Genomic DNA, 56,616 nt, shown 5'->3' on the forward strand with positions numbered 1-56,616 from the left:
ATGGCGGGGGAGTAGACGGCGCCGCCGGCGCAGGGGCCGACGACGAGGGAGATCTGGGGGATGACGCCGGAGGCGTGGGTGTTGCGGCGGAAGATCTCGCCGTAGGCGCCGAGCGAGGCGACGCCTTCCTGGATGCGGGCGCCGCCGGAGTCGTTGATGCCGATGACGGGGCAGCCGGTCTTCAGGGCGAAGTCCATGACCTTGCAGATCTTCTGGCCGTAGATTTCGCCGAGGGCGCCGCCGAAGACGGTGAAGTCCTGGGAGAAGACGGCGACGGGGCGGCCGTCGACGGTGCCGTAGCCGGTGACGACGCCGTCGCCGTAGGGGCGGTTGTTCTCCAGGCCGAAGTGGGTGGAGCGGTGGCGGGCGAACTCGTCCAGTTCGACGAAGGAGCCCTCGTCGAGAAGGAGTGCGATGCGCTCACGGGCCGTCAGCTTGCCCTTGGCGTGCTGCTTTTCGACGGCGCGTTCCGAGCCGGCGTGCGTCGCTTCCTCGATACGGCGCTGCAGATCCGCGAGCTTGCCCGCGGTCGTACGGATGTCGATGTCGTTCACTTCTCGCTCCACCAGGACTTTCTCTCGCTCCACCGGGACTTGGGCTGATCAGAACGTGTCGTGCGGGACGTGCACACCCCACACGTCGCGCAGGGCGTGGGACACCTCGCCGACGGTGGCACGCAGGCGCAGCGCCTCCCGCATCGGGGGCAGCACGTTGTCCGTGCCGCGCGCGGCGGCCCGCAGGTCGTCCAGGGCCCGCTCGACGGCGTCGTTGTCGCGCTCCGCGCGCAGCACCGCGAGGCGTTCACACTGGTCGATCTCGATCTGCGGATCGACGCGGAGCGGTTCGTAGGGCTCCTCCTCGTCGAGGACGTACTTGTTGACCCCGACGACGGTGCGCTCCTGGTGATCGATCTCCAGCGCGATGCGGTACGCCGACTTCTCGATCTCGGACTTCTGGAAGCCCTGCTCGATCGCGGCGACCGCGCCGCCGCGGTCCTCCACGGCCTGGATCAGTTCCAGGGCGGCCGCCTCGATGTCGTCCGTCATCGACTCCACGACGTAGGACCCGGCGAAGGGGTCGACCGTCTTGGTCACGTCGGTCTCGTAGGCGATGACCTGCTGTGTGCGCAGGGCGAGGCGTGCGGCCTTCTGCGTGGGCAGGGCGATGGCCTCGTCGTAGGAGTTGGTGTGCAGGGACTGGGTGCCGCCGAGGACCGCGCCGAGGCCCTGGAGGGCCACCCGGACCAGGTTGACCTCGGGCTGCTGGGCGGTGAGCTGCACACCGGCGGTCTGGGTGTGGAAGCGCAGCATCTGCGACTTGGGGTTCTTCGCGCCGAACTCGTCGCGCATGATCCGCGCCCAGATGCGGCGGGCGGCACGGAACTTCGCGATCTCCTCCAGCAGCGTGGTGCGGGCGACGAAGAAGAAGGACAGGCGCGGCGCGAAGTCGTCCACGTCCAGGCCGGCCGCGAGCGCGGCGCGCACGTACTCCTTGGCGTTGGCCAGGGTGAAGGCGATCTCCTGAACGGGCGTCGCCCCGGCCTCGGCCATGTGGTAGCCGGAGATGGAGATGGTGTTCCAGCGCGGCAGTTCCTTGTGGCAGTAGCCGAAGATGTCGCTGATCAGCCGCAGGGACTGCTTCGGCGGGAAGATGTAGGTGCCGCGGGCGATGTACTCCTTGAGCACGTCGTTCTGGATCGTCCCGGTCAACTGGTCACCGGATACGCCCTGTTCGGCCGCGACGAGCTGGTACAGCAGGAGCAGCGTGGAGGCGGGGGCGTTGATCGTCATGGACGTCGACACCTTGCCCAGCGGCAGGCCCTGGAAGAGCGTGCGCATGTCGTCGATGGAGTCGATCGCCACGCCGACCTTGCCGACCTCGCCGCGGGCGATCGCCTCGTCGGAGTCGTAGCCCATCTGGGTCGGCAGGTCGAAGGCCACGCTCAGGCCGCCCGTGCCCGCGGCCACCAGTTCGTGGTAGCGCTCGTTGGACTCCTTCGCCGTGCCGAACCCGGCGTACTGCCGCATGGTCCACGGGCGGCCCGTGTACATCGTCGGATACACGCCCCGGGTGAACGGGAACCGGCCCGGCGCGCCCAGCTTGGCGTCCGCTTCGGCCTGCGACAGGGCCGGCCCGTCGTAGACGGGCCGGATCGGCAGACCGGACTCGCTCTGTGCAACGGAATCCACGCCGGAACCTCCTCTGGTACTCGATATACACTAAACGGTACTCAGTGCCGTTGGCGGGGGCAAGAGCCGTCCGGCCATCGGGACGGGAGAGGATGTGGGGTCATGAGCAAGCCACCCGCGCGGATCCGACTCGCGGACGCCGCCTTCGCCCTCTTCGACGAGCGCGGATACGAGCAGACCACCGTCGACGACATCGCCGAGAGGGCCGGAGTGGGACGGACCACGTTCTTCCGGCACTACCGGTCGAAGGAAGCGGTGATCTTCCCCGATCACGACCGGCTGCTCGACCTGATCCGGGAGCGGCTGGCCACCTCCAGCCACCGCACGGCGCTCGTCGCGGTGTCGGACGCGGTGCGCCTGGTGCTGCTGCACTACCTGGAGGAAGGGGACCTCGCGCGTCGGCGGTACGCCCTGACCAGCAAGGTGTCCGCGCTGCGGGACCGGGAGATCGCCAGCGTGGCGCGCTATCAGCGGCTGTTCCGCGAGTTCATCGCGGAATGGATGGGCGACCCCACGACGGCGGCGTCCCTGCGGGCCGAACTGATGGCGGCGGCCGTCGTCGCGGCCCACAACCACGTGCTGCGCCGCTGGCTGCGCGGCGAGTCCGCCGACCCGGTCGCGGAGGTCGACGAGGCGATGGGTGAGGTGCTCGCCCTGTTCCCGGCGCCCGCGGCCGACGGGGGCGGCCCCGAGGGCGGTACGACGGTCGTCGCCTTCCGCAGCGGCCAGGACCTGGAGGCACTGCTGCCCGCACTGCGCCGGCTGGTGGAGGGCGGCTCGGCGAACTGACCAGCGGCGGGTCCGGGAACACGCCGGAACAGCGCCCGCCGCCTCCTTCGCGGCGAGCGCCGTCCGGCGCGATTCGGCGGGGCTACAGCCGCGCGCTCCGGTGAGTCGGGCGGCCGTCCAGCACCGTGAGGACCACCGGCAGCTCCGGCAGGTCCGTGGCGGCCGTGGTGAGCGGGTTGTCGGCGAAGACAGTCAGGTCGGCGCGGTGGCCCACGGCGAGCAGGCCGGCGCGGTCCTCCTCGCCGGCCGCGTGGGCCGCGTTGACCGTCATCGCCTGGAGCGCCTCCAGGGCGGCGAGCGCCTGCTCGGGGCCGTGCGGCGGCTGGGACAGGTCGCGGGTGGGGCGCCGGTGGCGGGCGCCGGACATCACGGTCAGCGGGGGGAAGGGGGCGATGGGCCAGTCGGAGCCCAGGACGACCCGCGCGCCGGCATCCCACAGGTCGCGGCAGCGCCAGGCGCGGGCGGCGCGTTCCTCGCCGAGCCGGCGCGACCAGTTGTCGGTGTGGTCGGCGCGGGTGTAGTCGCAGCAGTGGGTGGGCTGCATGGAGGCGATGACGCCCAGCTCGGCGAAGCGGCGCACGGTGTCGTCCGGGACCGGCCTGGAGGAGGTCCTGCCGGGCTGGTTCACGCCCGTCTTCCTGTGCGCCCTGGTCCTCGGCACCGTCGCCATCAACGCCCTGACCGGTTACAGCGCGGGGCTCGCCCTGCAGGCGGTCGGGCTGCGCATCCGCCGGACCATCAGCGTCCTGTTCGACGGCACCGCCGCGGTCGCCCTCACCCTGTACGCGCTGCTGGTCTCCGACTTCCTCGACACCGTCAGCCAGGTCCTGCAGCTGACCGTCATCCTGCTCGGCCCCAGCATGGCCGTCTACGCCACCGACATCGTCCTGCGCCGCAACCGCTACGACGGACTCGCGCTGATGGACGAGACGCCCGCGAGCCCGTTCTGGTACCGGGGCGGCGTCAACCGGGCCGGGGCCGGCGCCCTCGCCGCGGGCGTCACCGCCGGGGCCCTGTGCGTCGACACTCTCTACACCGGCCCTGTGGCCGGCGCCCTCGGCGGGATCGATCTGTCCCTGCCGGCCGGCATGATCGTCGCCGCGCTGGTGTACGGGCTCACCATGCGCCGTTCCGCCGGTGTGCGCGCGGCCCGGGAGGTGGCGTGAACCGCGTCGGCGTGCTCAACATCTCCGGGGGCTCCCCGAAGCAGCGCGGCTACGACCGCGGACGCCTGGCCCGCGCCGGGATCGCCCGCTCCTGGGCCGTCTACGACCGGCTCTTCACGACCCTGGCCGCACAGCACCGGCGCACGATCGACGTCCCCGCGCTCGCCGAACGCTCGGCCGAGGCCACGAGGGCCTGGGCACCGGAACTGGTCGAGGAGATGGAAGGCGTCGCCGAGGGTGCCGAGGTGCCCTTCTGGACCATCGCCGCGCTCAACGCGCGCACCGAGATCCTCGCCGAGGCCGGCGCCCCGCGCACCGGCGAGTGTTCCACCGTCGTCCGCACCGGCACCCCGGCGACCGGTGGTCAGTGCTGGGACTGGCACGAGGAACTGGCCGACGCCTGGCACCTCCAGACCGTCACCGGCGGCGCACACGGCTTCGCCGGCATCACCGAGCACGGCATCCTCGCCAAGATCGGAGTCAACGACGCCGGGGTCGGCGTGCTCTTCAACATCCTCGGACACCAGGACGACGGGGTGGGCGGGGTGCCCGTCCACCTGGTCGCCCGGCGGGTTCTGGGGGAGGCGGGCTCCTTCGAGCACGCCCTCGCCCTGCTCGCGCACGCACCCGTCTCCGCCTCCACCGTGCTCACCGTGGTCACCGCCGACCGGGCGGCGTCCGTCGAGCTGAGCCCGGCCGGCAGCGCGGTCGTCCACCCCGACGCGGAGGGATGGCTGGTGTGCACCAACCACTTCCTCGCGCCCGGCCTCGCCGCCGGCGAACTGCGCGGCCGGCGGGAGCCGGAGACGTACGACCGCCACCGCGTCCTCAGCCGGCGTGTGCTCGGCCGTGCGGCCCCCGCCGGCCCCGGCGAGCTGGCCGAACTGCTCACCGCGCACGGCGACGAGGACGGCGCCCAGGTCTGCTGCCACGCCCCGGACGGCGGGGAGCCGGGCAGCCGCTGGGCGACGCTCGCCACGGTCGCGCTCGACGTCGCCGGGCGGCGGCTGGCGGTGCACAAGGGCGGACCCTGCAGTGCGGGACCCGCCACTTGGACGTCGGTCACCGCGACGACGCGCTGACTGGCAAGCCGCCCCGGCCGGTGCGGGGCGGGGGCCGGGCCCGGCGGCGCGAGGAGCGTCATGGGCGGGCGGCGGCGCGAGAAGCACCGTCGGGCGAGCGAGGGGTGCGGGAAACACCGTCGGACGAGCGAGGGCGCGAGAAGCGTGGTCGGGCGAACGGGCGAACGGCGGCGCGTGACACGCCACCGGACGGACGAACGACCGGCCTCGCGCCCAAGTCGGTCATACCGTGCCACATATGATGAAACGCCACTTCTCCTACCTGGCCTGCACCGCTGTGCTCGCCGGCGCCGGAATCGGCGCGGCCCCGCCCGCGCCCCAGCCGCACACGCACGTGGTGCATCCCGGGCAGTCCATCCAGAAGGCCGTCGACGCGGCCCGCGCCGGGGACACCGTCCTCATCGCCCCCGGCACCTACCACGAGAGCGTCACGGTGCGCACGGCCGACCTGACCCTGCGCGGCATGGGCCGCGACACGGTGATCAAGCCGGCCGCCACCAGGGCGACGACCAGCTGTGCCGCCAACGGCAACGGCATCTGCGTCATCGGCAACAAGCACCACAACCTCAAGGGCGTCACCGTCGCCTCCCTCACCGTGACCGGGTTCCCCAAGTCCGGGGTGTTCGCCATGGCCACCGACGGACTGACGGTGCGCCGGGTGAGCGCGGTGAAGAACGGTGTCTGGGGCATCGCCCAGGAACGCTCCGTGCGCGGCGTGTTCGTGCACAACACCGCCCGGGGCAACGGCGACGCCGGCCTGTTCCTCGCCAACACCATCACGGCCGAGGCGGGTGCGACGAACACCCAGGGCACGGTCGTCGAGTACAACCGGCTGCAGGACAACCGCATCGGCGTCACCGTGCGCCGGCTGCGCAACCTGGCCGTCGCGCACAACGGCATCAGCGGCAACTGCGCGGGCGTCTTCGTCGTCGGCGACGAGAACAAGCCCAAGGCCGGCGACCTGAGGGTGGCCGACAACCGCATCGCGGAGAACAACAAGTCCTGCCCCAAGACCGAGCGGCTGCCCGCCCTGCAGGGCTCCGGCATCGTGCTGACCGGTGCCGAGAAGGTCCTGGTGACCGGCAACGAGGTCACGGGCAACTCGGGCGCCTCGCCGCTGTCCGGCGGCATCGTGCTCTTCAAGAGCATGGTGGGCGTCACCAGCGAGCGGAACACGATCAGGGGCAACAAGTTGTCGGGCAACGCCCCGGCCGACCTGGTCAACACCGACACCGCCAAGAACAACACCTTCACGGGCAACACATGCGCGGCCTCCCGGCCCGCGGGCCTGTGCTGATCCCAGGACGCGACGTCCGGTGAAATCCGGACAGGAAGGAAGGCGGCGCATGACGACCGCACAGACCGCCCCACCGCCGCCCATGCGGCTCAGGGAGCTCGTGTTCGGGGCGGCGTGCGCCGCCGCCCTCCGCGCGGCCGCCCGGCTGGGCGTCGCCGACGCGCTGGGGGAGACCCCGACGGCCGTGGAGGACCTCGCGGCCGCGGTGAAGACCGAGCCCAAGCCGCTGCGGCGCCTGCTGCGGGCCCTGACCTGCTACGGCGTCTTCGCCGAGCAGGCGGACGGCACCTTCGCGCACACCGAGATGTCCCGGCTGCTGCGCGAGGACGACCCGCACAGCCTGCGGGCCATCACCCTGTGGTGCACCGAACCGTGGACCTGGGACGCCTGGCCCCTGCTCGACGAGGCCGTGCGCACCGGTCGCAACGTCGTCGAGGAGCTGTACGGCAAGGAGTTCTTCACCTATCTCCACGAGGACGCCCCGGAGTCGGCGGCCGTCTTCAACCAGGCCATGACGACCTCCAGCCGCCAGTCGGCGCAGGACGTCACACGACTTCTCGACCTGTCGGGGAGCAAGTCGGTGGCCGACATCGGCGGCGGCCAGGGACACGTGGTCGCCGGCTTCCTGGAGAAGTACCCGGCGATGCGGGGCACCCTGCTCGACCTGCCGGGCGTGGTGGAGAACGCCGACCCGCGGCTGCGCAAGGGCGGCGCCCTCGCCGACCGGGTGGACATCGTCGCCGGCGACTGCCGGGTCGCCATCCCGGTGCAGGCGGACGTCTACATCATCAAGAACATCCTGGAGTGGGACGACGAGAGCACCGCGCGGTGCCTGCGCAACGTCGTCGAGGCCGGCGGTCCCGGCGCCCGGGTCGTGGCGATCGAGAACCTCGTCGACGACACCCCGTCGATGCGGTTCAGCACCGCCATGGACCTGCTCCTGCTGCTGAACGTCGGCGGCGCCAAGCACACCACCGACAGCATGGTGCGCCGGCTGACGGCCGCGGGGCTCGTCATCGACGACATCAGCCCCGTCAACCCGTATCTGCACGCCTTCGACTGCACGGTGGCCGGCTGACCGGCGGGCCACACGGCACACGACGGAGGCGGGACCGCTCGGGTCCCGCCTCCGTCGTGTGGGTCGGCCCGCGTCACTCCTGCGGCGAGCGGCGGTCCGTGATCGGCTCCATCCGGGCCAGCGCCACCACGTGACGCAGGTCCACGCCGTCGGCCACGGCGCCCTCGCCGTCCAGCAGCGTCGTCAGATCAGCGACCTGCCGCGCGTCGGTGAGGCCGAGGACCCGGGCGGGGTCGGCCTCCAGACCGCCGCGCACGTCGAGCAGCCGGACCACGATCTCGTCGCGCTGGAAGATCGTGGAGCGCAGGACCGGGCTCTTCGGGTCCTCTGCCGCCGCCTCGTCCCGCTGCGCGAGCAGCTGCGCCAGCCGCATGCCCTCGCCCGGCCGGGCCGGGTAGTACAGCGCGTGCCGCTCGCCCTCCGCCTCCCGCAGCCCCTGGTCCGTCGTGACGTGGTGGACGGCCGGCAGCCCGGCGCGGGTGAAGAACACCCGTGCGGAGTCCGGGTCGTCGAGGTCCCGGTCCTGCTCCAGATGCGGGTTGATGGCCTCCTCCACCGCCCGCACCTGCGGCTGGCGCGCCACGTGACGCAGCGCCGCGAGCAGGTCGCCGCGCACCTCGATGGCCCGCACGACCCGGTTGCCGTGCATGAACAGGGACGTGCGGCACAGCCGGGTGGTGTCGTCGACGCGCGGCTCCGGTGAGGCGTAGTCGGCGAGGATCTTGGCGACGACCTCCTCGGTGCCCGGCTTGACCGTGAAGGTCAGCGCGTGCCGGATGATGCCGTCACCGATCCGCGGCGAGGCCTGCAGCTGAGCCGTGGGAGCAGCGACGGCCGGCTCGGCCCCGGTCTCGCGGACGACGTGGAAGCGCAGCGAACGGGTGTCCCGGACGCAGCCGTGCAGCGGCCGCACCATCCGCACGTGCTCCTCGCTGTTGACCCAGGCGAGGAACGGCGGGGCGCTCTCCCACTCGCTCGTGATGAGCCACTGGGAGGGGTTCTCGATCGACTGGCACAGCTGCTCGCTGCGGTGCCCCGGCACGGACGCGACATGGCTGCACAGCTGTTCGTAGGCCTCCAGGAACTGCTGCTGGGCGCCGTCGTTGACGTCCACCAGCAGGACGACCCGCAGTCTGGAGCCGTCGAACACGGACTGGGAGACCCGCTGCGACACCTGCCGTGCCGGCGGTCGTTCTGAGGTCGTGGTCATCCTGCGCACGTCTCCTTCGCGGGACAGCGGAAAACGGGGAATCTGCGTCCGATCCTGTGCCGCTCCCGGCACCGCCGCGACTCGTGCGGACCACGCGGGTGAGTGCCCGGCGCGGCGCCGACCCGGGAGGTGAAGAGAAAGGCCCGGAGGGTACTCGTCGCGCGTCCCACCCGCTCGCGGAGGTGTACCGTGTCCCGACCCGCAGACCGTGTCCAGGACCCCTGGGGGACCCGGACCCCCTTTGCGCCCGGCAGCCCCTGGCCGCAGCGCACCGACCAGCACCTGGCCGATGGGATCACCGAGGACCAGGTGGAACGCTGGGTTCCCGCCGCCTCGGTGCTGCACTCCAACGGTGACGCCATGGACATCGCCGTGGCGCAGGGCCGGATCGTCGGGGTGCGGGGCCGGCCCGGCGACCGGGTCAACCGCGGTCGCCTGGGTCCCAAGGACCTGTACGGCTGGCAGGCCAACAACTCCCCGGACCGGCTCACCCGCCCCCTGGTGCGCCAGGGCGGGCGGCTCGTCGAGACGGACTGGGACACCGCGATGGAGCGCGTCGTGGCCCGCAGCAAGGAGCTGCTGGCCGACAAGGGGCCCGGCTCGATCGGCTTCTACACCACCGGCCAGCTCTTCCTCGAGGAGTACTACACCCTCGCGGTGCTGGCCCGGGCCGGCATCGGCACCAACCACCTCGACGGCAACACCCGGCTGTGCACCGCCACCGCCGGGGAGGCGCTGAAGGAGACCTTCGGCTGCGACGGGCAGCCCGGCTCCTACGAGGACATCGACCACTGCGACACGCTCGCGCTGTTCGGGCACAACATGGCCGAGACGCAGACCGTGCTCTGGGCGCGTGTCCTGGACCGCCTGGAGGGTTCGGCGCCGCCCCGCCTGGTGTGCGTCGACCCACGCCATACGGCGGTGGCGCGCAGGGCCGAGATCCACCTCGCCCCGCGCCCCGGCACCAACGTGGCGCTGCTCAACGCCCTGCTGCACGAGATCATCCGCACCGGCCGCATCGACCGCGACTACCTCGCGCGCCACACCGTCGGCTTCGAGGAACTGGCCGCCATGGTCGAGCCGTGCACCCCGCGCTGGGCCGCCGGCATCTGCGACGTACCGGCCGCCGCCATCCAGGGCGCGGCGGAGATCCTCGGCGGCGCCGAGCGCCTCACCTCCACCGTCCTGCAGGGCGTCTACCAGTCCCACCAGGCCACCGCGGCCGCCGTCCAGGTCAACAACCTCCACCTGATCCGCGGCATGCTCGGCCGCACCGGCTGCGGACTGCTCCAGATGAACGGCCAGCCCAGCGCCGAGAACACCCGCGAGTGCGGCGCCAACGGCGACCTGCCGGGCTTCCGCAACTGGCAGAACGACGAGCACGTCGCCGAGCTGGCCCGGCTGTGGAACGTCACCCCCGAGACGATCCCGCACTACGGGCCGCCCACCCACGCGATGCAGATGTACCGCTACGCCGAGCAGGGCTCGATCCGCATGCTGTGGATCTCCGGCACCAACCCCGCCGTCTCCCTGCCCGAACTTGCCCGCATCCGCTCGATCCTGGCCCAGGAGCGGCTGTTCGTGGTCGTGCAGGACCTGTTCCTCACCGAGACCGCCCAGCTCGCCGACGTGGTCCTGCCCGCGGCGACCTGGGGCGAGAAGACCGGCACCCTCACCAACGCCGACCGCACCGTGCACCTGTCGGAGAAGGCCGTCGAACCGCCCGGCGAGGCCCGCCCCGACCTGGACATCTTCCTGGAGTACGCGCGGCGGATGGACTTCCGTGACAAGGACGGCGGCCCGCTGATCACCTGGCACGACCCCGAGTCGGCCTTCGCGGCCTGGCAGCGGTGCAGCGCCGGACGGCTGTGCGACTACACCGGCCTGAGCTACGACCGGCTGCGCGCCGGAGGCGTCCAGTGGCCCTGCACCCCCGACCACCCCGAGGGCACCGCCCGCCTCTACACCGACGGCTTCCCCTTCGCGCACCCCGAGGCCTGCGAGAGCTTCGGCAAGGACCTGGTCACCGGCGCCACCATGGAGCCGGTCGAGTACCGCTCCCTCAATCCGGACGGCAAGGCGCTGATCAAGGCCGCCGAGTACGTCCCACCGCACGAGGGCACCTCGCCGGAGCACCCGCTGACGCTGATCACCGGGCGCACCGTGTACCACTTCCACACCCGCACCAAGACCGGCCGCGCCCCCGAACTGAACGCCGCCGCCCCCGACGTATGGGCCGAGATGAGCCCCGAGGAGGCCTCCCGGCAGGGCCTGGGCGACGGCGACCTCGTCCAGGTCACCACGCCGCGCGGCGCGATCCGCGCCCGGCTGCGCACCACCGCCATGCGCGACGGCACCGTCTTCGTGCCGTTCCACTACGGCTACTGGGACACCCCGCAGGGCCACCGCCCGCCGGACGACGGACCCGGCCGCGCCGCCAACGAGACGACGATCACCGACTGGGACCCCGTCTCCAAGCAACCGCTGTTCAAGACGGCCGCGGCCCGCGTCACCCTGGTCGCCCGCCGCGACACCGCGGAGCGCGCCCGCACCGAGGCAGGGAGCAGGACATGACCGGCATCAGCGTGACACTGCGCGCCCTGCACGACGGGGAGCGCGACCTGGAGGAAGCCCTGCTGGCCGCCGCCGAACGGCACCGTACGGAACACGAGTTCCGCCATGTGGCCATCGACTGCGCCCGCTGGTCGCGCGAGCACAGCACCCGTCTGGCCGCCCTCGGCCACCACTACGGCCTCGACCTGCCCGGGCCGCACGACCATCCCACGCCCGGCGCCCTGGCCACGCTCAGGGAGAAGGCCGCCGAGGCGCTCGGCCGGCGCCCCGAGACCGGGCTGCTGCTCCTGAACGACCTGCGCGATCTGCACCTGGCCGCCGGCCGCAACTCCGTCCACTGGGAGATGCTCGGGCAGGCCGCACAGGCAGCCCGGGACGAGCGCCTGCTCGAACTCGTCTCGTCCTGCCATCCCCAGACGCTGCGTCAGATGCGCTGGACCACCACGATGATCAAGGTGCTGTCACCGCAACTGCTGCTGAGCACCTGACCGCGGGCCGGTCAAGAGCGCCGGCGCCCGCACGGCGGGCGCCGGCGCTCAGGCCGACCGCACGGGCATCGGCTTCAGCCCGTGTGGGTGAAGGTCTCTCCGGTCTGTCGGGCGCGCAGGTCCTCGAGGGTGCGCTGCTGGCGCGCGGCCCGCTCCAGGAGTACGTCGAGGCGGGCGGCGTCCAGGCGCGGCTCGACGTCCGTGAGGCGGCGCAGCGACTGCCAGCCGGACGCCTTGCCCTCCACCGCCATCCGCAGCATCTCGAGCTCCAGCAGCGTGCTCAGCGGGGAGCGGCGCACCAGGCGGCCGTTGGTCTTGAGCCGGCCCGCCTTCTCGCCGAGCCAGCCCGCGTACGCCTTGTACCGGCGCACCGGAACGTCCACCGCCCGCATGATCTCCACCAGGCTCCGGCGGTCCTGGTCGATCTCGGCGGCGACCGGACGCAGGGCCGCGCCGAGCTCGGTGCCCTGCTGCGCACGCGTCAGGTACCGCACGCGTTCCACCCCGGCAGTGGCGCCCGCGAGGTGGTCGTTGAGATAGATGCCGAGCAGGCCCCTGTCCACGGCACCGGACGGTCGGTCGTTCATCGTTCCTCCTCATCAGGGCCGTCTCCGTGCCCCGGCTCGGCCATCCTGCGGTGCACCGCGGCCTTGGCCGCGTCGGGCAGGACCTTGTCGGCCACGCCCTGCGCCTTCGTCTTCAGGGACCCGGTGACGACCTTCTTGCTGCCCTTCATCACCGCCTCGAACGCCTGCTCGGCGACCTGTGCGGGATCGTCCTTCTCCGCGCTGCCCACCCGGGTGTCCGTCATGCCGGCGCGACGGAAGAAGTCGGTCTCCGTCGGTCCGGGCAGGAACGAGGTGACGGTGACGCCGGTGTCCTTCAGCTCCTCCTGCAGGGCCTGGGCGAAGGACTGCACGAACGACTTGGAGGCGTTGTACACCGGCTGGAAGGAGCCGGGCATCATCGCCGCGATCGACGACGTGAACAGCATCCGGCCCACCCCGCGCGCCACCATCTGCCGCAGCAGCGGCTTGGCCAGCCGGACCGTCGACGTCACGTTCAGGTCGATCACCGCCTGGTCGTCGGCCAGGTCCGTGTCCACGAACGCGCCGCCCTGCCCCACGCCCGCGTTCAGCGCGGCCACGTCCACCTCCAGACCCGTCGTCGCCGCGACCAGCCGGTCGACGCCCGCCGGGTCCCGCAGATCCGCGCGCACGGCCCGCACCGAGACACCCGTCTCCCGCAGCCGCTGCGCCGCGTGGTCGAGGCGGTCGTCCTCGGCGTTCACCAGCAGATCGAAGCCGGCCTGCGCGAACTGCCGGGCGAGTTCGAATCCGATGCCGCTGGAGGCCCCGGTGACCAGGGCGAGCGGCCGTGTGTCAGTCATGCCGACCAAGTAACCGTGCCCCGCCCCGCCAACCGTCCACCACCCCGTGTTCGTCCAGCGGCCCCACCGTCAGGCCCGCCTGCCGGCAGCGGGTGACGATGTCCGGGAGCGCGGCGAGCGCGGCCCGCCAGCAGCCGGGGGCCGAGGTGACGTCGGAGTCGTGCAGCAGGATCGTCCCCCCGCCGCGCAGCTGCGCCGTCACCGTCGCCCGCACGGAAGCGGGGGTCGCGTCGGCCGTCCAGTCCCGCCCCCAGGCGCTCCACAGCACCGGCCGCAGCCCGGCGGCGCGGGCGGCCGCCCAGCGTCCGGAGGTGAGGATGCCGTACGGCGGCCGGTACCAGCGCGGACGGCAGCCCGTCAGGTCCCGCACCGCCGCGACGGCGGCCCGCACGTCCCGGGCGTCACGCACCGGGGTCGGCAGCCAGGGTCGGGTGTGGGCCCAGCCGTGCACGGCGACCTCGTGGCCCCGGCGGACGGTCTCGCGCACCACACCGGGGTGCGCGGCCGCCCGCGCGCCCAGCACGAAGAACGTCGCCCGCACCTCCAGCTCGTCCAGCGCGTCCAGGAAGCGGGGAGTGGACACCGGGTCGGGGCCGTCGTCGAAGGTGAGGGCGATGTGCCCCGCACGGCCCACCCCGGCCAGCCCCGGCAGCCAGCGCCGCCGCGGCCCGGGCAGCCACGTTCCGGCGGGCCCGACGTGCGCGAGCGCCAGCCCGACGGCACCGAGGACGGCCGTACGGCTGAGGGCGGCCTTACGGCTGAGGGCGGCGGGGTTCATGGGCGCTGCGCCTCCTCGCTCGGTTGCCGGGGGCTGTCCCAGGCGCCGGAGACCGACGGCGCCCGTGCCAGGCCCACGCTGCCCAGACCGATCAGCGTCACGCCGATCAGTTCCGGCACGATCCGCACGCCGAGCGCGATGTGCTCCTGGAACAGGGCCCAGCCCAGTGCCACGCTGGTCAGCGCGTCGCCCAGGGTCAGCGCGGGCTGCGACGCCGCCAGCGTGCCCGCCCGCAGCGCCCCCTGCAACAGCAGGAACGCCGTGAGTCCGGCGACGACCGTCGCGAACGGCGGCCACTGCTGCAGGACGGCGCCCACCCCCTGCGACAGCCGGCCCATGACCTCCTTCAGCAGCGCGGCCGTACACGCGAAGGACACCGCCGACGCGAGGCCCAGCAGGGCGGCGCGCGGCGCCCCCGCCACCGTCCGGGCCAGCAGCGCCAGTGCGGCCACCACGCCGAGGGCCACCGCCCCGGCCAGCAGCCAGCGCCCCGGCGAGGCGGTGGTGCGCCCCCCGGACGGCGCGGCCGCGCCAAGGAACAGCGCCAGCCCGGCCGCGAGCGCCGAGAACGCCAGCCAGGTCCGCCGGTCGGGCCGGTGCCCGAAGACCACGCTGCCCACCGCCAGCGTGAACAGCAGCTCCGCGGTCAGCAGCGGCTGCACCAGCGACAGGCCGCCCCCGGCCAGCGCCGCCGCCTGCAGCACCGTGGACGCGAGCAGCAGAAGCGAGCCGGCCAGCCAGTACGGCCGGCGCAGCAGGTGGGCGAACAGGCGCAGCGCACCGCGGGCCCCGACGCCGTGGGCGCGCTCCTCGGCTGCGGCGCGCCGCTGGAACACGGACGCGGAGGCGTTGGACAGCGCCGCGAGCAGCGCGAGGACGACGGTGAGCGCGGTCACCCGGCGCTCTCCCGGAGGTTCGTGCGCAGGCTCGTGCGGTGACTCGTCCCGCGGTTCATCCCGCGGCACACTCCGCGGTTCATCGCGCGGCTCACTCCGCGGTTCATCCGAACCGGGCGGCGAGCCGCCGGTACAGGCCCGGAGCCATGCCGTGCACCCGCACGGGCAGCCGCAGCCAGCCGGGGACGTACACCTCGTCCAGGTCCCGGCGCACGGCCCGCCACACGGCGTCCGCCACCCGCTCCGGCGGGACCGGCTTGGGCCACGCACGCCGGTAGGGCTCTCCGCGGCGTTCGAAGAACGGGGTGTCCACGACCCCGGGGACCACGTGGCTGACCCGCACTCCGCTGCCGTTCAGTTCGTAGCGCAGCGCGTCGGCGAAGACGCCGAGCGCGGCCTTCGCGGCCGAGTAGACTGCCTCGCCGCGCACGCCGACGGCGCCCGCCAGGGAGCCGACGAGCACCACCCGTCCGGACCCCGCCCGGACCATGTGCGGCACCATCTGCCGCACCAGGCCGATGGTCGCGGTGAGGTCCACCTCGATCACGTCCTGGATGGCGCGCGGCGGCATGGTGCGGAAGTCACCGGCCCAGCCGATGCCCGCGCCCGCCACCAGCAGGTCCACCCGGCCGGTGCGGTCCAGCACGAAGTCCGCCAGCCGTCGGTCGGTGCCGGGCGCGGTCAGATCCGCCGGGAAGACCGCACCGGACGCCTGCCCGGCGACGCGCTCCAGACGCAGCATGTCGCGGCCGTTGAGCACCAGATACCAGCCGCCGGCGGCGGCCAGCCGGCGGGCGACGGCCGCACCGATGCCCGAGGACGCGCCGGTCACCACGGCCACGCCCCGGTGCGCGGGCCGGCCGTCGGCGCCGAGCAGCCCGGGATCGGCGACCCGGCCCGGCACGCCCGCGGGCGTCTGGTGGGCGGATCGGGCGCTGAGCGGGGCACGGGGCATGTCAGGTGACCTCGAAGTGCGACGGAGAACGCCGGAGAGGAGTATCCCTTCTCAAGCTTGCCAAAATGCCAACGAATCGGGGCGGAACGGATGACATCGGGCCGGGAAGGGCCCCGGATCCTGCCCGTCCGGGCGGCCCCCACGGCCCCGGCCGCGGGGGCTTGGCTGTGCGGGTGAGCAGGGCGCAAGGGCGGCCGCGCGCGTGGCACCGTTTGGGTGGTGGCGGCGCGGGGGACAGCCGGAAGACGTGAACGACACCTCCACCGCCGGTACCGGCGGACCCCGGCGCATCCTGGTCGTCAGCGCGAGCATGGGCGCAGGCCACGACACCGTGGCCGCCGAACTCGTGCGCCGGGCGCGGGAACGCGGCCACCGGGCCGACGTCGTGGACGTCCTCGGCCTGCTGCCGCACCCGCTGGGCGGGGTGGTGCGCCGGACCTACCGGTCCTCCGTCCTGCACGCCCCCTGGGCCTACGAGGGCGTCTACCGCGCGCTGCTGCGCCGCGGCGACGGGCCGCGCCCGAGCGGGGTGCCGCTGGCCCGGCTCGCGGCCGGACGGCTCCTGGAGCGGGTGGAGCGCGCCGACGCCGACGTGGTCGTGCCCGTGTTCCACCTCGCCGCGCAGCTCACCGGCCATCTGCGGGAGCGCGGCCTGCTGCAGGTGCCGAGCACCGTGTGCCTCGTCGACTTCGCGGTCCACCGCCAGTGGCTGCACGCCGGAAACGACCGCTACTTCTGCCTCACCGAGCAGGCCGCCCGCGAGGTCCGCGAGGACATCGGCACCCCGGCCGAGGCGACCGGCCCCGTCGTGTCCCCCGCCTTCTTCGCACCCGGGAACGACTCACCCCCGGCCGCCGCCGGCAACGACTCACCCCCGGCCGCCGCCCGGGACGGCACGCCGACCGGCGCGGCCCGTTGGCGCGAGCGCTTCGCCCGGCACGCCCATGGTGACCGGCCCGTCGTGCTGTCGGCGGGCGCCTGGGGTGCCGCCTCCCGGCTGCCGGGCACCGCCCGGCTGCTCGCCCGAGCGGGCTTTCTGCCGGTCGTCCTGTGCGGCCGCAACGACCGGCTGCGCGCCCGCTGCGCCCAGCTGCCGGGCGTTCTGACCCCGGGCTGGGTCCAGGACATGCCGGGGCTGCTGCACACGGCCCGTGCGCTCGTCGACAACGCGGCGGGCCAGACCGCCGTGCAGGCCCTCGCCGCGGGGCTGCCCGTCGTCGCCCACCGGCCCGTGCCAGGCCACGGCGCGGAAGGGGTGGCGCGCATGGCGGCGCTCGGCCTGTCCGAGGCGCCCGCCGGCGAAGCCGCCCTGCTCGCTTCACTCGAACGGCTCACCGCCGACGGCCCCGAGCGCGCGGAGCGGATCGCGCGCGGACGCGCGCTGTTCCGGCAGGACGTGCTGGCCCGCGTGGCCGAGAGCGCCCGCACCGTACCGGCGTGAGCCGCCGCGAGACACCGGTGTGATCACAGGGACACGTGTTCCGGCCCGGCCACCGGGGCACCCGGCGCGCATGAACGTCACCGACCGCATCCTGCCCGACCGCACCCTCGCGGCCCTCGCCCAGGGCTACACCTGGCTGCCCGGCCTGCTGCGCCACGCCCCCGGCGGCGCGGCGGCCACCCGCGTGCTGGGCCGCCCCGCGCTCGCCGTACGCGGACCGGAAGCGGTGCGGTTCTTCTACGACGAGGACCACGTGCGCCGCTCCGGCGCGCTTCCCGGCCCCGTTCTGAGCACCGTGTTCGGGCACGGCGCCGTCCACACCCTCGACGGTGACGCCCACCGCGCCCGCAAACGGCTCTTCCTGCCCCTGCTGCACGCCGACCGGATCACCGCCCTCGTCGAGCACGCGATCCCCGCCTGGGACGACGCCGTACGGGACTGGGGCGCCGCCGAACAGGTGGTGCTGTTCGACGCGGTGGCCGAGGTGCTCACCCGCGGCGTGTGCCGCTGGGCGGGCGTTCCGGTCGACGAGGCCGACGGTGAGACCGAGCGACTCGCGCACGACCTGGTGGCCATGGTCGACGGCTTCGCCACCGCGGGCCCCCGGCACTGGCGGGCCCGCCGCGCCCGCAGCCGGCAGGAGCAGCGGTTCACCCGGCTGGTCGAGGACGTGCGCGCCGGGCGCACCGACGCCCCCGCGGGCTCGGTGCTGGCGGCCGTCTGCCACCATCGCGAGGCCACCGGCGAGGAGTTGGACGCGCACACGGCCGCCGTCGAACTGCTGAACGTCGTCCGCCCCACGGTCGCCGTCGCCTGGTTCGTGGCCTACGCCGCGCACGCCCTGCACCGGTGGCCGCAGCACCGGGAGCGGCTGCGCGGCGGCGAACTCTCCTACGCGGCCGCCTTCGTGCACGAGGTGCGCCGCTTCTACCCCTTCGCGCCCTACCTCGGCGGCGTGGCCGTCCGTGACCTGTCATGGCAGGGGGTGGCGGTGCCGGCCGGCGGGCTGGTCCTGCTCGACGTCTTCGGCCAGAACCACGACGCCGGGCTGTGGGGCGATCCGTACACCTTCCGCCCCGAGCGGTTCCGCCGGCACGTCGTCGACCGCGACGAACTGATCCCGCAGGGCGGGGGCGACCCCGCCACCGGTCACCGCTGCCCCGGCGAGGGCCTGACCATCGGGCTGCTCGAAGCGCTCGCCCAGCGGCTGGCCGCCCTCGACTACACGGTGCCGCCGCAGGACCTAAGGATCTCCCTGCGCCGCCTCCCGGCGAGGGTCGCCGACGGCTTCGTGATGCGCGACGTCCACGTCCCGGCGGCGCCTCGCACGGTGCACGCCGCCTGACTCACGCCCGGCTGCCGTCGGCCGCGCCCACCACGAAGCCGCCGCGCCCGTCGAACCGCACGTCGTACACGGCGTCGAAGCCGTGGGCGGCCCCCGGCCGGCACAGCCGCCGCAGCGTGGTGTGGATGCCGACGTCGGGCACCCGCGCGCGGCCCGTGCGCACCTCGTTGCGGCGCAGCGAGCCCGCGAGGTCCGGCGGGAACCAGTACGCGACGGCACGTGCCCCCTGCGAGCGCGCCGCGGCCACCAGGGGGCGCCACTCCTGTGGCGAGGGGTTGGTGTTGTCCACCACCACCGACCGCCCGGCGGTCAGTGCCTCCTCGACCAGCCGCATCTGCCGGGCCTGCTTGTGCCGGGCCGAGCGCGGGAAGCGGTCCTTGCTCACCAGCACATGGTCGCTCAGGCAGCGCCGGCAGAACGACGTCTTACCGGACGCCTGAAGCCCCACCAGCACCGCCAGCTCGGCCACCGCCCTCAGCCCTCGGCGTTCTGCTGCGCCCACGTCCACGCGTACTGCAGCAAGTCCGCCGCCGTGACGGCGGTCAGCCCCGCGCACACCAGCCGGGTCCCGCGCGGCGCGACGGCATAGGAGCACACCAGCGCGCCCGCCACCCACGCCGAGGTGCAGAACGGGCACGACACCAGGTCGCCCACGGCCCGCTGCGCCCCACCGCCGCGCGGCTCGTCCATCACCTCACTGCCCTCACCCTGGCGGGTGCGCCGGGTGAACGGCGCCCGCAGAAAACTGGTGATCTTGTCCCGGGTGAGCAGCCGGGAGGCCTTGAACACCGCCATACCCATCAGGGCAACGTCCCACGGCGGCACCTGCTCGGGCGGCCGCACACCCCGGCGGTGCGCGACCGCCGCGAAGAGCGCGGCCCCTGCGGTGAAGGTCGTCGCGAGCGCGGCGTACCCGCCGAGAGGAACCTCGCCCTCGTCGTCGTAGCGGGGTACCGTCATGAAAATCCTCCCTGGTCGGCCGGTCGGGCCGGGCCCGAGTGCCCCGTCGCGCGGGCGGCCACACGCGCCCGCACACTGAACACATCGCCCACGCCTCGCGGGTACCCGTGTGCGGGGTGCGTTTTCCCCGGGCGGTGCAGGCAACCCGGTGCCGACGGCACGACCAGTGCGCCCGGCGGCCTGTCCCGCCGTCGCGTTCCGAGGAGGTCCGGATGACCATCACCGAGCCCTCGCCGCCCGGCCGGGGCGGCCCACGCATCGGCGTGCTCGGCTCCTACGGAGGCTTCAACACCGGCGACGAAGCCATCCTGACCTGTGTCCTGAGCTGTCTGCGCGCCCAGCGGCCGCAGGCGCGGCTCGTCGTGTTCAGCCGCGACGCCGAGCACACCCGCGCCCACCAGGGGGAGGCCGACGAGGTCGTCGACTGGGAGGGCGTCCCGCAAAAGCCGGTGCTCGACGTGCTGGGCCGCCTGGACCTGCTGGTGCTGGGCGGCGGCGGCATCCTGTACGACGGTGAGGCCCGCCGGTATCTGCGCCTGGTCGGCGCGGCGCAGGCCAGGGGCGTGCCCACGTTCGCCTACGCGGTCGGCGCCGGGCCGCTGAACGAGGCCGAGGACCGGGCGGCGGTGCGCGCGGTTCTGCCGGTCATGGCGGAGGTGGTCGTGCGCGACGAGGAGTCCCGGCTCGTCCTGGAGGAGGTCGGCATCGACCGCGACCTCACCGTCACCGCCGATCCGGCCCTGCTGCTGCCCCCCGAGCCGTTCACCGAGCAGATGATGCGGCAGGAGGGCGTCCCGGACGGGGTACGGCTGGTGGGCATGTCGGTGCGCGAGCCGGGCCGGGCGGCGGAGAAGCTGGACGAGGGCGACTACCACGCGCTGCTCGCCGACGTCGCCGACTTCCTGGTCCGCCGGCTCGACGCGCACGTGGTGTTCGTGCCGATGGAACGCCAGGACGTCCGGCACGCACACGGCGTGCTGTCCCGGATGACCGCGCCCGACCGCGGGCGCATCCTGCACAACACCTACAGCCCCGGCCAGGTCCTCGGCTTCATGAGCCACCTCGACCTGGTGGTCGGGATGCGCCTGCACTTCCTGATCTTCGCGGCGCTGGCCGGGGTACCCGTGCTGCCGCTGCCGTACTCCGGCAAGGTCTTCGACTTCGCCCGCCGACTGGGCGCGCCCGCGCTGGTCGGTGTGGCCCGTGAGCAGGCCGGGCTGCTGCTGGCCGAGGTGGACCGGCTGTGGGACGAGTTCCCGCAGCGGCGCCCGGACTTCGACGAGCGGGTCCGCCGACTGCGGGAACGCTCGCGCGACACATGTGTGCGCTGCGGCGTGCTCCTCGACACGCTGCAGCCCCTCCGGACCGACCCGGCCGGTCTCACCGGCGACGACCCCCTGGCCGCGGACGATCCCCCGCCGCGGGCCCACACGGCCTTCCCGGTCTGACCTGCCACCGGGCCGCCGCCCCTGCCGAGCACCCCGGAACCAGCCGACGGGAAGAGGACATGCCCCTCCTGGAACCGCCCCGAGAACCCCGTACCGTCACCCTGCCCGCGCGCCCGGCACGCCACGGGGGCCGCACGGACGTCCTGGTCGTCGGTGGCGGACCGGCCGGTACCGCCGCCGCCCATTCCGCCGCGCAGGCCGGTGCCGACGTCGTCCTGGTGGAGCGCTACGGCTTCCTCGGCGGCAACGCCACCGCCGCCCTGGTGATGCCGCTGATGTCCTTCCACAACGAGCAGAAGCAGGCCGTCTTCGACGAGGCCGGACAGGACGGCCGGCTGCTGCCCTCCGACCACGGCGAGGGCGAGGCGGTCGTGGCCGGGTTCCTGTGGCGGCTGCTGGACCGGCTCACCGCGCGCGGCGGCTGCATCCCGCCCTCCCTGGACACCGGCTACACGGTGCCGTTCGACCCGGAGACGTTCAAACTGGTCCTCCTCGACCTGCTCGACGAGGCCGGCGTACGGCTGCTGCTGCACTCCTTCGCCTCCGCCGCGCTGCCCCTGGACGACGGCTGGCGGGTGGTGTTCGAGACCAAGTCCGGACCGGTGGTGATCGACGCGGACGTGGTCGTCGACGGGACCGGGGACGGCGATGTGGCGGCCGCGGCGGGGGCGCCGTTCGAGGTGGGGCGGCCGGAGGACGGGCGGGTGCAGCCGATGACGCTGATGTTCCGCGTCGCCGACTTCGACCCCGAGGGCTTCGCCGGGTACGTGCAGGCGCACCCCGACCAGTGGCGCGGGGTACACGGGCTGTGGGACCTGGTGGAGGAGGCCACCCAGGCCGGTGAACTGCGGCTCGCCCGCGAGAACATGCTCTTCTTCGGCACCCCGCACCCCCATGAGCTGAGCGTCAACAGCACCCGGGTCACCAGGGCCCTCGGCATCGACGTGTGGGACCTCACCCGGGCCGAGTGCGTCGCCCGCCGTCAGCTGGAGCAGATCGACCGCTTCCTGCGCACCCGCGTGCCCGGCTTCGAAACCGCGTACGCCGTGCAGAGCGGCACCCAGATCGGGGTCCGCGAGACCCGCCGGATCCTCGGCGACTACCACCTCACCGGCCACGACATCCTCGGCGCCCGCTCCTTCCCGGACGTCGTCGCGCACGGTGCCTACCCGGTGGACATCCACAACCCCCGCGGCACCGGCACCATCCTCAAACGCGTGCCGCGCGGCCGCTTCTACGACATCCCACTGCGCTGCCTGCTGCCCCAGGGCACCGAACGCCTCCTGGTCGCCGGGCGCTGCATCTCCGGCTCCCACGTGGCGCACTCCTCCTACCGCGTCATGCCGATCGCCATGGCGACGGGCCAGGCCGCGGGCGCCTGCGCCGCTCTCGCCGTACGCCTCGGCCGCCCCCCACGCAGGGTCCCCGCCGAGCTGGTCCAGCAGGAACTCCTCCGCCAGGGCGCCCGCCTGCAACGCGCGGACGACGGACGGGCCCAGGCGGCCGGAGGCTAGCGGCCGTTTCGGGCACGGTTGCGGTCGGGCTGCCGGAAGGGCCGGGCGCGGCGGGCGAGCGAACGCGCCGGGCCCAGCGGCGCCGTCGGGGCGTCGCCCGGCGCCGCAACGTCCGCCGCGGTTCACACTTCGTTGTCCCTCCAGCGGCCGCCCTGGGGTGCCGCGTCGTAGCGGGTGGAGCGGTCCGCGTTGCCGGTGAAGTCGTTGTCGGTGACACGGCCGCCCTCCCAGTGGCCGTCGGCCGTGATCCACAGGGCGTGGTTCTGGGTGCGCGGCTCCTGGTCGTCCCAGAAGCGGTTGCCGTGCACATGGGGCCGGGTCAGCGCGGCCGCCACGGTGGGGCCGGCGCGCGGGGCGGGGGAGTCCGGCAGCCGGTAGGCGGTGCCCGCCGGGGGCGTGCCGTCGCTCCAGGCGGTGTCCGCGCCGGGACGGCACGGCGCGAGGGTGAGCGCCGTCGCCGTGTTGCGCAGCACCACCGCGCTCTGCCCGCCGACCGTCACCCGCTTGCCCTGGTGGCCGTCGGCCGGCCACTCGGCGTGCTCGTCGATCACCGAAAGCGCAAGACAGCGGACCCCGTCCCCGCCGCCCGCCGCCGCGGGGGCGGCCCGCCGCCCGTTGTCGCGGAACCGGTTGCCGAGGAACGCCGCCTCCCGCAACCCGGCGTCCACCCGCACCCCGTCCAGCGCGTTGCCGCGGATGTCGTTGGACTCCAGGACGACGTCCATGGCCGGCTCCTGGTCGCCGCCCGCCAGATTGTGCTCCCAGTACCCGTACCGCCCGTTGTCGCTGATCCGGTTGCCGCGGAAGGCGTACGGCCCCGGCGTGTTGCCGAACCCGATCCCGTCGCGCAGGTTGCCGTCGATGACGCAGCCCGTGACGACCCCGCCGCGCCCCCCGATCCCGGACGTGCCCTGCGAGGACACGTCGAACCCGGCCTCATGGTTGCCGATCATCGTGCAGTTGGCGACGAGCAGCCCGTCCGCGCCCCAGTCGGAGATGCCGAACCGGTTGTCCTCGGCGTGGCACGCGGTGATCCGGATGCCCCGCGGCGGCGTCCACCGCGTCTGCTGCAGCTCCAGGAAGATCCCGTTCGTGCCGTTGCCGATCGCCGTGCACGCGGTCACCGTCAGCCGCTCCACGTCCCCCCAGCCGCCGATCCCGATCCCGATGCCGGCGCCGCCCATCTTCTCCCCGGGGTCCTGAGCCCCGCAGCGCTCGGCCAGCACCCCCTCCACCACCGTGTCCTGCAGGAAGTCGCAGCCGAAGCCGGTGGCCGCCGCGTCGTGCACATACAGGTCGCAGAAGCGGCCGCGCAGCACGTACTGCAGCCCGAGCCCCTTGGCCAAGGGGTGGTAGTCCGTCGTCCGCGCGCCCGACGCGTCGACCTCGAAGTGCGCGAAGGTGACGTCGGCCAGGTGGTTCTCCGGGCCGGCACCGTGCTGCTGCGCGGTGAACCAGGCCAGCGGCACCGGATCGGTGGGGCGACCGGGATTGCGCAGCACGAAGCAGGTGGCGCCGCGCCCGGCGCCGATCAGGGACACTCCGCTGCGCCACACCACCGGCTCGTCCTGGATCAGATAGCGGCCCGGCGGGACGAGGATCCGGCGCGGCAGCCCGTCCGCCGCGCGGGCCGCGCCCAGCTCGTCCACCAGGACGGCCGACCGGTCGTCGGTGGTGCCGTCACCGGCCAGCCCGTAGGCGCGCGCGTCGACCGTCAGGGATGCGGACATCGCGTCCTCCTCTCCACCCGGGAGGTGCGGGAGCCGAGTACCGGCGTTCCGCGTCTCGCATGCGCGCCCGGGCCTCCGCACCCCTGGCCGGCGGTTCGCCCGGAAGCCGCCGGGTACCCGTGAGCTCGGACAGCACAGAGTGCGAGGAGCGAACGATGGCTTCGCAGGCACGCACGACCCCGTCCGGCCCCCGCCGTGACGGCCCGGCCCGGGCCCGCCCGTCACGGCGCCGCGACCCGATCGGCGGACTCGACGACGAGCCGGATCTGCTCGGCCAGTACCTGGCGCAGATCGCGGCCACCCCGCTGCTGGACGCCGAGCAGGAGGTGCGGCTCGCCCAGCGCATCGGGGCCGGCGTCGAAGCCCTGGAGGAGCTGGAACAGGCCGACGCGGGGGAGCGCCGGCCGACCCCACGGCAGCGCGCCGCACTGGAGGCCGCCGCGCGCGACGGGCTGGCGGCCAAGGACCACATGGTGCGCGCCAACCTGCGTCTGGTGGTCTCGATGGCCAAACGGCACGCCCACCGCGGCCTGCCCCTGCTGGACGTCATCCAGGAGGGCAACCTCGGGCTGATCCGTGCGGTGGAGAAGTTCGACCACACCAGGGGCTTCAAGTTCTCGACGTACGCCACCTGGTGGATCCGTCAGGCCATCGAGCGCGGCCTGGCGAATCACGCGCGGACGGTACGGCTGCCGATGCACGTCGTCGAGCAGCTGCACAAGCTCGCCAAGGTGGAACGGCGCCTGCAACTGGCCCTCGGCCGCGAGCCGACCCCCGAGGAGGTCGCCGAGGAGGGCAAGCTCGCCCAGGACAAGGTGGTGTGGCTGCGTCGGGTGGGCCGGCAGTCCCTCAGCCTGGACACCCCGGTCGACGAGAGCGGCGAGACGGTCGTCGGCGACCTCATCCCGGACACGGACGTGCTGCAGGCCCCGGAGGTCGCCGAGTACCAGGCGCTCGCCGAGGAACTGCGCGACGCCATCGGCACCCTCGCCCCTCGCGAGGCGATGATCCTCAGCCTCCGCTACGGCCTCCACGACGGCCGCTCCCGCACCCTGGACGAGGTGGCCCGGCACGTGGGCCTGACCCGCGAGCGGGTGCGCCAGCTGGAGAAGCAGTCACTGGCCCTGCTCCGCGAGCACGAAACGGGCGAACGCCTTGTGGAATGGGCGAGTTGACCCTCCGTCCGATCCGGATTCTCACGGGACGATCACACTTCCCCCATCTCCTTGCCTAAGTCAATCAATTGTCCTACCTTCGTGGGCCGTATCGATGCGCGCTGCCCTCACGGAGGCCCGACAGCCATGTCCCACGCTCATCCCCGGCCCGCCGAGGAGGTGACCGCTCCCGGGCGGACCAACCTCGTGGTGGCGGTGCTGGCCTTCGGCGGGATCGTCGTCTCGCTCATGCAGACCCTGGTGATCCCGATCGTCCCGGAGCTGCCCAAGCTGCTGGACGCGTCCGCCTCCGACGCTGCCTGGGCGGTCACCGCGACGCTGCTCGCGGCCGCCGTCGCGACCCCGGTGATGGGCCGGCTGGGGGACATGTACGGCAAGCGGCGGCTGCTGCTGGCCAGCGTGTCGCTGCTGGTGGCGGGCTCGGTCACCGCGGCGCTGAGCGACAGCCTGGCGCCGATGATCGTGGGCCGGGCGCTGCAGGGTCTGGCCTCCGGTGTGATCCCGCTGGGCATCAGCATCATGCGCGACGAACTGCCCGCCGAACGCCTCGGCTCGGCGACCGCGCTGATGAGCGCCTCCCTCGGCGTCGGCGGCGCCCTCGGTCTGCCCGCCGCCGCCCTGATCGCGGACCACTTCGACTGGCACATGCTCTTCTGGACCTCCGCGGTGCTGGGTGCGGTGGCCTTCGTCCTGGTCCTGGCCCTGGTGCCGGAATCGGCGGTTCGCACGGGCGGCCGCTTCGACGCCCTGGGTGCCCTCGGGATGGCCGCCGGCCTGATCTGCCTCCTGCTGGCCGTCTCCAAGGGCGCGGACTGGGGCTGGGGCAGCGGCACCACGCTCGGCCTCCTCGCCGCGGCCCTTGTGGTCCTGCTGCTGTGGGGCGTGTACGAACTGCGCACCGGGGAGCCGCTGGTCGACCTGCGCACGACCGCCCGCCGCCAGGTGCTGGTCACCAACCTCGCCTCGATCGCGTTCGGCTTCTCGATGTTCGCGATGTCCCTCGTCCTGCCGCAGCTGCTCCAGCTCCCCGAGGCGACCGGGTACGGCCTCGGCAGGTCGATGCTCGACGCCGGTCTCGTGCTGGCGCCGACGGGCCTGGTGATGATGGCGATGGCGCCGGTCTCCGCTGCCATCTCCCGCGCCAAGGGCCCGAAGGCGACCCTGATGCTAGGCGCGGTGATCGTCGCGGCAGGCTACGGGCTGAACATCTGGCTGATGAGCGCGGTCTGGCAGCTCGTGCTGGTGTCCTGTGTGATCGGCGCCGGCGTCGGCTTCGCCTACGGCGCGATGCCCGCGCTGATCATGGGCGCGGTCGAGCCGTCTGAAACGGCCGCCGCGAACAGCCTCAACACCCTGATGCGGTCCATCGGCACCTCGGTGGCGAGCGCGATCGCCGGGGTCATCCTGGCCCATCTGACGACGAACCTCGGGCCGGTGGCGCTCCCCAGCGAGAACGGGTTCAAGGTGGTGATGGCCACCGGCTGCGGTGCGGCGGTCCTCGCCCTGCTGGTCGCCGCGTTCATCCCGGGCCGGCGCCCGGCCGCCGTGCCCGCCCCCGCTCAGGAACCGGCACCCGCCACGCCGAAGGAGACCGCACCGGCCGTCGCCGAGGCGGACGAGGAGGCCGTCGGCGCGGCGGTCGCCGTACCGCTCGCCCGGGCGGTCGCCGAACTGGTGGCGACGGTCCCGGGCCTGGCCGGCGACGAACCGGCGCCCGCTGGAGCGGAGGTACGGGGCTGGGTGCGCGGAGGCGAATCCGCGCCGGTCCCGGGGGCCGCGCTGACCCTGATCTCCCTCGAGGGGCGGCAGTTGGGCCGCGCGGTCGCGGACACCGACGGCTCCTACGTGCTGCCGGCGCCCGGACCGGGGACGTATGTGCTCATCGCGGCCGCCGATGGCTGCCGTCCGCAGGCCACGACCCTCGTCGTCACCGACCGCGAGGTCTCCCACGACGTGCTGCTCGACGGCTCCGGCGGGCTGAGCGGTGTCGTGCGGTCCGCGGACAGCGGGGCGCCCGTCGCCGACGCCGTCGTCATCGTCACCGACGTTCGCGGCGACGTCCTGGCCACCGGACGCACCGACGCCCTCGGTGAGTTCACCCTCACCGACCTGGTGCCCGGCCCCGTCACCCTCGCCGTCAACGCGCCCAAGCACCGCCCGCTGGCCCTGCACGCCGAGATATCCGCCACCGGCGTCACCCGCGTGGACGTCGACCTCACCGCGGGCGCATACGTTCGAGGCACCGTGCGCGGCGCCGGCGCACCGCTCGGCGACGCCCGGGTCACGCTGGTGGACGCCGCGGGCAACGTCGTCGGTACGACCACGACCGGCGCGGACGGGGCGTACGCGTTCTCCGACCTCGACAGCGGCGCGTACACCGTGATCGCCACCGGCTATCCGCCCAAGGCGACCGGGATCACCGTCGCCGGCGGGGGAGACGGGAAGCACGACATCGAACTGGCCCACCCCGTGGCGTAGGCGGGTGGGATCCGAACCGCCCCGGCTCCGGAAAGGTCCGTCTCACGTGCCCTGTTGAGGTCCGCGGTCGATCGCTAGGCTGGCCGCGGACGACGAGTCGGGAGGAGCACGGACGTGGCGGAGAGCACCATCCAGCAGCAGCCGCTCACGGGCTGGGACAAGCCGGAGCTGGACCTCAGCAACGCCCAGTGGCAGTCGAGCAGCCGAGGCCTGGGGGATGTCCAGATCGCTTTTGTCGAGGGGTTCATCGCGATGCGCAACAGCCGCCGCCCCGCGAGCCCGTCCCTGATCTTCACACCCGCGGAGTGGGGCGCGTTCGTCTCCGGCGCACGGGAGGGCGAGTTCGACCTGACCTGAACCGCTCGCCCGCCCGCCGCTGCGATGCGGCGGTGACGATCACCTACGACCGGCGCGGCGACCTCACCGACCAGCGCCGCGCTGGTCGCCGAGGCCGCCCGCGCGGCCGGGGCGGCGGGCCGCGCCCGGCTGCACGTCGGCTTCGAGCCGGGGCCCTCTGCCTCGGTGCCCGCGGCCTCAAGCCGACCACCGCCGGCCCGCTCGCCCTGTGAGGCCCCCTCGTGACGAGGGCCGCCCGCGTAAAATTCCTCCCCTTTTCCGGACACGCGACCACGGAAACCGCTCCCGGGACGCCGCCTGCGCCAGGCTGGCCCCAGGATGAGGAAGGTCTTGTTCCGGAGGTGAGGGACGCATGAGCACACTGCCGGTCATCGCGGCGGTCGACGGCTCCGAGGACAGCCTGCGCGCCCTGGACTGGGCCGCCGACGCGGCCCGGGCGCGCACGGCACCGCTGCAGGTCGTCCACGTGCGGCAGTACGTCGCCTGGGCCCAGCCCGGCGCTCCCGTGGTCCTCCCGCCCCCGCCGGAGGAGGACCCGGTGCTCACCGACGCCGCCGCCCGCCTCGAGGCGCGCGGTCAGGCACCGGCGGCGGCGTACATCGGCATCGACGGCGCACCGGCCGCCGCCCTGCCGGAACTGGCCGCGGACGCCCAGCTGCTCGTGCTCGGCTCCCGCGGCCGCGGCGGTTTCGCCAGCCTGCTGCTCGGCTCCAACGGCATGACCGCGGCGCGCGACGCCCCGTGCCCTGTGGTGGTCGTGCCCCGGCCCGACCGCACGGTCGAGGCCCCCCTGCCGGCCGAGCCGGGCCCCCGCGTGGTGGTCGGTCTCAACGCCGACGGCCCCGACGCGGCCACCCTCGACTTCGCCTTCACGGAGGCCGAGCTGCGCCGGGCCCTTCTCCAGGTGATCGCCGCCTACCCGTGGCCCGCCCAGACCTGGACCACGCACGGCGAGATGCTGCCGCCGGCCGTCGACCAGGCGGCCGTCGAGGCCGAGACCCGCGCCCTGACCGACGGCTTCCTCGCCCCCTACCGCGAACGCCACCCAGAGGTGCGGGCCGAGCCGTCCGTTCTTCCCGGCGACGCGGCGGGCAACCTCGTCGCCGCCTCCCAGGGCGCCGACCTGCTCGTCGTCGGCCGCCACCGCCGCCGGCTCCTCGCCCCGCGGCTGCTGGGCTCCGTCACGCACGCGGTCCTGCTGCACGCGGTGTGCCCGATCGCGGTCGTCCCCCCGCATCCGCCGGAGGAGTGACCCGCAAGGGCCCGGCCCTATCATCGGCCGCATGCAGGACCCGATCAGCCCGGACACCCGGCTCGCCCTCGACCTCGCGCTGACGCTGCGGCACGACGGACACGGCGGCGTCACCGACGACCTCGCCGACCGGGAGGGGCTCACCGCGTGGCTGCGGGCACACCCCGCGCTGACCTCCGACGCCGACGAGACCACCCTGCTGGCGGTGCGCGAGCTGCGCGCCGCCGTCCGCTCCCTCTTCGCCCGCACGGTACGCCCCGCCGCCCCCAGCCCGGCCGACGCGGACGTGCTGCCGCCCGTGGCGCAAGCGCTGCGCACGCTGAACGCGGCGGCCGCCCGCCGGCCCGTCGTACCGGTGCTGACCTGGGTGCAGGACACCGAACCCGAACGTGAGTACCGGCCCGCCGCCGGCCCCGACGATCTCGTCGCCCGCCTCGCCCGCGCCGCCATCGCCTTCCTCGCCGGCCCCGACCGGCACCGCCTGCGGGCCTGCCACGCCCCGCGGTGCGTGCGCTACTTCCTCAAGGACCATCCCCGCCAGGAGTGGTGCAAGCCGTCCTGCGGCAACCGGGCCCGCGTCGCCCGCCACCACGAACGCCACCGCAAGATCACCTAGGTGGCGGCCCGCACGACGCCGAGGCGCCCCGGGCACGTACCATGGCCGCATGTCGTTCCTCCGTCGCCGCAGCGCCACCCCCGCCGGCCCCGACTTCGACGTGCTGGCCATGGACCCGGGTGACTGGCCCGGAAACCTGGGCGCCGGCCTGCTGCCCGCCCCCGACGGCACCTGCCAGGGCGTCTACCTGCGCTACGACCTCTTCGGCGGCCGCGGCCCCGCCATGATCATCGGCAACCTCCCCGAGGGCTCCCCGGCCCGCGAGGTCGACGAGGGAGAGGTCCCCTTCGAGGTGGCCCAGCTCCTGCTGGCGCTGGAGAACGACGAGGAGGTGACCGTCGTCGGCACCGAGGACGTGCCCGTCCTGCAGGGCGACAACCTCCTCATCGTGCGCCGGCTGAAGCTGTCGGAGTCCCGCATCTCCTGCGTGCAGTTCGACCGCAGCGACAACGTCCTGGTCACCATCGCCGCCTGGGACCGGCCCATCACGGACGACCTGTACGCCCTGCTGAAGCCGCTCCCCGCGGAGCTGTTCCAGCAGGGCTGAGGCCCGCCGCGGCTACTCGGCCGACTGCGCCACCCGCACGTCGGCCGCCCGCACGAACGCCACGCGGTGGCCGTACTGGATCTCGTAATACAGGTCCTTGCCGACGACCACCCGGTGCGAGCCCTCGGTGAAGGTCACCGCGTAGTAGTACTCACCCGGCACCTTGTCCCCGACCACGTAACTCTGGCCCGCCGGCACCTTGTACGGCAGCGGGGACACCGACTGCGCGGGGACGCCCGCCGGGTAGGCGGAGGCCTCCGGGTACGCCCTGCCGTACACCGGGATGCTCGCCGCGCCGGCCTTCGGGGTCACCACCAGGCCCGCCGCGGGCACGGCCGCCGGCTTGCCCTTGGGGTTCTTGAACCAGGCTTTCTGACCCAGGTACCAGATCGCCGTCCAGTCGCCGTTCTGCCCGGCCACCGCGAACTGCTGGCCGGTGGAGACCCGCGAGGACAGGTCGTTGACGTCGTTCGTCGGCGTCGTGCCCAGACCGATGTCCTTGATCAGCGGGGAGTCCTCGTCCGGCTGCGAGTACAGCCGCACCTCGCTGGAGCCGTGCACGGGGCACGGCTGGCCGCCCTTGGCGCAGCCCGTGTACACCGGCTGGTTCGCGGCGTAGTCCGGCCGGATCGTCACCAGGCCGCCGCCGCTGCGCGCGGTCCGCTTCACCGGGTGGCCCAGCAGCTCGAAGTAGTGCCGCCAGTCCCAGTACGGGCCCGGGTCCGTGTGCATGCCCGGGATCGTGCCGGTCGTGGGGCCGGGCACCGTGTCGTGGCCCAGGATGTGCTGCCGGTCCAGCGGGATGCCGTACCGGTCGGACAGGTACTTCACCAGACGGGCGGAGGAACGATACATCGCCTCCGTGTACCAGGCGTCCGGGTTCGCCAGGAAGCCCTCGTGCTCCAGGCCGACCGACGCGCCGTTGATGTACCAGTTGCCCGCGTGCCAGGCCACGTCCTTGGCCTTCACATGCTGGGCGATGTGCCCGTCGGTGGAGCGCAGCGTGTAGTTCCACGACACATACGTCGGGTCCTTGATCAGGTTGAGGACGCCCTCCCAGCCGCCCTCGGTGTCATGGACGACGATGTAGCGGATGCGCTGCGAGGCGGGCCGGTCGCCCAGATCGTGGTTGCCGTAGTCGTTGTCGCCGAACTCCTCGTACGGCGCCGGCACCCACTCGCACGACACCGACGCCGGGCACTCGGTGTTCGCCGCCGACGACCGGCGCAGGCCCGTGCGCGTCAGCTGCCCGGTGTCGGGGGCCACGCCGGGCTGCGCCGCGAGCGCCACCCGCTGGCCCGCGTCCGTGAAACGTTCCTGCCCGGTGTGGATCACGTCGAACACGTCGTCCGCGTACGCCGCGGCCGTCGCCGTGTCGTCGGCGCCGGAGAACCGGGCGACGGCGCCGTACCACTCGGCCGGGTCGGAGCTGAGCGGCTCGCCCAGATCCTTCTGCGCGGCGGCCAGCAGCGCGGCGCCGCCCGCGATGTTCGCGGCCGCGTCGGAGCGCAGTTCCGCGTCCGGGATGCCGGTCAGCTCGGCGGCCCGCGTGAGGGTCTTCAGCCGCGCGGGCAGCGCGCTCTCCGCGGGGAGCTTGGCCTCGGGACGCAGCGGCGGGCGGGCCTCGTCGCCGCGAGCGTCCTCGGTGCCGTCGCTGTGGTGCGGCGAGGTCGCCAGCGCGGTGCGGGCGTCGGTGAGATGCATGGGGCCGTAGCCGCCGGTCACGCTCGGCGCGCCGGCGTGCGCGTCCCAGCGGGACTGCAGATAGGAGACGCCGAGCAGCACGCTCTGCGGCACCCGGTACTCGGCCGCCGCGGAGGCGAAGGCCCGCTGGAGTGCGCCCGCCGAGTCGTCGGCGTGGGACGGGCCCGCGCCGAGCAGCGGCAGCAGCAGCGCGCCGGACGCCACGGCGACGGCGCCCCGGCGGGCGAGGCGTCTGTGGCCGGGGGAGTGGTGGGGGTCGGTGACGGAACCGCGCAAAGCTGCCTCCAGAGACGTGCGGTCATGACGGGGCGTGCGGGCCGAACCCGGTCAGTGGTACCGGCTGGCCGACGATCCGTCAATCATGCGGTCACAGAGGCGATTTCCCATGTCAAGCGGTGGGTGGGGCGGGTTTCGCGACGGGTGGTTCACCCGCCTGCACGGCGTCAGTGGCCCATACCAGTGGTTGCGGTCCGCCACCCGGCGGCCGTCCGGGGTGCGCCGTCGCGCCGAGCGCACCGCGGGCCGGCGTCCCGGCCGGTGAGCACCGACCGGCGTGGGAGGGTGCCGGCGCTCGGCGGCCGGTGTATCAGGCCGGTGGATCCGGCCCACCGTGGCCGACCGCATCGCAGGGAGGCCTTCGGTGAGTGCCGCGCCTCAGCCCTCATGGGCCGTCGGCGAGCGCGGCACCCTCGCCTCGCCGCGGTCGTCAGCGCGTGCCGACCGCAGCGCGTACCGCTCGGCGGACCAGCTGGCAGTCGTCGTGCAGGCGGCGCAGCAGCAGGCGCAGTTCCTCACCGGAGGGCGTGGCACCCGGATGGGCCGCGCCCGCGCCGGCCGGGGGTGCGTCGTGCATCGAACGCTGCACGGCCGTCTCGTAGGTGCGGATCTCCCGGGTGAGCACCAGCATCAGGTTCACCAGGAACGCGTCCCGGGCCGCCGGTCCCGCCTGCTGCGCGAGCTGGCTGATCTGCCGCCGGGCCACCGGCGCGTCCCCGATCACCGACCACAGGGTCGCCAGGTCGTAGCCGGGCAGGTACCACCCCGCGTGCTCCCAGTCGACCAGCACTGGACCGGCCGGTGACAGCAGGAGGTTCGACAGCAGGGCGTCGCCGTGGCAGAACTGGCCCATGCCGCCCCGGCCCGCCGCGTGCGAGATGCCGTGCAGCAGCTTCTGCAGGTCGCCCAGGTCGCGGTCGGTGAGCAGGCCCAGTTCGTGGTAGCGGTTGATACGGGCCGCGTAGTCCAGCGGGGCACCGAACGTCCCGGCCGGCGGCCGCCAGGCGTTGAGCCGGCAGATCGCCGCCAGTGCCGCCCGTACGTCCGCCCGCGGCGGTGCCTCCAGGGGGTGCCGCTGGAGTGCCGCCACCCGTCCCGGCATCCGCTCCACGATCAGCGTGCAGTTGTCCGGATCCGCCGCGATCAGCCTCGGCACCCGCACCGGGGGGCGGTGCCGGACGAACGTGCGGTATGCGGCTATCTCCTGCCGGTACCGCTCGGCCCACTCGGGGGAGTGATCGAGTAAGCACTTGGCGACGGCCGTGCTGCGACCGGTCGTGCCGACCAGGAGCACGGAGCGTCCGCTGCGGCGCAGCACCTGCACCGGGGCGAACTCCGGGCAGATCCGGTGCACCGACGCGATCGCCGTGCGCAGCTGCGCTCCCTGAGGGCCGGACAAGTCGAGTCTCCCGCTGAGCGGTTGTGTGCCGGCCCCCGGGCCGCGCCGGCTGCGGCCCGCACCGAGCACGGGGGCCGCCCCACGCGCGGGGGCCAGGTAGGGGCCGCTGGCGCCCACCGCGGGGCGGGGGAGCAGCGGCCGGGGCGGGGCGGACACGGAGGACGATGCTGCGTACATGGGCGAAACAGATCCCTTCGTGTGCCTGTGACGTCAAAGCGCCGTCCGGCCCGGCCGCCGTGCTGCACCCTGGGGAGTGCGCCCGTCGCGATGACTGCGAGCGGGTGGCGACCGGGTCGGGGTGGCGCATATCTACCTGACACCCGGCGGCCACTGGCACACCATCTGGCGGACCCTGGCGAACCCTGGCGAATAGTCGCTCGGCAACTCGCACCGGGCTAGTGTCAACTCAGCCGAGAACCTGGGGGCTTGAGTGAGCGGACAACCCAACACCCGACTCGCGGATCTGTTCGGCATGGCCGGCTGGTCCAAGGGAGAACTCGCGAGGCTGGTCAACAAGCAGGCGGCGGCCATGGGCCACCCCCAGCTGTCGACCGACACCTCCCGGGTGCGGCGGTGGATCGAGACGGGAGAGATCCCGCGCGATCCGGTGCCGCGGGTGCTGGCGGCCCTGTTCACCGAGCGTCTCGGCCGTGTCGTGACCATCGAGGACCTCGGTCTGGTCAGGCACGGGCGCGCGGGGAAACGGCAGGGCGACGGGAGCGTGGAGCATCCCGACGGTGTGCCGTGGGCGCCCGAGCGGACCGCGGCGGTCCTCACCGAATTCACGGGAATGGACCTCATGCTCAACCGACGCGGCTTGGTGGGCGCGGGTGCCGCGCTCGCCGCGGGATCCGCACTCAGCGGAGCCATGCACGACTGGCTGCACACCGACCCGACCCTCTCCGTCGACGCCCCCCACACCGATCACCCCCTGCACGCCGACCCCGCTGGGTTCGACCGCTACGAGGCCGCCCCCATCGGGACGCAGGAGGTCGAGGAACTCGAACGCTCGGTCGAGGTCTTCCGCGCCTGGGACGCGGCCCGCGGCGGCGGGCTCCAGCGCAAGGCCGTGGTGGGCCAGCTCAACGAGGTGGGCGGCATCCTCGCCTACCACCACTCGCCCGGCATCCAGCGCCGCTTGTGGGGCGTCGCCGCCAACCTCGCCGTCCTGGCCGGCTGGATGTCGCACGACGTGGGTCTGGAGCCCACCGCGCAGAAGTACTTCCTCATCGCCGCCCACGCGGCGCGCGAGGGCGGGGACCGGCCGCGCGCGGGCGAGGCACTGTCCCGGGCCGCCCGGCAGATGGTGCACCTGGGCCGCCCCGACGACGCGCTGGACCTGATGAAACTCGCCCAGTCCGGCGCCGGCGACCGGCTGCTGCCCCGGACCAAGGCGATGTTCCACACCATCGAGGCCTGGGCGCAGGCGTCGATGGGCAAGGGCCAGGCCATGCGCCGCACCCTGGGCCAGGCCGAGGACCTCTTCGTCTCCGACAAGGCGGACGAGGAGACGCCGGACTGGATGCAGACCTTCAAGGCCGAGGATCTGTACGGCATGCAGGCGCTCGCCTACCGCACCCTGGCGGAGTTCGATCCCGGCGCCGCCGCGCACGCCCAGTACTACGCGCAGAAGGCGCTGGATCTGCGGATCGACGGCCGGGAGCGCTCGAAGATCTTCGACCACCTGTCCATGGCGTCGGCCTGCTTCATCGCCGATGACCCCGAACAGGCCGACCGCTACGCCCGGCTGGCCCTGATGTCGATGGGTTCGAACTCCTCCCGCCGCACCTGGGATCGGCTGCGCCAGATGTACCGGCTCACCGCCCAGTACGCCGGCTACCCGGGGATCCAGGAGTTGCGCGAGGAGATCGTGCAGGCCCTGCCGAAGGGCAAGAGCGGCAAGGCGAGGGGCAGCGCACCGGCGTAGGAAGCGGGCGCTGTCGGTTGAGAAACGGGCGAAGGGCTACGACTCCACCCGGGCCACCAGGACGCACGCGCCGTCCTGGCGCTCGGCGGTGTCGAACTCCGCCACGACCGCGCGCACGCAGTCCTGCGCGTCGGCGGCATCCGCGATCCGCGGGGCCAGGTCGAGCAGGGCGTCGGAGCCGTCCGCCCCCGCACGGCCGGGCACCAGGCCGGCGGTGTGCAGCAGGAGCAGGTCACCGACCTCGAGGGTCTCCTCGGCCTGGCCGTAGGCGGCGGTCGGGGTGGCGCCGAGCAGGACGCCGTCCGGGGGCGCCAGCCTGCGCCCTGTTCCGGCGCGGTACAGCACGGGGGCCGGATGCCCGGCCTGCGCCCAGGTCAGGGTGCGGTCGGCCGGCCGGTAGCGGCAGCAGACGGCGCTGCCGAGGGCCGGCCGGCCGGCGGAATCCAGTAACCGGTTGAGCAGCGCCATGAGCTCCCCGGGCCGGGTGCCCGCCATCGCCATGCCGCGCACCGCGCCCAGCAGCATCGCCATGGTGGACGTCACGACCGGTCCGCGGCCGGTGAGGTCGCCGACGCCCAGCAGGCTCTCGCCCGCGGGCAGTTCCAGGGCGTCGTACCAGTCGCCGCCGATCAGCTCGCTCGCCGGGGCGGACAGGTAGTGGGCGGCGATGTCGAGGGACCCGGCGCCGCGGCGCGGGAGCCGCAGGGAGCCGTGCCACGGGGGGAGCACGGCTTCCTGCACCTCGACCGCGACCCGGTGCTCGGTCTGCGCCCGCTGCCGGCTGCGCTGGAGCGAGTCACGGGTCTCGCTCACCGCCCGCTCGCTGCGCCGCAGTTCACTGACGTCGCGCAGCACCGCCCACATGGACGTGGTGCTGCCGTCGGCGTCGAGCACCGGCTCGCCCATCATGTGCACCGTGCGGACCTCGCGGTCCGGGCGCACGATGCGGAACTCGCCGTCGATCGGTTTGGCGTCGATCAGGCAGTCCGTGACCATCGCCGTGAGCTGCGGCCGGTCCTCCTCCAGCACGAGGGAGGGCAGTTCGTCCAGGGTGAGCGCCGGGCTCGCCGGGTCGCGGCCGAGGATCCGGTACAACTCGCCGGACCAGCTTGCCTCGTCGGTCAGCAGGTTCCACTCCGCGCTGCCGACCCGGCTGAGCAGCGGACCGCTCGGCGCCTGTGCGGCCTCGGCGGGCGGTTCCTCTGCCGCGGGCCCGGCGGGCAGCGGGCCGTCCCGCAGTTGCGCCAGGTGCTCGTCGAGGTCGTCGAGCTGGTGCAGGGCCAGGTCATACAGGGCGCGCTGCCAGCGTTCCGTGGGGTCGCTGCCGTCGCCCTGGGTGTCACGCCGTACCGCGTCCACGTCGCCCTTGAGCCGCCGCGCCTGCGAAATCAGCGCGTCCACCGAGCCGCGGGAGGGCGGCTGGGCGGAAGAGCGGTCCGCGGAGACATGGGACGGCATGACGCACTCCGATGCGGGACGGTACGGCCAGGCGGACGGGTGGGACCGGTTACGACTGTTGCACAGCCCGCGATGTCGTGTAAGGGATTTGGCACCACACGATACGGTGGTGCTTCTGGCATATGCCACAGTCTTCCCGGAGGGGCATCGCGGTACGGTCGGCGTAGGTCGCACCACAGCAAATCGTAGTCGCTATACGCGACTTGACGGACCGTCGAGCATTCCGCGCAGACATTCAGGCGGGTGTTCGACGGTCGCCTGTTCGGTCCTCTGGCCGCCTGCTGTTCATGTGCCGCCTCACCGCACGGATACGGACCCCGACCGCCTTACGGTGCACCCTTGCGCGCGGTGGTCGCGCGCGTTCACCGGCCGCCCGGCGACCGGCGCGCCCAGCGTCAGCGGCGCTCCTCGGCGTACAGCGGCGGGCGCGGGGCCAGGTCGACGCAGACCCGCCCGCCGTCCTCCAGGGAGCGCACCCCGGCCTCGGCGACCAGGGACGCGGCATAGCCGTCCCACGCGCCGGGCCCGGTGACCCGGCCCGCCCGGGTGGCGTCGACCCAGGCCTGCACCTCACGGTCGTAGGCGTCCGCGAACCGCACCAGATAGTCCTGCGGCACCTCGACGCCCGCGCCGCCGCGCGCGGTGACCGCCATGCCGTGCTCCTCGCCGATCCGCGCGCTGCCACCCTCGCAGACGGCCTCGCAGCGCACCTGGTAGCCGAAGCCGCAGTTGACGAACACCTCCACGTCCACCAGGGCGCCCCGCTCGGTCTCGAACAGCACGAACTGCGGGTCGGCCAGCCCCTCGGGAGCAGCGGCGCAGGAGCGTGGACGCAGCACGGTCACCGCGGTCAGCTCCTGCCCGAGCAGCCAGCGCGCGGCGTCGATCTCGTGCGAGACGGAGCTGTTGACCAGCATCGCGCTGGTGAAGCCGGGCGGGGAGGAGACGTTGCGGTGCACGCAGTGCAGCATCAGCGGCCGGCCGAGCGAACCGCCGTCCAGCAGCGCCTTCAGCCGCAGGTACTCGGCGTCGTAGCGGCGCATGAAACCGATCTGCGCCAGGCGTCTGCCGAGCCGCGCCTCCGCCTCGACCACGCGCAGGGCGCCCGCCGAGTCCGGCACCATCGGCTTCTCGCACAGCACCGGCAGCCCGCGCGCGAACGCCGCGAGCAGCGCCTCCTCGTGCGCCGGGCCGGGGGAGGCGATCAGCACCGCCGCCACGCCCGGTGCGTCCAGCGCGGCCTCGGCGTCCGTGTGCACGCTCACGCCGTCGATTCCGGCGGCCGCCTCCTTGGCCCGCCCGGTTTCCGGGTCGGCCACGGCGGCGACCCGCGCCCCGCTCACCACCCGGTCGAGACGGCGTATGTGGTCGGCACCCATGTGCCCGGCGCCCAGCACGGCCACACCCAGCGGCTCGGCCACGTCTCCCACGGCTCCTTCCCCGGTCGCGTGCGCGCGCCCGGCGGCGCACGCGAACCAGGGTGTCACGGCCGTCAAGGCCGCGCGGGAAACAGCACGGGAGGGTCAGAACCGCAGCACGCCCGCGATGCCCTCCGCGTCGCGCAGTGAGCCGTCGGGGACGAACCGCACGTCCGCGCCGGTCTCCAGGCACTGCTCGACGATCTCGTCGACGACGTCCTCGCGGGCGTCGAGTTCGCCGTCCGCGGCGGGCTCCAGATGGTCGCCGACGTCGCGGACCGTCACCTGGTAGTTCTCCTCGACGGCGAGCAGCCGCACCCGGGCCTCGCGGGCGCTGCGCCAGATCTCGTCGAGCCCGGCCGCGAACGCCCGCCGTCCGCGGGCCGCTTCGAGCTCCTGCGCCACCGTGTCGGCCGTCCTGCGCTGCTGTTCGGCCACGACCGGCCGTACGGCCTGCCACACCGCCTCGGGCGAGGCATGGGTGAGTCCCCCGTGCCGTATGTGCACCGCGCACTTGGCGACCGTGCCGACGTCGTCGAACAGGGACAGTGCGGCCTGATCGCCGGTGACGTAGACGGGCCGGGGGGCCTGGCGCAGCACCTCGGTCATCGCCGTGTCGGCCTCGCGCAGGAACTGGCGGGTGCCCTCGTCGCGGAACGTGCTCGGCAGGTCTCCGATGCGCTCCATGCGTTCGGCGTCGAAGTTGTCCCGGCTGCGGATCAGGGGGAAGCCGCCGGTGTGGTCCTCGGCCACCCGGTCGTGGCCGCCGCTCCACAGCGTGACGCGGTCGGCGGAGACCGACAGCACCCAGAACGGCCGGTCGGCGGCCTGGGCGGAGACCAGGTTGCGGGTCAGGAAGGTGTCCGACAGCACCACCCGTTCCGGCACGGAACGGGCCAGCGACCACACCTGGTGCTCACCGGGAGCGGCGAAGATCACCAGCCCGTCCTCGGTGTGGGTCAGGTCCACCTCGGCCATGGCCCGGTCGAGTTCGCGCGCGACCTCGGCGCGCCGTTCCCGGCTGACGGCCGGGTCGGCCTCCAGCCGGCGCTTGGCCTCGGCCACGACATTGCGCAGCCGGACCCGGTCCTGGGAGTTGTCGGGTTCGCGGCGATGGGTCGGCGTCAGTACGGACACCGCCGGATACGGCCGCGGCCGGCGCAGTTCGGCGAGAGTGGCAGGGCTCAGTGCATGCTCCATGACAGCACCATAGGGCTGATTCGCGTATCGGGCATTTGGGGTAACTCTGGCTGTTCGTGCGGGGATCTTCACAGCTCCACGGCAGTGACGCGCGACCTGCGGACGGTTACGCTACCCGCCAGTAACCGGACCGCTCCCCAGGAGACGCCCATGCCGCAGCTCGAGGTCGACGGCGCGACACTGACGTACGACGACGAGGGCCCCCGCGACGGCGCGGCGCCCCTGGTGTTCGTGCACGGCTGGACGGCCGACCGGCACCGCTGGGACCACCAGGCCGGCCACTTCGCGCGGCGGCGCCGGGTGATCCGGCTCGACCTGCGCGGGCACGGCGAGAGCAGCGGCGCGGGTGTGCGCACCATCGCGGCACTGGCCGACGACGTGCTCGCACTGCTCGACCACCTTCAGGTCGAGCGCTGCGTCCTGGCCGGTCACTCCATGGGCGGGATGATCGCGCAGACCATCGCCCTGTCCCATCCCGCGCGCGTCGAGCGACTGGTCCTGGTGGGCACCATCGGCCGCATGACGTACAGCCGGGCCAGGGGCCTGCTGATGGCGGCGTCCACGCTCGTGCCGTACCGGCTGTTCGTCGCCGCCAACATCCGGCGCGCCTTCGCCCCCGGACACCCGCGCGAGGAGATCCGCCGCTCCATCGCGGCCTCCGCCGCCACCCCGCGCGACGTCGTCATGACCCTCTACGGCGCCATGCGGGCCTTCGACGTCCTCGACCGGGTCGGCGACATCCGCGCGCCCACCCTGCTCGTCCACGGCGCCCGCGACGTCCAGTTGCCGGTCGCGCAGATGCTGCGGATGGCCACCGCCTATCCGGACGCCGTGGTCCGGCTGATCGACGCCGGGCACGAACTGCCCCTGGAGAAACCGCGGGAGCTGACCCGGGCGATCGACCGGTTCCTGACCGGACAGACCGCCTGAGCGCGACGCCCGGCACCGTCCCGCGTCCGAGGGTGCGCGACGTCAGTCCTCCTCGTCCGGCCCGCACGAGCTGCCGCTCACCGGCAGGGATCCGTACAGCAGGAAGTCGTCGACCTTGCGGTGCACGCACTTGGACGACCCGTAGCCCGTGTGACCGTCGCCCCGGTTGTCCAGCACCACCGCCGAGGAGCCGAGGCGCTCGGCGGTCTCCTGCGTCCAGCGGTACGGCGTCGCCGGGTCACCCCGCGTGCCGACGAGCAGCATCTTCGCCGAGTGCAGGTCCTTGACCTTCTCGCGGACGAAGTCGGTGCCCGCGGGCCGGCCGTAGCACATCAGCACCTGCGCCAGCCGGAACCGGCCGAAGACGGGTGAGGCCTGCTCGTAGGCGGCGCGCAGCCGGCCCAGATCCCTGGTGATCCGGTCGGCGGAGGGCCGGTCGGGATCGTCGGCGCAGTTGATCGCCATCAGCGCCGCCGGAGGGTTGTCCAGCGGGACGTCGTCGGCGTCCGTCAGCCCCGTGCCACCGCGATCGCCAGGGTCGCGGCGGACCGGCGGAGCGAAACCGCCGGAGGCGAAGCCCATCACGCCGTTGGTGTCACCGTCCTGGACCAGCTCGGCCAGCGCCCGCTCCAGCGAGGGCCACAGCTTCTTGCTGTACAGCCCCTGCCCGATCGCGCCCACCAGGTCCTGGCCGGTGAACGGCTTGCCGATACCGCTCTGCACCGGGTCCTCGTCCATCGAGTGGATGAGCTTCACGACCTGCTCGCGGGCCGAGCGCGCGTCCTCGCCGAACGGGCACGCGATGTCCTTCACGCACCAGTCGACGAAGTCGTCCAGCGCCACCTGCTGACCCTGCGCCCCCGCGATGCCCTGCTCGGTCAGCGGCTCGGTCAGTGTGTCCACACCGTCCAGCACCACCCGGCCCACCCGGTCCGGGAACCGGGCCGCGTAGACCGCGCCGAGCCGGGTGCCGTAGGAGAAGCCGAGATAGTTGAGCTCGCCTTCGCCGAGTGCCGCGCGCATCACGTCCAGATCGCGGGCCGCGTCGACCGTGCCGATGTGCCGCAGCACCGGACCCGAGTGCCGGGCACAGGCCACGGCCGCCTGGCGCAGCTGCTCCAGCGCGGCCCGCGGGTCGGCCAGTTCGTCCTGGCCCGCAACCGCAGCGAACGCGTCGTCCTCGCCCTCCCCGCAGCTGACCGGAGAGGAGCGGCCGACGCCACGGGGGTCGAACGTCACCACGTCATAACCGTTGGTGAGCCCCATGAAGTCCTTGCCGCTGTCGGCGAGCTGGGGCACCCCCGCACCACCCGGCCCGCCGAAGTTGAGCACCACCGAACCGCGCCGATGACCGGTCGCACGGTAGCGGGCCACGGCCAGGTCCAGCTTGCCCGCCCGGGGGTGTGCGTAGTCGAGCGGGACGGTGATCTTCCCGCACTGCAGGTCCCTGGGCATCCCGTCGCCCTGGCATCGGCCCCAGGTGATCTTCTGGTCGTAGAACCGGCTCAGGTCGGGCCCGGAACCGGCGTGCGCCGCCGGCACTCCCGTAGCCAGCAGGGCGAACCCGAGGGCTCCGGAGAGCGCGCAGCGGCGTATCGCCGCGGACCGCGTCGACCGCTCGGACAGCATCCTTGCCTCCCAGGGCGCCCCGTCGCGGACCGGAACCGGCGCCCTCGCTCACCATAAGCGGGCCGCGCACGCCCCGCCCGTCCGCGCACGGACCGGTGGGACCAGCCCCACCCCGCCGGCCCGGGGCGTGCCAGGGAGTCCGTACCCGGGCGTCCGGACCGCGCCCTGGATGTCACGGCCCGTGCGTCTTTACCGCTTGTTCGACAAACATGCCGCTCGATGGGGTGAAGAAACAATCAACATCCGATACGCCCATAACCCGCACCGGCGGGCCGCGTTCCAGTCGGTGCGGGCGAGTGCCCGTGTCCATGTCCGGAAGGCAGGGAACCTATGAAACGGGTTACCCGAAACGGCCTGATCGCCGTCGCCGCCGCCTCGGGCGCGATGGCCCTGACGGGGGCCGCGTACGCCGATTCCGCGGCGGACGGCTCGGCCGCCGGCTCACCCGGGCTGATCTCCGGCAACACCCTCCAGCTCCCGGTGCACGTGCCCGTGAACCTGTGCGGGAACACGGTGAGCGTGGCCGGTGTGCTGAACCCCGCGGCGGGCAACCGCTGCGTGAACACCTCCGGCGGCGGGGCCCCGGCACCGGGCGCCGGCGACTCGGCCCGGACCCGCTCCGGTGCCTCGGGCCCGGGCGGCTCCGGCTCCGGGTACTCCGGAGCGCGGGCCGACGGCGTCATGTCCGACTCACCGGGAGTGCTCTCCGGCAACGGCATCCAGCTCCCGGTCCACCTGCCGGTGAACGTCAGCGGCAACAGCGTGAACATTGTCGGCATCGGCAATCCGGCCACCGGCAACGCGTCCGTGAACCACTCCCGCGGCCACCCGGCTCCCGGTCCCGCCCGGCCCACCCCGCGTCCGGCCGCGCCCCCGAAACATCACCCCGCGCCGCACGTCCCGAGTCGGCAGGTCGTCACCTCCCTCGCGCACACCGGCGCGGACCTGGACCTGCCCGCCGCCGTCGGCAGCGCGGCCCTCGTCCTCGGCGGCGCCGCCCTCTACCGGCGCTTCCGGCCACAGACGGGGCGCTGATCCGGCCGCAGCGGCCACGGACGGCGCGCTGCTGCGGCGGGTGGCGCCGAGCATGGGGTGCTGATCCGGCGGCAGCGACCGGGGACGGCTCGCTGATCCGTTCGCAGCGGCGGCGGGCGGCGCGCTGATCCGGCGGCGGCGGCCGTGGACGCGGCGTTGATGCCGCGATGGCGCCGAGCATGCGCGCTGATCCGGCGATGGCGGCCAAGCATGGCGCGATGCCGCGGCGGTGGCGGCCCGGGTCCCGTCATGCCGCCCCGCAGGAAACCGCGCCACCGCCGACCGCGTCCGCGCTCAGGACGCGGTCGGCCCGGCTCGCCCCCGCGGGACCCGACCTTCGGAGCCCGTAGCTCCTTCGTCAGCTCCGGCACCTGGATCTCGACCGTGATGCCGCGAGCACCCCCGGCACCGGCATCAACACCGAGATCCGGCGTGAAGCGTTCCGTCGGTAGGAGATCCCACCGAGGTCCCACCGAGGTCCCGCCTCCCCGATGTCGAGGGAACGCGCGCTCTGTTCACCGCGCCGTCATGCCATGTACCTTTCAACTGTCTCCACGCGTGTAGAACACTCCCGCTCGGCTCTTCTCTACGCGCGGAGATCGGCGGCCCCCACCGCCTACTCTCCCCCCTCACCCGGAGGTTCGCCGGATGTCCGGATCGACCAGACCCCGCCGCACGGTCACCACCGTCCTCGCCGCCCTCGGCCTGTGCCTCACCGGAGCCGCGCTGCAGACCGGTGCCACGGCCACCCCGGCCCACGCGGCCACCCCCCACCGCGTCCTGTTCGACAACGCCCACGCCGAAACAGCCGGCAACGCCGACTGGATCATCTCCACCAGCCAGCCCGACCCGCTGGGCCAGGACGCCACCCCGTCCGCCGAGACCGACTGGACGGGTGCCCTGTCGTCCTGGGGCGTGGCGCTGCACAAGACCGGCGGTTACAACCTGAAGACGCTGCCCTCCGGCTCGAGTCTGAGCTACGGCGGCACCTCGGCGACGGACCTGTCCCAGTTCGACACGCTGGTGCTGCCCGAGCCCAACACGCTGTTCACCAGCGCCGAGAAGACGGCGATCATGAACTTCGTCAAGAACGGCGGCGGTCTGTTCATGATCTCGGACCACACCGGGGCCGACCGCAACAACGACGGCCAGGACGCCGTCGAGATCCTCAACGACCTGATGACGAACAACAGCGTCGATTCCACCGACCCGTTCGGCTTCTCCATCGACGCCCTGAGCATCAGCTCCGACCACCCGGCCGCGATCAGCGACGCCACCGACCCCGTGCTGCACGGCTCGTTCGGCACCGTCACCAAGAGCCTCATCGCCAGTGGCACCACCGCCACGCTCAAGCCCGCGGACAATCCGAGCGTCAAGGGCCTGCTCTACCGCACCGGTTACTCCGGCAACACCGGTGCCTTCTTCGCCACCAGCACCTTCGGCAGCGGCCGCGTCGCCTTCTGGGGCGACAGCTCGCCCATCGACGACGGCACCGGCCAGTCCGGCAACACGCTGTACGACGGCTGGAACGACACCAGCGCGACCGACGCCCCGCTCGCCCTGAACGCCACCGCCTGGCTCGCCGGTACGGGCACCACGGGCGGGGGCGGCACCGGCACATGCTCGGCCGCCCAGCTGCTCGCCAACCCCGGCTTCGAGTCCGGTGCCACCGCCTGGAGCGCCTCCAGCGGGGTCATCACCAACGACACCGGCGAGGCCGCCCGCACCGGCTCGTACAAGGCCTGGCTGAACGGCTACGGCGCCGCCCACACCGACACCCTCGCGCAGTCGGTGACCATCCCCGCCGGGTGCACGAACGCCACCCTCACCTTCCATCTCCACGTCGACACCGCCGAGACCACCACGACGACGGCCTACGACACCCTCAAGGCGCAGGTCGTGAGCAGCAGCGGCACGGTGTTGTCGACCCTCGCGACCTACTCGAACCTGAACGCGGCGAGCGGCTACACCCAGCGCAGCTTCAGTCTCGCGGGCTACGCCGGACAGACCGTCACGATCAAGTTCACCGGCACCGAGGGGTCCACCCTCCAGACCTCGTTCGTCCTCGACGACACCGCGCTCAGCGTGAGCTGACGCCGTGGAGGGCGGTCCGGCCGGACCCCCCTCCATGGGGACGATGCCCGGGCGGTGACGAGGGCGGTACGCAGGGTACGAGGTTCGCGCGGAGGTGCCCTCGGGGCGCACGCAGAGGGCCGGTCCGCGTCATGCGGGCCGGCCCTTGTTTGCCTCGCCTTCTTCTCCTGCGATGCCCCACCTGACGGGGAGGGTGTGGTGGTGATCCGGGTGTCACGGCCGGGGCGGCGCGCTCCTGGCCGCCGTACCGGCGCACAGCATTCCGAGCACGAGCGCCAGGGCGCCGATGACGATGTTGTTCACCACCACGCCCGTGTCCGGGCTGCTGCCGACGACCCACGGGGCGATGATCATCCAGATGCCCAGGGCGCACATGGCCCAGCTCAGGCCGTACATGCGCTCGGGGGCGCGGGTGAAGCCGAGGGCCAGAAGGCCGATCGCAATACCGATGATGAGGTTGTGCGTCACCAGCGGGGGCTGGCTGGTCGTGTAGTGAACGATCCACGGGGACACGGCGCAGTACAGGCCGAGCAGGAACACCGGCCCGTCCACGAGCGCCACATCACGACCGCCGAGCATGCGGGCGTACCGCGCCTGCATCTCGGAGACGTCCGGGTGAGTGGTGATGTCACCCCTGCCGTGCGAGAGGTTGGCCATGACTTGTCTCCTTTGACTGGCCGGCCGACCGTGTCCGGTGTGGTGAGCGGTCGGCGCCACCTCTGTTCAGTTTGCTCTTATTTCACCTTTATGTGTAGAGGCTGCAGGGGTGGGAGGCCCCCTGGGTCCGCGATGCGAGAACGACCGGGTTTTCCTTGACGGTGCTCCTCCGCTGCTGCCACGATCCATGGCATGACCATGCGACTGGACCTCACGCGGCGACGGCACGTCGACCTCGCGCGCGTCTCCAGCGCCTGCTGTCGCCTCGCGGCCTGACTCCGCCGCGCCTCTTTTCCTCACCAGCCGTCTGAATCGGCTTCCCGCCGCCTGCCCTGAACCGGGCGTGCCCGCTTCCCTGCGTGGTCGCGCGTCCCACTGCGCCGCCACGCACGCGTGCACGCCCGCCCCCGCGCGCCGCCGCAGCTCCGCCACCGGAGTTCCGTAAGAAAGAGGACCCATGGCCATCGTCCTGTCCGTCTCCGGCAGCCCCTCCGCCACCTCCCGCACCGCCCGTCTGCTGCGCCATCTCGACCAGCGGCTGGCCGCGCAGGGCCACGACGTCATCCCGCTGGACGTACGCACCGTCCCCGCCGAGGCCCTCCTCGGCGCCGACTTCCGGCACCCGGCGATCGTCGAGGCCACCGAACTGTTCGCCCGCGCCGACGGGGTCGTCGTCGGCACGCCCGTGTACAAGGCGGCGTACTCCGGCGTGCTCAAGGCGCTGCTGGACCTGCTCCCGCAGTACGCGCTGACCGGCAAGACCGTCCTGCCGCTGGCCACCGGCGGCAGTACCGCGCACGTCCTGGCGCTGGACTACGCGCTGCGTCCGGTGCTGAACTCCATGGGCGCCGCGCACATCGTCCCGGGCTGGTTCACCCTCGACAAGGACATCACCGTCCGCGAGGACGGCTCGGTGACCGTCGCCCCGGCCACCGCCGAGGCCCTGGGGCAGGTCGTCGACCACTTCGGGGCGGCGCTGCACCGCAGCCCCGTCCTGGCCGCGGCGAGCTGACCCGCCCCACCGCCCGGTCACCCCCCTGCCTCGCCCCCGGGCGGACCCCTGCGCCGGCCCGCCCGGACGGACGCCACCACGCGTCCTCGCGCCCCATGTTGGGCTCTCTCGAACGGAGAAACCCCGTGTCCCTCACCTTCCACTGGTTCCTGCCCACCAACGGCGACAGCCGCGATGTCGTCGGCGGCGGCCACGGCACCCCGGCCACCGCCTCAGGCCGGGACCGGCCGCCCACGGTCGGCTATCTGAGCCAGATCGCCCGCGCCGCCGAGGATCTCGGCTTCGTCGGCGCGCTCACCCCGACCGGTGCCTGGTGCGAGGACGCGTGGCTGACCACCGCGATGGTCAGCCAGAACACCGAGCGGCTGAAGTTCCTCGTCGCCTTCCGGCCCGGCTTCGTCTCCCCGACACTCGCCGCGCAGATGGCGTCCACCTTCCAACGGCACACCGGCGGACGGCTGTTGCTGAACGTCGTCACCGGCGGCGAGAGCCAGGAGCAGCGCGCCTACGGCGACTTCCTCGACAAGGACGCCCGCTACCGGCGCACCGGGGAGTTCCTGGAGATCGTGCGGGGTCTGTGGGACGGCAAGAGCGTCGACCTGGACGGCGAGCACCTGCGGGTCGAGGACGCGTCGCTCGCCCGGCTGCCCGACCCCGTCCCGCAGGTGTACTTCGGTGGCTCCTCGCCGATCGCAGGGGAGATCGCCGCCCGGCACGTGGACGTCTACCTCACCTGGGGCGAACCGCCCGCCCAGGTCGCCGAGAAGATCGCCCGGATCAGGAAGCTCGCCGCCCGGCACGGCCGCACCCTGCGCTTCGGCATCCGGCTGCACGTCATCACCCGTGACACCGCCGCGCAGGCGTGGGCCGAGGCGGACCGGCTGCTGTCCGGCTTCGACCCCGAGACCGTGCGGTCGGTGCAGTCCGGGCTCGCCCGCAGCGAGTCGGAGGGCCAGCGGCGGATGCTCGCGCTGCACGGCGGGGGCCGCGACGGCCTGGAGATCCACCCCAACCTGTGGGCCGGCATCGGCCTGGTGCGAGGCGGCGCCGGCACCGCGCTGGTCGGCAGCCACGACGAGGTCGCCGAACGCATCAAGGAGTACGCCGCCCTCGGCATCGACGAGTTCGTCCTGTCCGGCTACCCGCACCTGGAGGAGGCGTACTGGTTCGGCGAAGGCGTCCTGCCCCGGCTGGCCGCACAGGGACTGTGGCGCCACCCGACCGCCCCGGCGTCCCCGCCTGCGGCTCAGGTGCCGTTCACGAGCTAGGCGGCGCGCGGCGCCGGCACCGCCGAGAATTTTTTCCGGATCCCGCCGGCCCGGGTGTCGATCCGGGCCGCGGTCGTTCGTGTAGGAGGTGACACAACCCCACGAGGCCGAGGAGGCCGTCATGACGTACTACCTGCTCAGCGTGATGCAGCCGGTCGCTGAACCGCCCGCGCCCGAGGTGCTCGCCGAGATCGGAAAGAACCTCGAGGTCTTCCACCAGGAACTGCGCCAGGCCGGCGCCTGGGTGTTCGCCGGCGGCCTGCACGGACCTGAGTCCTCCACCGTGCTGCGCCCCGAGGGCGGCGAGGTGCTGATCACCGACGGGCCGTACGCCGAGGGCAAGGAGCACCTGGGCGGCATCTGCCTGATCAAGGCCCCCGACCTGGACGCCGCCCTGGACTGGGGCCGCAAGGCCGCCCTCGCGACCACCCTGCCGATCGAGGTGCGGCCCTTCATGGGCGAAGCGGACCGATGACCGCCGGCGTCGAGTCCGTCTTCCGCGCGGAGTACGGCCGCGCGGTCGCCGTTCTCGTCCGCTTCCTCGGCGACATCGACCTCGCCGAGGAAGCGGTGCAGGACGCCTTCACCGTGGCCCTGCGCACCTGGCCGGACAAGGGCGTGCCGCCGAGTCCGGCCGGGTGGATCATCACCACCGCCCGCAACCGCGCCGTCGACCGGCTGCGCCGCGAGTCCACGCGGGACGCGCGGCACGCCGAGGCGGCCCGGCTGTTCGCCGCCGACCCGCCGGCCGAGGAGGGCCCGGTGCGCGACGACCGGCTTCGCCTGATCTTCACCTGCTGCCACCCCGCGCTCGCCACTTCCGCCCAGGTCGCGCTCACCCTGCGGCTGCTCGGCGGACTCGGCACCGCGCAGATCGCCCGCGCCTTCCTCGTGCCCGAGCCGACGATGGCCCAGCGACTCGTGCGCGCCAAGGCGAAGATCCGCAACGCCCGCATCCCGTACCGAGTGCCCCGCGACGCGGATCTGCCCGACCGGCTGCGCGGGGTGCTCGCGGTGGTCTACCTCATCTACAACGAGGGATACGCGGGCGACCCCGAACTGTGCGCCGAAGCGGTACGCCTGGGCCGGCTGCTGGCCGAGCTGATGCCGGACGAACCCGAGGTCACCGGCCTGCTCGCGCTGATGCTGCTCACCGAGTCGCGCCGCCCCGCCCGCACCGACGCCTCCGGCGCCCTGATCCCGCTGCCCGAACAGGACCGCTCCCGCTGGGACCGCGCTCTGATCGGCGAAGGACAGGACCTGGTCCGCCGCTGCCTGCGCCGGGACCGGCCCGGCCCCTACCAGATCCAGGCCGCGATCAACGCCGTCCACAGCGACGCCCCCACCGCCGAGGACACCGACTGGACCCAGATCCGGCAGTTGTACGACCACCTCATGACCCTCGCGCCGAGCCCGGTCGTCGCGCTCAACCGCGCGGTGGCCGTCGCCGAGACCGAAGGTGCCGAGCCCGCGCTGGCCCTGGTGGACGCCCTGGACCTGGACGGCTACCACGTCCACCACGCCGTACGCGCCGACCTGCTGCGACGGCTGGGGCGGACGGCGGATGCCGTGCGGGCGTACGACCGGGCGCTCGCGCTCGCGCCCGGCCCCACCGAACGCGGCTACCTGGTGCGTCGCCGGCGGGAGCTGGTCCCGTGACCTCGATCACCCGCGGGAATTCATTTCGGTACCTGAAAGGTTGGCAAATGCATCCACCGAGGAGGCATTGTGAACCAGACCCCCGAGCAGATCGGCGCCACCGTCGACCGGCTGCGCGCCACCTTCCGCACGGGCCGCACCAAGCCCGTCGCCTGGCGCACCGCCCAGCTGCGCGCCCTGCGCACGATGCTCACCGACCGGGGCACCGAAGTGGCCGCCGCCCTCCATGCCGACCTCGGCAAGAGCGAGGCGGAGGCCTACCGCACGGAGATCGACTTCACGATCCGGGAGATCGACCACACCCTCGGCCACCTCGACGACTGGCTGCGCCCCGAGCCCGCCCCCGTCCCGGCCCACCTCGGCGCCGACGCCACCGCCTGGACGCAGTACGACCCCCTCGGTGTCGTCCTCGTCATCGCGCCGTGGAACTACCCCGCCCAGCTCCTGCTCGCCCCGCTCGTCGGCGCCCTCGCCGCCGGCAACGCCGTGGTCGTCAAGCCCAGCGAGCTGGCCCCGGCCACCTCCGCCGTGCTGGCCCGGCTGCTGCCCGCCCACCTCGACACCGACGCGGTCGCCGTCGTCGAGGGCGGCGTCCCGGAGACCACGGCCCTGCTCGCCGAGCGCTTCGACCACATCTTCTACACCGGCAACGGCACCGTCGGCCGTATCGTCATGCGCGCCGCCGCCGAGCACCTCACCCCGGTCACCCTCGAACTCGGCGGCAAGTCACCGGCCTTCGTCGACGCGGGCGCCGACCTCGACGTCGTCGCCGACCGGCTGGTGCGCGGCAAGTTCCTCAACGCCGGCCAGACCTGCGTCGCCCCCGACTACGTTCTGACCGACCCCGCCACGGCCGCCGCCCTCGGACCGGCCCTCGCCGCAGCCGTCGAGAAGGTCTACGGCGCCGACCCGCGGACCGCCCCGCACTACAGCCGCATCGTCAACGAACGCCACTTCGACCGGCTCACCGCCCTGCTCGACTCCGGCCGCGTGGTCGTCGGCGGCGACAGCGACCGGGACACCAAGTACCTCGCGCCGACCGTCCTGGCCGACGTCGACCCGAAGGCCCCGGTGATGCAGGAGGAGATCTTCGGACCGATCCTGCCGATCGTCACCGTCACCGGCCTGGACGAGGCCATCGCCTTCATCGACGACCGGGACAAGCCGCTCGCCCTGTACGTGTTCTCCGGCTCCGACGACACCCGCCGCCGCATCGCCGCCGAGACCTCCTCCGGCGGACTCGGGTACGGGCTGCCGCTCGCCCATCTCACCGTCTCCGACCTGCCGTTCGGCGGCGTCGGCGAGAGCGGCATGGGCAACTACCACGGCCGGTACTCCCTGGAGACGTTCAGCCACCGCAAGGCCCTCCTGAGCAAGCCGCTCTGAGGCCTGCCGCACGGATAGGATCCGCCGATGACCACGGAAACGATCACCGCAGACATTGCGGGCACCTGGAAACTCGGCGATCTCACCGTCAGCCGCGTCGGCTTCGGCGCGATGCGGCTGACGGGCAGCGCGGCCTTCCACCACGGCACCCCGAGCGACCGCAACCGCTCCATGGCCGTGCTGCGCAAGGCGGTCGAGCTCGGCGTCGACCACATCGACACGGCCGCCTTCTACTTCTCCTCCCTGCGCTCCGCCAACGAACTCATCAACAGCGCCCTGTCGCCTTACCCGGACGATCTGGTGATCGCCGTCAAGGTCGGCCCGTTCCGCACGCACACGGGGGAGTGGGGCACCTCCGCGCGGCCCGACGAACTGCGCGGGCACGTCGAGGAGAACCTGCGCCAGCTCGGCCGTGACCACCTCGACCTCGTCTACCTGCGCCGCATGCGGCAGGAGTCGATCAGCGAGCACTTCGGCGCCCTGGCCGAGCTGCGCGAGGCCGGTCTGATCCGCCACCTGGGGATCTCCAACGTCGGGGCCCGCCATCTCGCCGAGGCGCGGGCCATCGCGCCCGTGGTGTCCGTGCAGAACCGCTACGGACTCGACCACCGTCCGCCCGAGAGCGCGGAGGTCCTGCGCCTGTGCGGCGAGGCGGGCATCGCCTTCGTGCCGTTCTACGCCGTCGCCGGTGAGGCCGGCGAGCAGGGCGCGACCACCGCGCACGACGACGCGGTCCTCGACGTCGCCCGCGCCCACGGCGCGAGCCCGGCGCAGGTCCGCCTCGCCTGGACGCTGCACCAGGGCCCGCACGTCCTCGCCATCCCCGGCACCGGCAACCCCGGCCACCTCGCCGAGAACGTGGCAGCGGGAGGCCTCCGCCTCACCGACGAGGAGCTGTCACGGCTGAACGCCCTGCACGGGCAGGTGTCTCAGCCCGCGTAGCCGGTCACCGGATAGTGGTCGGAGAGGTTCGTGTAGGTGTAGTCGGTACCCCAGCTCGACACCGTCCAGGGCGCCGACTCTTCCTCGACCACCTCGTTCTTCCACACCGCCGGCCGGGCATGCCCCGCGCGGTAGAGGATGTGGTCCAGGTCCTCACGCGGGTCGCTCGGGTAGCGGTAGTGGGCGATGGAGTTGTCCTGCGTGTCGAAGGAGTACGGGTGGCCGATGCGGGCGTCGGCCCCGACGAGATCGGCGTCGCGGAGCATCGATCCGTACTCGGCGCTGCGCGAGTCGACGTTCATGTCGCCGACGACCAGCACCTCCTCGTTCGCCGGGATGTTCTTGGCGTCGAGGAAGGCGTCGATCGCCCTGAACTGCCGGCCGCGCATCACCGCGGCCTCGCCCGCATCGCAGCCCGGGTCCGTGGACTGCGCGTGGGTGCCGACGACGTGCACCTTCGTGCCGTTGACGTTCAACACCACGTAAGCGAAGCCCTTGTTGGACCACCAGTCCGCCCCGCAGGCGTCCTTGTAGACGTACTGCTCCTTGTGCAGGACGGGCCACTTGCTCAGCACCGTGACGCCACCGTCCTCCGGCGTCGTCGACGCGTACGCGCCGCCGGTCGCGTCCCAGCCGTCCTTGCTCCGCCCCACCACCGGGGTCTGGTAGGGGTATTCGGCCGCGGCTGCGCTCTTCAGCGCGTCGGAGGCTGAGTTGTCGAACGCCTCCTGCAGCACCACGACGTCGTTGCCGTGGAAGAAGGACGCCTTCGGGATCTCCGCGGCCCGGTGGTCCTGACCCCAGTTCGGGTACAGGTTCCGGCTCATGAGGAAGGTGTTGTACGTCAGCACCCTCAGCGACGGAGCGGGATCGGCCGCGGCCGCGGGTGCCGCACCGGCCAGTGCGGCGGCGGGCAGGACTAGGGCGAGCACGACGGCGCCCAGGGTACGGCGCGGTGCGGGAAGCGTCACTGGATCTCCCTGTGGGGTGAAGGGACGTGAGCAGCGGTGCCGGACATCAAACCACCGGGAATTACCACTGGGTAACCCCCAGGAGGTCACCGAGTGACTTCCGGGCGGCTAGATCACCCACGCCCCTGCGCGCATCAAGTGCCGCCCCGGCAGCTCGTGTTCACCGCGCCATGCCTGGACGGCGACCGGCCGCACCCGGAAGAAGGCGTACGTCGCGCTGTCCCGGCGGGGATCCCAGCCGGTCCGCTGCGTGAACGCCGCCGCGGCCGCGGCCGGCACCTCGGCGGCGCCGTACGTCTCCACCTCCCCGTCGATCAGCACCACGTCCTGGGTGTCCCCGAACGCCAGCCGGGCGCGCCGGCCGTCCCGGAGATTGCGGCCGGTCGGGTTGGTGAGCCGGGTCGACAGCCACAGCGACTCACCGTCCCAGGCGAACCACAGCGCCACCAGGCAGGGCAGCCCCCCGACGTCCGCCGTCGCCACCCACACATCGCGCTCCCGGCCCAGCCGTGCCAGCACATCCCGCTTGCGCCGGGCGGCGTCACGGGGCTCCTCGGTGATCTTCATCCCCAGGACGGTAGTCACCGTCCGCGGCCGGCGCCTGGGGCTTCGGTCCCGCCCGGGATACGACTGTCGCCCTAGGTCGGGCGAGGGGGATTGGCGCCCACGTAGTTTTACGTATAACCTCTGCCGCTAATCGCCCGCAGGAAGGTACCGATGAGACGCATCGCCCTGGTCACCCTCGTCGTCGACGACTACGACGAGGCGATCCGCTTCTACACGGAGGCCCTCGGCTTCCATCTCGCCGAGGACGCCCCGCGCCCCGACGGCTCCCGCTGGGTCGTCGTCGAGCCCGGCCCCGGTACCGATGGCACCGGTCTGCTGCTGGCCCGGGCCAAGGGCGAGACGCAGGCGGCCAGGGTCGGCGACCAGACCGGCGGGCGTGTCGGCTTCTTCCTGCACACCGATGACTTCGCCCGCGACCACGCCCGCATGGCGGCCGCCGGCGTGACCTTCCTGGAGGAGCCGCGGCACGAGCCGTACGGCAGCGTCGTCGTCTTCCAGGACCTGTACGGCAACCGCTGGGACCTGCTCCAGCCCGCCGGCTGACGTCCTCGGTCCCTGCTCGCCGATCCGGCCCCGCTTTTGTGAACCGCCCGCTCGAGGAAAGACCCGCCATGACCGCTACGCGCGTAGACGCCGATGTGATCCGCCGCCTGCCCAAGGCCGTGCTGCACGACCACCTGGACGGTGGCCTGCGCCCCGCCACCGTCGTGGAGCTGGCCGCCGAGGTCGGCCACACCCTGCCCACCACCGACCCCGACGAGCTGGCCGCCTGGTACTACGAGGCCGCCAACTCCGGTGACCTGGTGCGCTACATCGCCACCTTCGAGCACACCCTCGCCGTGATGCAGACCCGTGAGGGCCTGCTGCGCACTGCCGAGGAGTACGTCCTCGACCTCGCCGCCGACGGCGTCGTCTACGCCGAGGTGCGCTACGCGCCCGAGCTGAACACGCAGGGCGGCCTGGCGATGAGCGAGGTCGTGGAGACCGTCCAGGAGGGCCTCGCCGCCGGTATGGCCAAGGCGGCCGCCGCCGGGACGCCCGTGCGCGTCGGCACCCTGCTGTGTGGCATGCGCATGTTCGACCGGGTCCGCGAGGCCGCCGACCTGGCCGTCGCCTTCCGTGACGCCGGAGTCGTCGGCTTCGACATCGCCGGCGCCGAGGACGGCTTCCCGCCCGCCGACCACCTCGCCGCCTTCGAGCACCTGCGCCGCGAGAGCGTGCCGTTCACCATCCACGCCGGCGAGGCGCACGGCCTGCCCAGCATCCACCAGGCCCTCCAGGTGTGCGGCGCGCAGCGCATCGGGCACGGCGTGCGGATCACCGAGGACATCGTGGAGGGCAAGCTCGGCCGCCTCGCCTCCTGGATCCGCGACCGCCGGATCGCGCTGGAGATGTGCCCGACGTCCAACCTGCAGACCGGCTGCGCCACCTCCATAGCCGAGCACCCGATCACCGCGCTGAAGGACCTCGGCTTCCGCGTCACCCTCAACACCGACAACCGTCTGGTGTCGGGAACGACCATGACGCGGGAGATGTCCCTGCTGGTGGAACAGGCCGGCTGGACGGTCGAGGACCTGCGCACGGTCACGGTGAACGCCGTCAAGAGCGCGTTCCTCCCGTTCGACGAGCGCAAGGCCCTCATCGAGGACGTGATCCTGCCGGGCTACGCGCTCTAGAGGCGGCGCCTAGAGCAGTCCGCGGACGTAGGCGGCCTGTCCGACGTGCTGAAGGTCGTCGGACAGGACGCTGACCAGGCGCACCGCGAGGGTGACCGGCGGGTCCCAGCGCTCGTCGACGATGCGCTCCAGGTCCTTGGCGGCCAGGGTGCGCAGGGCCGACAGGGTCTGTTCGTGCACGGCGTCGTAGTAGCCGGTGAGCAGGTCGGGGGAGTCGACCCGCACCTTGGCGACCTTGGCGGAGGTGTGCCCGTACCCGGTGTCCTTGCGCGGCAGGTCCAGGCCGAACCGCTTCTCCCAGTCCTGGCTCAGCCACACCTGGTCCAGGTCGAAGGCGTCGGCGATGTGGTCGTCCTGGACCCGGGTGAGATGCCAGATCAGCCAGGCGATGGAGTTGGCGTCGGCAAAGGGGCGGGCGGTGAGTTCGTCCGGGCCCAGCCCCTCGACGGCGGCATGGACTTCTTCCCGGATGCGGCCGTAGCCGTCGATGAGGATGTCCTTCGCATGCATACGTCCACCATCGCGCACGCCGGGCGTGGGCGCTCCCCGTTTCGGGATCACGCCGTGTCGCCGGCCCGAAGTGTCTCCGGCCCGCCGCGCATCATGGGCAGTCGCCGTCGCTCTCCCGCAGCGTCATCAGCGCCCGTGCCGCC

General features: G+C 73.2%; 51 protein-coding genes and 2 pseudogenes (1 of these 53 only partly in view). 30 read left to right on the forward strand and 23 right to left on the reverse strand.

Annotated elements, in window-relative coordinates; genetic code table 11:
* Positions 1-554 (reverse strand): carboxyl transferase domain-containing protein (locus AB0J12_RS25175; RefSeq protein WP_363266645.1); only part of this gene is annotated, 554 nt, incomplete at its 3' end.
* 48 nt (positions 555-602) lie between these two features.
* A complete protein-coding gene (locus tag AB0J12_RS25180) occupies positions 603-2,189 on the reverse strand; it encodes a methylmalonyl-CoA mutase family protein (protein WP_363266646.1) in 1,587 nt (528 codons plus the stop codon).
* Positions 2,190-2,291: 102 nt separating this feature from the next.
* Here AB0J12_RS25180 and AB0J12_RS25185 point away from each other — a divergent pair, with 102 nt between their 5' ends.
* Positions 2,292-2,978 (forward strand): helix-turn-helix domain-containing protein, encoded by a 687-nt coding sequence (locus AB0J12_RS25185; RefSeq protein ID WP_363266647.1) that lies wholly within the window; start codon positions 2,292-2,294, stop codon positions 2,976-2,978.
* Between the two features lie 82 nt (positions 2,979-3,060).
* On the opposite strand, the pseudogene AB0J12_RS25190 reads toward AB0J12_RS25185, so the two are convergent.
* A pseudogene (locus AB0J12_RS25190) lies at positions 3,061-3,573 on the reverse strand (amidohydrolase family protein); the annotation flags it as partial.
* Positions 3,574-3,577: 4 nt separating this feature from the next.
* Here AB0J12_RS25190 and AB0J12_RS25195 point away from each other — a divergent pair.
* The 4 genes and pseudogenes from AB0J12_RS25195 to AB0J12_RS25210 all read left to right on the forward strand — a co-directional run.
* A pseudogene (locus tag AB0J12_RS25195) lies at positions 3,578-4,144 on the forward strand (cytosine permease); the annotation flags it as partial.
* Positions 4,141-5,226 carry a C45 family peptidase gene (locus AB0J12_RS25200; protein ID WP_363266648.1) on the forward strand — a complete coding sequence of 362 codons (1,086 nt, stop codon included), beginning with the start codon at positions 4,141-4,143 and terminating at the stop codon, positions 5,224-5,226. The pseudogene AB0J12_RS25195 and the gene AB0J12_RS25200, both read left to right, overlap by 4 nt.
* A gap of 238 nt (positions 5,227-5,464) precedes the next feature.
* On the forward strand, positions 5,465-6,523 hold the full coding sequence (locus tag AB0J12_RS25205; RefSeq protein ID WP_363266649.1) for a right-handed parallel beta-helix repeat-containing protein: 1,059 nt from the start codon (positions 5,465-5,467) through the stop codon (positions 6,521-6,523).
* Between the two features lie 49 nt (positions 6,524-6,572).
* Positions 6,573-7,601 carry a methyltransferase gene (locus tag AB0J12_RS25210; protein WP_363266650.1) on the forward strand — a complete coding sequence of 343 codons (1,029 nt, stop codon included), beginning with the start codon at positions 6,573-6,575 and terminating at the stop codon, positions 7,599-7,601.
* 73 nt (positions 7,602-7,674) lie between these two features.
* On the opposite strand, the gene AB0J12_RS25215 is transcribed toward AB0J12_RS25210, so the two are convergent.
* Complete coding sequence (locus AB0J12_RS25215) at positions 7,675-8,811, reverse strand: SchA/CurD-like domain-containing protein (protein WP_363266651.1); 1,137 nt, start codon at positions 8,809-8,811, stop codon at positions 7,675-7,677.
* Positions 8,812-9,000: 189 nt separating this feature from the next.
* Between AB0J12_RS25215 and AB0J12_RS25220 the strand changes: the two genes are divergently transcribed.
* Complete coding sequence (locus tag AB0J12_RS25220; RefSeq protein WP_363266652.1) at positions 9,001-11,385, forward strand: nitrate reductase; 2,385 nt, start codon at positions 9,001-9,003, stop codon at positions 11,383-11,385.
* Positions 11,382-11,873: a hypothetical protein gene (locus tag AB0J12_RS25225; RefSeq protein WP_363266653.1), complete on the forward strand. Its 492-nt coding sequence runs from the start codon at positions 11,382-11,384 to the stop codon at positions 11,871-11,873. Before AB0J12_RS25220 ends, AB0J12_RS25225 begins: the two co-directional genes overlap by 4 nt.
* 74 nt (positions 11,874-11,947) lie before the next feature.
* Here the strand turns inward: AB0J12_RS25225 and AB0J12_RS25230 are convergent, their stop codons facing one another.
* The 5 genes from AB0J12_RS25230 to AB0J12_RS25250 all read right to left on the reverse strand — a co-directional run bounded on the left by AB0J12_RS25230 (position 11,948) and on the right by AB0J12_RS25250 (position 15,892).
* A complete protein-coding gene (locus AB0J12_RS25230; protein WP_363266654.1) occupies positions 11,948-12,460 on the reverse strand; it encodes a hypothetical protein in 513 nt (170 codons plus the stop codon).
* Complete coding sequence (locus tag AB0J12_RS25235; RefSeq protein WP_363266655.1) at positions 12,457-13,263, reverse strand: SDR family NAD(P)-dependent oxidoreductase; 807 nt, start codon at positions 13,261-13,263, stop codon at positions 12,457-12,459. Before AB0J12_RS25235 ends, AB0J12_RS25230 begins: the two co-directional genes overlap by 4 nt.
* A complete protein-coding gene (locus AB0J12_RS25240) occupies positions 13,256-14,041 on the reverse strand; it encodes a polysaccharide deacetylase family protein (protein WP_363266656.1) in 786 nt (261 codons plus the stop codon). Before AB0J12_RS25240 ends, AB0J12_RS25235 begins: the two co-directional genes overlap by 8 nt.
* Entirely contained in the window at positions 14,038-14,937 is a 900-nt protein-coding gene (locus AB0J12_RS25245) for a DMT family transporter (RefSeq protein ID WP_363266657.1), read from the reverse strand. Before AB0J12_RS25245 ends, AB0J12_RS25240 begins: the two co-directional genes overlap by 4 nt.
* Before the next feature lie 103 nt (positions 14,938-15,040).
* The gene (locus tag AB0J12_RS25250) at positions 15,041-15,892 is read right to left on the reverse strand and encodes an SDR family NAD(P)-dependent oxidoreductase (protein WP_363266658.1); all 852 of its coding nucleotides are present in this window, start codon (positions 15,890-15,892) and stop codon (positions 15,041-15,043) included.
* A 310-nt stretch (positions 15,893-16,202) separates the two neighbouring features.
* Here AB0J12_RS25250 and AB0J12_RS25255 point away from each other — a divergent pair, with 310 nt between their 5' ends.
* Both AB0J12_RS25255 and AB0J12_RS25260 read left to right on the forward strand, forming a co-directional pair.
* On the forward strand, positions 16,203-17,333 hold the full coding sequence (locus AB0J12_RS25255; RefSeq protein ID WP_363266796.1) for a galactosyldiacylglycerol synthase: 1,131 nt from the start codon (positions 16,203-16,205) through the stop codon (positions 17,331-17,333).
* Positions 17,334-17,403: 70 nt separating this feature from the next.
* Positions 17,404-18,678, forward strand: coding sequence for a cytochrome P450 (locus AB0J12_RS25260; protein ID WP_363266659.1), 1,275 nt, complete (start codon positions 17,404-17,406; stop codon positions 18,676-18,678).
* 1 nt (position 18,679) lies between these two features.
* Here the strand turns inward: AB0J12_RS25260 and AB0J12_RS25265 are convergent, their stop codons facing one another.
* Together AB0J12_RS25265 and AB0J12_RS25270 are read right to left on the reverse strand one after the other, a co-directional pair.
* Positions 18,680-19,180, reverse strand: a complete 501-nt coding sequence (locus AB0J12_RS25265; RefSeq protein WP_363266660.1) for an ATP-binding protein — start codon at positions 19,178-19,180, stop codon at positions 18,680-18,682.
* On the reverse strand, positions 19,153-19,638 hold the full coding sequence (locus AB0J12_RS25270) for a DUF1360 domain-containing protein (RefSeq protein ID WP_363266661.1): 486 nt from the start codon (positions 19,636-19,638) through the stop codon (positions 19,153-19,155). The genes AB0J12_RS25265 and AB0J12_RS25270 overlap by 28 nt, the downstream gene beginning before the upstream one ends.
* Before the next feature lie 212 nt (positions 19,639-19,850).
* Here AB0J12_RS25270 and AB0J12_RS25275 point away from each other — a divergent pair, with 212 nt between their 5' ends.
* Positions 19,851-21,086 carry a polysaccharide pyruvyl transferase family protein gene (locus tag AB0J12_RS25275; RefSeq protein WP_363266662.1) on the forward strand — a complete coding sequence of 412 codons (1,236 nt, stop codon included), beginning with the start codon at positions 19,851-19,853 and terminating at the stop codon, positions 21,084-21,086.
* Positions 21,087-21,145: 59 nt separating this feature from the next.
* Entirely contained in the window at positions 21,146-22,600 is a 1,455-nt protein-coding gene (locus AB0J12_RS25280; RefSeq protein ID WP_363266663.1) for an FAD-dependent oxidoreductase, read from the forward strand.
* 122 nt (positions 22,601-22,722) lie between these two features.
* Here AB0J12_RS25280 and AB0J12_RS25285 read toward each other — a convergent pair whose 3' ends face one another.
* On the reverse strand, positions 22,723-24,330 hold the full coding sequence (locus AB0J12_RS25285; protein WP_363266664.1) for a right-handed parallel beta-helix repeat-containing protein: 1,608 nt from the start codon (positions 24,328-24,330) through the stop codon (positions 22,723-22,725).
* Between the two features lie 155 nt (positions 24,331-24,485).
* Between AB0J12_RS25285 and AB0J12_RS25290 the strand changes: the two genes are divergently transcribed.
* From AB0J12_RS25290 to AB0J12_RS25315, 6 genes are all read left to right on the forward strand, one after another.
* On the forward strand, positions 24,486-25,505 hold the full coding sequence (locus AB0J12_RS25290) for a sigma-70 family RNA polymerase sigma factor (RefSeq protein WP_363266665.1): 1,020 nt from the start codon (positions 24,486-24,488) through the stop codon (positions 25,503-25,505).
* 126 nt (positions 25,506-25,631) lie between these two features.
* On the forward strand, positions 25,632-27,983 hold the full coding sequence (locus AB0J12_RS25295) for an MFS transporter (RefSeq protein WP_363266666.1): 2,352 nt from the start codon (positions 25,632-25,634) through the stop codon (positions 27,981-27,983).
* Positions 27,984-28,097: 114 nt separating this feature from the next.
* Positions 28,098-28,340 carry a DUF397 domain-containing protein gene (locus AB0J12_RS25300; protein WP_363266667.1) on the forward strand — a complete coding sequence of 81 codons (243 nt, stop codon included), beginning with the start codon at positions 28,098-28,100 and terminating at the stop codon, positions 28,338-28,340.
* A gap of 352 nt (positions 28,341-28,692) precedes the next feature.
* Positions 28,693-29,592, forward strand: coding sequence for a universal stress protein (locus tag AB0J12_RS25305; protein ID WP_363266668.1), 900 nt, complete (start codon positions 28,693-28,695; stop codon positions 29,590-29,592).
* A 31-nt stretch (positions 29,593-29,623) separates the two neighbouring features.
* Positions 29,624-30,208 carry an ABATE domain-containing protein gene (locus AB0J12_RS25310; RefSeq protein WP_363266669.1) on the forward strand — a complete coding sequence of 195 codons (585 nt, stop codon included), beginning with the start codon at positions 29,624-29,626 and terminating at the stop codon, positions 30,206-30,208.
* A gap of 49 nt (positions 30,209-30,257) precedes the next feature.
* On the forward strand, positions 30,258-30,755 hold the full coding sequence (locus AB0J12_RS25315) for a hypothetical protein (protein WP_361638024.1): 498 nt from the start codon (positions 30,258-30,260) through the stop codon (positions 30,753-30,755).
* 12 nt (positions 30,756-30,767) lie between these two features.
* Here the strand turns inward: AB0J12_RS25315 and AB0J12_RS25320 are convergent, their stop codons facing one another.
* Both AB0J12_RS25320 and AB0J12_RS25325 read right to left on the reverse strand, forming a co-directional pair.
* Positions 30,768-32,735: an N-acetylmuramoyl-L-alanine amidase gene (locus tag AB0J12_RS25320; RefSeq protein ID WP_363266670.1), complete on the reverse strand. Its 1,968-nt coding sequence runs from the start codon at positions 32,733-32,735 to the stop codon at positions 30,768-30,770.
* A 430-nt stretch (positions 32,736-33,165) separates the two neighbouring features.
* On the reverse strand, positions 33,166-34,311 hold the full coding sequence (locus tag AB0J12_RS25325) for an aminoglycoside phosphotransferase family protein (protein ID WP_363266671.1): 1,146 nt from the start codon (positions 34,309-34,311) through the stop codon (positions 33,166-33,168).
* 253 nt (positions 34,312-34,564) lie between these two features.
* Between AB0J12_RS25325 and AB0J12_RS25330 the strand changes: the two genes are divergently transcribed.
* Entirely contained in the window at positions 34,565-36,061 is a 1,497-nt protein-coding gene (locus AB0J12_RS25330; RefSeq protein WP_363266672.1) for a hypothetical protein, read from the forward strand.
* Positions 36,062-36,097: 36 nt separating this feature from the next.
* On the opposite strand, the gene AB0J12_RS25335 is transcribed toward AB0J12_RS25330, so the two are convergent.
* From AB0J12_RS25335 to AB0J12_RS25345, 3 genes are all read right to left on the reverse strand, one after another.
* The gene (locus AB0J12_RS25335; protein WP_363266673.1) at positions 36,098-37,519 is read right to left on the reverse strand and encodes a SpoIIE family protein phosphatase; all 1,422 of its coding nucleotides are present in this window, start codon (positions 37,517-37,519) and stop codon (positions 36,098-36,100) included.
* 395 nt (positions 37,520-37,914) lie between these two features.
* A complete protein-coding gene (locus AB0J12_RS25340; RefSeq protein ID WP_363266674.1) occupies positions 37,915-38,940 on the reverse strand; it encodes a Gfo/Idh/MocA family oxidoreductase in 1,026 nt (341 codons plus the stop codon).
* Between the two features lie 102 nt (positions 38,941-39,042).
* On the reverse strand, positions 39,043-40,137 hold the full coding sequence (locus AB0J12_RS25345; protein WP_363266675.1) for a chemotaxis protein: 1,095 nt from the start codon (positions 40,135-40,137) through the stop codon (positions 39,043-39,045).
* 150 nt (positions 40,138-40,287) lie between these two features.
* Here AB0J12_RS25345 and AB0J12_RS25350 point away from each other — a divergent pair, with 150 nt between their 5' ends.
* Positions 40,288-41,067 carry an alpha/beta fold hydrolase gene (locus tag AB0J12_RS25350; RefSeq protein WP_363266676.1) on the forward strand — a complete coding sequence of 260 codons (780 nt, stop codon included), beginning with the start codon at positions 40,288-40,290 and terminating at the stop codon, positions 41,065-41,067.
* A gap of 42 nt (positions 41,068-41,109) precedes the next feature.
* Here AB0J12_RS25350 and AB0J12_RS25355 read toward each other — a convergent pair whose 3' ends face one another.
* Complete coding sequence (locus AB0J12_RS25355; RefSeq protein ID WP_363266677.1) at positions 41,110-42,696, reverse strand: alpha/beta hydrolase; 1,587 nt, start codon at positions 42,694-42,696, stop codon at positions 41,110-41,112.
* 330 nt (positions 42,697-43,026) lie between these two features.
* On the opposite strand from AB0J12_RS25355, the gene AB0J12_RS25360 reads away from it, so the two are divergent.
* Positions 43,027-43,731 (forward strand): chaplin, encoded by a 705-nt coding sequence (locus tag AB0J12_RS25360; protein WP_363266678.1) that lies wholly within the window; start codon positions 43,027-43,029, stop codon positions 43,729-43,731.
* A 648-nt stretch (positions 43,732-44,379) separates the two neighbouring features.
* On the forward strand, positions 44,380-45,825 hold the full coding sequence (locus tag AB0J12_RS25365; protein WP_363266679.1) for a hydrolase: 1,446 nt from the start codon (positions 44,380-44,382) through the stop codon (positions 45,823-45,825).
* Positions 45,826-46,038: 213 nt separating this feature from the next.
* Here AB0J12_RS25365 and AB0J12_RS25370 read toward each other — a convergent pair whose 3' ends face one another.
* Positions 46,039-46,482, reverse strand: coding sequence for an SPW repeat protein (locus tag AB0J12_RS25370; RefSeq protein WP_363266680.1), 444 nt, complete (start codon positions 46,480-46,482; stop codon positions 46,039-46,041).
* A 198-nt stretch (positions 46,483-46,680) separates the two neighbouring features.
* Between AB0J12_RS25370 and AB0J12_RS25375 the strand changes: the two genes are divergently transcribed.
* The 7 genes from AB0J12_RS25375 (at position 46,681) to AB0J12_RS25405 (ending at position 52,749) form a co-directional block, all read left to right on the forward strand.
* Entirely contained in the window at positions 46,681-46,758 is a 78-nt protein-coding gene (locus tag AB0J12_RS25375) for a putative leader peptide (protein WP_363266797.1), read from the forward strand.
* Between the two features lie 181 nt (positions 46,759-46,939).
* The gene (ssuE, locus tag AB0J12_RS25380; RefSeq protein WP_363266681.1) at positions 46,940-47,494 is read left to right on the forward strand and encodes an NADPH-dependent FMN reductase; all 555 of its coding nucleotides are present in this window, start codon (positions 46,940-46,942) and stop codon (positions 47,492-47,494) included.
* A gap of 125 nt (positions 47,495-47,619) precedes the next feature.
* Positions 47,620-48,762, forward strand: coding sequence for an LLM class flavin-dependent oxidoreductase (locus AB0J12_RS25385; protein ID WP_363266682.1), 1,143 nt, complete (start codon positions 47,620-47,622; stop codon positions 48,760-48,762).
* A gap of 121 nt (positions 48,763-48,883) precedes the next feature.
* Positions 48,884-49,237, forward strand: a complete 354-nt coding sequence (locus tag AB0J12_RS25390; RefSeq protein WP_363266798.1) for a YciI family protein — start codon at positions 48,884-48,886, stop codon at positions 49,235-49,237.
* Positions 49,234-50,421, forward strand: a complete 1,188-nt coding sequence (locus AB0J12_RS25395) for an RNA polymerase sigma factor (RefSeq protein WP_363266683.1) — start codon at positions 49,234-49,236, stop codon at positions 50,419-50,421. Before AB0J12_RS25390 ends, AB0J12_RS25395 begins: the two co-directional genes overlap by 4 nt.
* A gap of 69 nt (positions 50,422-50,490) precedes the next feature.
* On the forward strand, positions 50,491-51,807 hold the full coding sequence (locus tag AB0J12_RS25400) for an aldehyde dehydrogenase family protein (protein ID WP_363266684.1): 1,317 nt from the start codon (positions 50,491-50,493) through the stop codon (positions 51,805-51,807).
* 27 nt (positions 51,808-51,834) lie between these two features.
* Complete coding sequence (locus AB0J12_RS25405; RefSeq protein WP_363266685.1) at positions 51,835-52,749, forward strand: aldo/keto reductase; 915 nt, start codon at positions 51,835-51,837, stop codon at positions 52,747-52,749.
* On the opposite strand, the gene sph is transcribed toward AB0J12_RS25405, so the two are convergent.
* Together sph and AB0J12_RS25415 are read right to left on the reverse strand one after the other, a co-directional pair.
* Complete coding sequence (sph, locus tag AB0J12_RS25410) at positions 52,737-53,720, reverse strand: sphingomyelin phosphodiesterase (protein ID WP_363266686.1); 984 nt, start codon at positions 53,718-53,720, stop codon at positions 52,737-52,739. The genes AB0J12_RS25405 and sph overlap by 13 nt on opposite strands.
* Before the next feature lie 108 nt (positions 53,721-53,828).
* A complete protein-coding gene (locus AB0J12_RS25415; protein WP_363266687.1) occupies positions 53,829-54,287 on the reverse strand; it encodes a pyridoxamine 5'-phosphate oxidase family protein in 459 nt (152 codons plus the stop codon).
* 150 nt (positions 54,288-54,437) lie between these two features.
* On the opposite strand from AB0J12_RS25415, the gene AB0J12_RS25420 reads away from it, so the two are divergent.
* Both AB0J12_RS25420 and AB0J12_RS25425 read left to right on the forward strand, forming a co-directional pair.
* Positions 54,438-54,830, forward strand: a complete 393-nt coding sequence (locus AB0J12_RS25420) for a VOC family protein (RefSeq protein WP_363266688.1) — start codon at positions 54,438-54,440, stop codon at positions 54,828-54,830.
* Positions 54,831-54,898: 68 nt separating this feature from the next.
* Positions 54,899-55,963, forward strand: coding sequence for an adenosine deaminase (locus AB0J12_RS25425; protein ID WP_363266689.1), 1,065 nt, complete (start codon positions 54,899-54,901; stop codon positions 55,961-55,963).
* A 9-nt stretch (positions 55,964-55,972) separates the two neighbouring features.
* Here AB0J12_RS25425 and AB0J12_RS25430 read toward each other — a convergent pair whose 3' ends face one another.
* Both AB0J12_RS25430 and AB0J12_RS25435 read right to left on the reverse strand, forming a co-directional pair.
* The gene (locus AB0J12_RS25430) at positions 55,973-56,473 is read right to left on the reverse strand and encodes a DUF664 domain-containing protein (RefSeq protein WP_363266690.1); all 501 of its coding nucleotides are present in this window, start codon (positions 56,471-56,473) and stop codon (positions 55,973-55,975) included.
* A 91-nt stretch (positions 56,474-56,564) separates the two neighbouring features.
* Positions 56,565-56,616: the final stretch of a LysR substrate-binding domain-containing protein gene (locus tag AB0J12_RS25435; RefSeq protein WP_363266691.1), read on the reverse strand. Its footprint extends 839 nt past the window's final position; only the last 52 of its 891 coding nucleotides appear in the window; the start codon falls outside the window, past its right edge; the stop codon is at positions 56,565-56,567.

It is taken from the genome of Streptomyces sp. NPDC049915 (genome assembly GCF_040656475.1).
In the GTDB taxonomy this organism is placed as follows: domain Bacteria; phylum Actinomycetota; class Actinomycetes; order Streptomycetales; family Streptomycetaceae; genus Streptomyces.

Coding starts and splice junctions, on each gene's coding strand:
- AB0J12_RS25230 (WP_363266654.1), bottom strand. CDS start 12,460: ATGAACGACCGACCGTCCGGTGCCGTGGACAGGGGCCTGCTCGGCATC.
- AB0J12_RS25405 (WP_363266685.1), top strand. CDS start 51,835: ATGACCACGGAAACGATCACCGCAGACATTGCGGGCACCTGGAAACTC.
- AB0J12_RS25365 (WP_363266679.1), top strand. CDS start 44,380: ATGTCCGGATCGACCAGACCCCGCCGCACGGTCACCACCGTCCTCGCC.
- AB0J12_RS25355 (WP_363266677.1), bottom strand. CDS start 42,696: ATGCTGTCCGAGCGGTCGACGCGGTCCGCGGCGATACGCCGCTGCGCG.
- AB0J12_RS25360 (WP_363266678.1), top strand. CDS start 43,027: ATGAAACGGGTTACCCGAAACGGCCTGATCGCCGTCGCCGCCGCCTCG.
- AB0J12_RS25325 (WP_363266671.1), bottom strand. CDS start 34,311: ATGTACGCAGCATCGTCCTCCGTGTCCGCCCCGCCCCGGCCGCTGCTC.
- AB0J12_RS25270 (WP_363266661.1), bottom strand. CDS start 19,638: ATGACGGTACCCCGCTACGACGACGAGGGCGAGGTTCCTCTCGGCGGG.
- AB0J12_RS25215 (WP_363266651.1), bottom strand. CDS start 8,811: ATGACCACGACCTCAGAACGACCGCCGGCACGGCAGGTGTCGCAGCGG.
- AB0J12_RS25395 (WP_363266683.1), top strand. CDS start 49,234: ATGACCGCCGGCGTCGAGTCCGTCTTCCGCGCGGAGTACGGCCGCGCG.
- AB0J12_RS25225 (WP_363266653.1), top strand. CDS start 11,382: ATGACCGGCATCAGCGTGACACTGCGCGCCCTGCACGACGGGGAGCGC.
- AB0J12_RS25345 (WP_363266675.1), bottom strand. CDS start 40,137: ATGGAGCATGCACTGAGCCCTGCCACTCTCGCCGAACTGCGCCGGCCG.
- AB0J12_RS25260 (WP_363266659.1), top strand. CDS start 17,404: ATGAACGTCACCGACCGCATCCTGCCCGACCGCACCCTCGCGGCCCTC.
- AB0J12_RS25310 (WP_363266669.1), top strand. CDS start 29,624: ATGCAGGACCCGATCAGCCCGGACACCCGGCTCGCCCTCGACCTCGCG.
- AB0J12_RS25285 (WP_363266664.1), bottom strand. CDS start 24,330: ATGTCCGCATCCCTGACGGTCGACGCGCGCGCCTACGGGCTGGCCGGT.
- AB0J12_RS25185 (WP_363266647.1), top strand. CDS start 2,292: ATGAGCAAGCCACCCGCGCGGATCCGACTCGCGGACGCCGCCTTCGCC.
- AB0J12_RS25280 (WP_363266663.1), top strand. CDS start 21,146: ATGCCCCTCCTGGAACCGCCCCGAGAACCCCGTACCGTCACCCTGCCC.
- AB0J12_RS25315 (WP_361638024.1), top strand. CDS start 30,258: ATGTCGTTCCTCCGTCGCCGCAGCGCCACCCCCGCCGGCCCCGACTTC.
- AB0J12_RS25335 (WP_363266673.1), bottom strand. CDS start 37,519: ATGCCGTCCCATGTCTCCGCGGACCGCTCTTCCGCCCAGCCGCCCTCC.
- AB0J12_RS25275 (WP_363266662.1), top strand. CDS start 19,851: ATGACCATCACCGAGCCCTCGCCGCCCGGCCGGGGCGGCCCACGCATC.
- AB0J12_RS25420 (WP_363266688.1), top strand. CDS start 54,438: ATGAGACGCATCGCCCTGGTCACCCTCGTCGTCGACGACTACGACGAG.
- AB0J12_RS25375 (WP_363266797.1), top strand. CDS start 46,681: ATGCGACTGGACCTCACGCGGCGACGGCACGTCGACCTCGCGCGCGTC.
- AB0J12_RS25295 (WP_363266666.1), top strand. CDS start 25,632: ATGTCCCACGCTCATCCCCGGCCCGCCGAGGAGGTGACCGCTCCCGGG.
- AB0J12_RS25290 (WP_363266665.1), top strand. CDS start 24,486: ATGGCTTCGCAGGCACGCACGACCCCGTCCGGCCCCCGCCGTGACGGC.
- AB0J12_RS25250 (WP_363266658.1), bottom strand. CDS start 15,892: ATGCCCCGTGCCCCGCTCAGCGCCCGATCCGCCCACCAGACGCCCGCG.
- AB0J12_RS25350 (WP_363266676.1), top strand. CDS start 40,288: ATGCCGCAGCTCGAGGTCGACGGCGCGACACTGACGTACGACGACGAG.
- AB0J12_RS25210 (WP_363266650.1), top strand. CDS start 6,573: ATGACGACCGCACAGACCGCCCCACCGCCGCCCATGCGGCTCAGGGAG.
- AB0J12_RS25255 (WP_363266796.1), top strand. CDS start 16,203: ATGGGCGCAGGCCACGACACCGTGGCCGCCGAACTCGTGCGCCGGGCG.
- AB0J12_RS25425 (WP_363266689.1), top strand. CDS start 54,899: ATGACCGCTACGCGCGTAGACGCCGATGTGATCCGCCGCCTGCCCAAG.
- AB0J12_RS25240 (WP_363266656.1), bottom strand. CDS start 14,041: ATGAACCCCGCCGCCCTCAGCCGTAAGGCCGCCCTCAGCCGTACGGCC.
- AB0J12_RS25390 (WP_363266798.1), top strand. CDS start 48,884: ATGACGTACTACCTGCTCAGCGTGATGCAGCCGGTCGCTGAACCGCCC.
- AB0J12_RS25235 (WP_363266655.1), bottom strand. CDS start 13,263: ATGACTGACACACGGCCGCTCGCCCTGGTCACCGGGGCCTCCAGCGGC.
- AB0J12_RS25415 (WP_363266687.1), bottom strand. CDS start 54,287: ATGAAGATCACCGAGGAGCCCCGTGACGCCGCCCGGCGCAAGCGGGAT.
- AB0J12_RS25205 (WP_363266649.1), top strand. CDS start 5,465: ATGATGAAACGCCACTTCTCCTACCTGGCCTGCACCGCTGTGCTCGCC.
- AB0J12_RS25430 (WP_363266690.1), bottom strand. CDS start 56,473: ATGCATGCGAAGGACATCCTCATCGACGGCTACGGCCGCATCCGGGAA.
- AB0J12_RS25370 (WP_363266680.1), bottom strand. CDS start 46,482: ATGGCCAACCTCTCGCACGGCAGGGGTGACATCACCACTCACCCGGAC.
- AB0J12_RS25305 (WP_363266668.1), top strand. CDS start 28,693: ATGAGCACACTGCCGGTCATCGCGGCGGTCGACGGCTCCGAGGACAGC.
- ssuE (WP_363266681.1), top strand. CDS start 46,940: ATGGCCATCGTCCTGTCCGTCTCCGGCAGCCCCTCCGCCACCTCCCGC.